53 protein-coding genes are annotated in these 57107 nt (G+C 69.1%); 36 read left to right on the forward strand and 17 right to left on the reverse strand.

The features are described 5' to 3' along the window. Window positions 1-167 precede the first annotated feature (167 nt). From BLV96_RS48170 to BLV96_RS48195, 5 genes are all read left to right on the forward strand, one after another. Entirely contained in the window at window positions 168-548 is a 381-nt protein-coding gene (locus BLV96_RS48170; RefSeq protein ID WP_086676777.1) for an STAS domain-containing protein, read from the forward strand. 40 nt (window positions 549-588) lie between these two features. Then, window positions 589-1008 carry a hypothetical protein gene (locus BLV96_RS48175; protein ID WP_086676778.1) on the forward strand — a complete coding sequence of 140 codons (420 nt, stop codon included), beginning with the start codon at window positions 589-591 and terminating at the stop codon, window positions 1006-1008. Between the two features lie 369 nt (window positions 1009-1377). Beyond that, entirely contained in the window at window positions 1378-1755 is a 378-nt protein-coding gene (locus tag BLV96_RS48180) for an STAS domain-containing protein (RefSeq protein ID WP_086676814.1), read from the forward strand. Then, entirely contained in the window at window positions 1752-3713 is a 1962-nt protein-coding gene (locus BLV96_RS48185; protein ID WP_086676779.1) for an ATP-binding SpoIIE family protein phosphatase, read from the forward strand. The genes BLV96_RS48180 and BLV96_RS48185 overlap by 4 nt, the downstream gene beginning before the upstream one ends. Before the next feature lie 771 nt (window positions 3714-4484). After that, window positions 4485-5591: an alpha/beta hydrolase gene (locus BLV96_RS48195; RefSeq protein WP_086676781.1), complete on the forward strand. Its 1107-nt coding sequence runs from the start codon at window positions 4485-4487 to the stop codon at window positions 5589-5591. Here BLV96_RS48195 and BLV96_RS48200 read toward each other — a convergent pair. Continuing rightward, complete coding sequence (locus tag BLV96_RS48200) at window positions 5569-6147, reverse strand: TetR/AcrR family transcriptional regulator (RefSeq protein WP_086676782.1); 579 nt, start codon at window positions 6145-6147, stop codon at window positions 5569-5571. The genes BLV96_RS48195 and BLV96_RS48200 overlap by 23 nt on opposite strands. Window positions 6148-6537: 390 nt before the next feature. Between BLV96_RS48200 and BLV96_RS48205 the strand changes: the two genes are divergently transcribed. The 3 genes from BLV96_RS48205 to BLV96_RS48215 all read left to right on the forward strand — a co-directional run bounded on the left by BLV96_RS48205 (window position 6538) and on the right by BLV96_RS48215 (window position 8895). Continuing rightward, window positions 6538-7131 carry a hypothetical protein gene (locus tag BLV96_RS48205; RefSeq protein ID WP_086676815.1) on the forward strand — a complete coding sequence of 198 codons (594 nt, stop codon included), beginning with the start codon at window positions 6538-6540 and terminating at the stop codon, window positions 7129-7131. A gap of 52 nt (window positions 7132-7183) precedes the next feature. Continuing rightward, window positions 7184-7795, forward strand: a complete 612-nt coding sequence (locus BLV96_RS48210; RefSeq protein WP_244181012.1) for a GNAT family N-acetyltransferase — start codon at window positions 7184-7186, stop codon at window positions 7793-7795. Window positions 7796-8067: 272 nt separating this feature from the next. Beyond that, a complete protein-coding gene (locus BLV96_RS48215; RefSeq protein ID WP_208608551.1) occupies window positions 8068-8895 on the forward strand; it encodes an LLM class flavin-dependent oxidoreductase in 828 nt (275 codons plus the stop codon). Here BLV96_RS48215 and BLV96_RS48220 read toward each other — a convergent pair. Both BLV96_RS48220 and BLV96_RS48225 read right to left on the reverse strand, forming a co-directional pair. Beyond that, window positions 8826-9206 (reverse strand): hypothetical protein, encoded by a 381-nt coding sequence (locus tag BLV96_RS48220; protein ID WP_244181013.1) that lies wholly within the window; start codon window positions 9204-9206, stop codon window positions 8826-8828. The two genes, BLV96_RS48215 and BLV96_RS48220, sit on opposite strands and share 70 nt — an antisense overlap. Continuing rightward, a complete protein-coding gene (locus BLV96_RS48225; RefSeq protein ID WP_086676784.1) occupies window positions 9203-9961 on the reverse strand; it encodes a TauD/TfdA family dioxygenase in 759 nt (252 codons plus the stop codon). Before BLV96_RS48225 ends, BLV96_RS48220 begins: the two co-directional genes overlap by 4 nt. A gap of 159 nt (window positions 9962-10120) precedes the next feature. Between BLV96_RS48225 and BLV96_RS48230 the strand changes: the two genes are divergently transcribed. Both BLV96_RS48230 and BLV96_RS48235 read left to right on the forward strand, forming a co-directional pair. Beyond that, window positions 10121-10537 (forward strand): NUDIX hydrolase, encoded by a 417-nt coding sequence (locus BLV96_RS48230; protein WP_167379979.1) that lies wholly within the window; start codon window positions 10121-10123, stop codon window positions 10535-10537. Between the two features lie 131 nt (window positions 10538-10668). Then, complete coding sequence (locus tag BLV96_RS48235) at window positions 10669-11790, forward strand: helix-turn-helix transcriptional regulator (protein WP_244181014.1); 1122 nt, start codon at window positions 10669-10671, stop codon at window positions 11788-11790. A gap of 47 nt (window positions 11791-11837) precedes the next feature. Here BLV96_RS48235 and BLV96_RS48240 read toward each other — a convergent pair whose 3' ends face one another. The 3 genes from BLV96_RS48240 to BLV96_RS49590 all read right to left on the reverse strand — a co-directional run bounded on the left by BLV96_RS48240 (window position 11838) and on the right by BLV96_RS49590 (window position 13663). After that, window positions 11838-12626 (reverse strand): Scr1 family TA system antitoxin-like transcriptional regulator, encoded by a 789-nt coding sequence (locus BLV96_RS48240; protein WP_086676786.1) that lies wholly within the window; start codon window positions 12624-12626, stop codon window positions 11838-11840. A 6-nt stretch (window positions 12627-12632) separates the two neighbouring features. After that, complete coding sequence (locus BLV96_RS48245) at window positions 12633-12833, reverse strand: hypothetical protein (protein ID WP_086676787.1); 201 nt, start codon at window positions 12831-12833, stop codon at window positions 12633-12635. A gap of 599 nt (window positions 12834-13432) precedes the next feature. After that, a complete protein-coding gene (locus BLV96_RS49590) occupies window positions 13433-13663 on the reverse strand; it encodes a hypothetical protein (RefSeq protein ID WP_143051163.1) in 231 nt (76 codons plus the stop codon). 179 nt (window positions 13664-13842) lie between these two features. Between BLV96_RS49590 and BLV96_RS48250 the strand changes: the two genes are divergently transcribed. From BLV96_RS48250 to BLV96_RS48265, 4 genes are all read left to right on the forward strand, one after another. After that, complete coding sequence (locus BLV96_RS48250; RefSeq protein WP_091390488.1) at window positions 13843-14679, forward strand: helix-turn-helix domain-containing protein; 837 nt, start codon at window positions 13843-13845, stop codon at window positions 14677-14679. Further along, window positions 14676-14852 carry a DUF397 domain-containing protein gene (locus BLV96_RS48255; protein ID WP_086676789.1) on the forward strand — a complete coding sequence of 59 codons (177 nt, stop codon included), beginning with the start codon at window positions 14676-14678 and terminating at the stop codon, window positions 14850-14852. The genes BLV96_RS48250 and BLV96_RS48255 overlap by 4 nt, the downstream gene beginning before the upstream one ends. Window positions 14853-14903: 51 nt before the next feature. Continuing rightward, window positions 14904-15101: a hypothetical protein gene (locus tag BLV96_RS48260; protein WP_086676790.1), complete on the forward strand. Its 198-nt coding sequence runs from the start codon at window positions 14904-14906 to the stop codon at window positions 15099-15101. An 89-nt stretch (window positions 15102-15190) separates the two neighbouring features. Continuing rightward, on the forward strand, window positions 15191-15814 hold the full coding sequence (locus tag BLV96_RS48265; RefSeq protein WP_244181016.1) for a prepilin peptidase: 624 nt from the start codon (window positions 15191-15193) through the stop codon (window positions 15812-15814). Window positions 15815-15824: 10 nt separating this feature from the next. Here the strand turns inward: BLV96_RS48265 and BLV96_RS48270 are convergent, their stop codons facing one another. Further along, window positions 15825-17162 carry an FAD-binding protein gene (locus tag BLV96_RS48270; protein ID WP_158104138.1) on the reverse strand — a complete coding sequence of 446 codons (1338 nt, stop codon included), beginning with the start codon at window positions 17160-17162 and terminating at the stop codon, window positions 15825-15827. Further along, window positions 17159-19411, reverse strand: coding sequence for an ATP-binding protein (locus BLV96_RS48275; RefSeq protein ID WP_158104139.1), 2253 nt, complete (start codon window positions 19409-19411; stop codon window positions 17159-17161). The genes BLV96_RS48270 and BLV96_RS48275 overlap by 4 nt, the downstream gene beginning before the upstream one ends. Before the next feature lie 423 nt (window positions 19412-19834). Between BLV96_RS48275 and BLV96_RS49595 the strand changes: the two genes are divergently transcribed. The 14 genes from BLV96_RS49595 to BLV96_RS48340 all read left to right on the forward strand — a co-directional run bounded on the left by BLV96_RS49595 (window position 19835) and on the right by BLV96_RS48340 (window position 31200). Then, entirely contained in the window at window positions 19835-20095 is a 261-nt protein-coding gene (locus BLV96_RS49595) for a DUF6355 family natural product biosynthesis protein (RefSeq protein WP_143051164.1), read from the forward strand. A 70-nt stretch (window positions 20096-20165) separates the two neighbouring features. After that, window positions 20166-20777 carry a hypothetical protein gene (locus BLV96_RS51140; RefSeq protein WP_244181017.1) on the forward strand — a complete coding sequence of 204 codons (612 nt, stop codon included), beginning with the start codon at window positions 20166-20168 and terminating at the stop codon, window positions 20775-20777. A 353-nt stretch (window positions 20778-21130) separates the two neighbouring features. Beyond that, window positions 21131-21658 carry a hypothetical protein gene (locus tag BLV96_RS48285; protein WP_244181018.1) on the forward strand — a complete coding sequence of 176 codons (528 nt, stop codon included), beginning with the start codon at window positions 21131-21133 and terminating at the stop codon, window positions 21656-21658. Continuing rightward, the gene (locus BLV96_RS48290) at window positions 21655-22320 is read left to right on the forward strand and encodes an SAF domain-containing protein (protein ID WP_086676795.1); all 666 of its coding nucleotides are present in this window, start codon (window positions 21655-21657) and stop codon (window positions 22318-22320) included. Before BLV96_RS48285 ends, BLV96_RS48290 begins: the two co-directional genes overlap by 4 nt. After that, window positions 22317-23123 carry a CpaE/TadZ family protein gene (locus BLV96_RS48295; RefSeq protein ID WP_086676796.1) on the forward strand — a complete coding sequence of 269 codons (807 nt, stop codon included), beginning with the start codon at window positions 22317-22319 and terminating at the stop codon, window positions 23121-23123. The genes BLV96_RS48290 and BLV96_RS48295 overlap by 4 nt, the downstream gene beginning before the upstream one ends. Further along, complete coding sequence (locus tag BLV96_RS48300) at window positions 23113-24438, forward strand: TadA family conjugal transfer-associated ATPase (protein WP_086676797.1); 1326 nt, start codon at window positions 23113-23115, stop codon at window positions 24436-24438. Before BLV96_RS48295 ends, BLV96_RS48300 begins: the two co-directional genes overlap by 11 nt. Continuing rightward, window positions 24435-25286, forward strand: a complete 852-nt coding sequence (locus BLV96_RS48305) for a type II secretion system F family protein (protein WP_086676798.1) — start codon at window positions 24435-24437, stop codon at window positions 25284-25286. Before BLV96_RS48300 ends, BLV96_RS48305 begins: the two co-directional genes overlap by 4 nt. Beyond that, the gene (locus BLV96_RS48310; protein ID WP_086676799.1) at window positions 25283-26134 is read left to right on the forward strand and encodes a type II secretion system protein; all 852 of its coding nucleotides are present in this window, start codon (window positions 25283-25285) and stop codon (window positions 26132-26134) included. Before BLV96_RS48305 ends, BLV96_RS48310 begins: the two co-directional genes overlap by 4 nt. 12 nt (window positions 26135-26146) lie before the next feature. Beyond that, complete coding sequence (locus BLV96_RS48315) at window positions 26147-26341, forward strand: hypothetical protein (RefSeq protein WP_086676800.1); 195 nt, start codon at window positions 26147-26149, stop codon at window positions 26339-26341. Further along, window positions 26341-26712: a hypothetical protein gene (locus BLV96_RS48320; RefSeq protein WP_086676801.1), complete on the forward strand. Its 372-nt coding sequence runs from the start codon at window positions 26341-26343 to the stop codon at window positions 26710-26712. Before BLV96_RS48315 ends, BLV96_RS48320 begins: the two co-directional genes overlap by 1 nt. Continuing rightward, the gene (locus BLV96_RS48325) at window positions 26709-27128 is read left to right on the forward strand and encodes a hypothetical protein (protein ID WP_086676802.1); all 420 of its coding nucleotides are present in this window, start codon (window positions 26709-26711) and stop codon (window positions 27126-27128) included. The genes BLV96_RS48320 and BLV96_RS48325 overlap by 4 nt, the downstream gene beginning before the upstream one ends. Continuing rightward, window positions 27125-27529 carry a pilus assembly protein TadG-related protein gene (locus tag BLV96_RS48330; protein ID WP_086676803.1) on the forward strand — a complete coding sequence of 135 codons (405 nt, stop codon included), beginning with the start codon at window positions 27125-27127 and terminating at the stop codon, window positions 27527-27529. Before BLV96_RS48325 ends, BLV96_RS48330 begins: the two co-directional genes overlap by 4 nt. 10 nt (window positions 27530-27539) lie before the next feature. Further along, complete coding sequence (locus BLV96_RS48335) at window positions 27540-30245, forward strand: BTAD domain-containing putative transcriptional regulator (protein WP_086676804.1); 2706 nt, start codon at window positions 27540-27542, stop codon at window positions 30243-30245. A 292-nt stretch (window positions 30246-30537) separates the two neighbouring features. After that, on the forward strand, window positions 30538-31200 hold the full coding sequence (locus tag BLV96_RS48340) for an HU family DNA-binding protein (RefSeq protein ID WP_086676805.1): 663 nt from the start codon (window positions 30538-30540) through the stop codon (window positions 31198-31200). Window positions 31201-31480: 280 nt separating this feature from the next. On the opposite strand, the gene BLV96_RS48345 is transcribed toward BLV96_RS48340, so the two are convergent. From BLV96_RS48345 to BLV96_RS48385, 9 genes are all read right to left on the reverse strand, one after another. Continuing rightward, complete coding sequence (locus tag BLV96_RS48345) at window positions 31481-34483, reverse strand: AAA family ATPase (protein WP_086676806.1); 3003 nt, start codon at window positions 34481-34483, stop codon at window positions 31481-31483. Then, complete coding sequence (locus BLV96_RS48350) at window positions 34480-35742, reverse strand: exonuclease SbcCD subunit D (protein ID WP_086676807.1); 1263 nt, start codon at window positions 35740-35742, stop codon at window positions 34480-34482. Before BLV96_RS48350 ends, BLV96_RS48345 begins: the two co-directional genes overlap by 4 nt. A 2-nt stretch (window positions 35743-35744) precedes the next feature. Continuing rightward, complete coding sequence (locus BLV96_RS48355; protein WP_086676808.1) at window positions 35745-37058, reverse strand: AAA domain-containing protein; 1314 nt, start codon at window positions 37056-37058, stop codon at window positions 35745-35747. Further along, complete coding sequence (locus BLV96_RS48360; RefSeq protein WP_244181019.1) at window positions 37055-38410, reverse strand: hypothetical protein; 1356 nt, start codon at window positions 38408-38410, stop codon at window positions 37055-37057. Before BLV96_RS48360 ends, BLV96_RS48355 begins: the two co-directional genes overlap by 4 nt. Window positions 38411-38559: 149 nt before the next feature. Then, the gene (locus BLV96_RS48365) at window positions 38560-39687 is read right to left on the reverse strand and encodes a hypothetical protein (RefSeq protein ID WP_086676810.1); all 1128 of its coding nucleotides are present in this window, start codon (window positions 39685-39687) and stop codon (window positions 38560-38562) included. 44 nt (window positions 39688-39731) lie between these two features. Beyond that, window positions 39732-40529, reverse strand: a complete 798-nt coding sequence (locus BLV96_RS48370; RefSeq protein WP_086676818.1) for a hypothetical protein — start codon at window positions 40527-40529, stop codon at window positions 39732-39734. A 79-nt stretch (window positions 40530-40608) separates the two neighbouring features. Next, complete coding sequence (locus BLV96_RS48375; RefSeq protein ID WP_244181020.1) at window positions 40609-42753, reverse strand: DEAD/DEAH box helicase; 2145 nt, start codon at window positions 42751-42753, stop codon at window positions 40609-40611. Window positions 42754-42796: 43 nt separating this feature from the next. Next, window positions 42797-44137 carry an ATP-binding protein gene (locus tag BLV96_RS48380; protein WP_086676812.1) on the reverse strand — a complete coding sequence of 447 codons (1341 nt, stop codon included), beginning with the start codon at window positions 44135-44137 and terminating at the stop codon, window positions 42797-42799. Next, entirely contained in the window at window positions 44134-46899 is a 2766-nt protein-coding gene (locus BLV96_RS48385) for a tellurite resistance TerB family protein (protein ID WP_279627587.1), read from the reverse strand. The genes BLV96_RS48380 and BLV96_RS48385 overlap by 4 nt, the downstream gene beginning before the upstream one ends. Here BLV96_RS48385 and BLV96_RS48390 point away from each other — a divergent pair. The 8 genes from BLV96_RS48390 to BLV96_RS48425 all read left to right on the forward strand — a co-directional run bounded on the left by BLV96_RS48390 (window position 46780) and on the right by BLV96_RS48425 (window position 56848). After that, window positions 46780-47760 carry a DUF4238 domain-containing protein gene (locus BLV96_RS48390; protein ID WP_086676813.1) on the forward strand — a complete coding sequence of 327 codons (981 nt, stop codon included), beginning with the start codon at window positions 46780-46782 and terminating at the stop codon, window positions 47758-47760. The genes BLV96_RS48385 and BLV96_RS48390 overlap by 120 nt on opposite strands. Before the next feature lie 105 nt (window positions 47761-47865). After that, window positions 47866-49158, forward strand: a complete 1293-nt coding sequence (locus tag BLV96_RS48395) for a hypothetical protein (protein WP_244181022.1) — start codon at window positions 47866-47868, stop codon at window positions 49156-49158. Then, window positions 49155-50189 (forward strand): hypothetical protein, encoded by a 1035-nt coding sequence (locus BLV96_RS48400; protein ID WP_086677988.1) that lies wholly within the window; start codon window positions 49155-49157, stop codon window positions 50187-50189. The genes BLV96_RS48395 and BLV96_RS48400 overlap by 4 nt, the downstream gene beginning before the upstream one ends. A 1-nt stretch (window position 50190) precedes the next feature. After that, window positions 50191-53217: a hypothetical protein gene (locus BLV96_RS48405; protein WP_086677987.1), complete on the forward strand. Its 3027-nt coding sequence runs from the start codon at window positions 50191-50193 to the stop codon at window positions 53215-53217. 52 nt (window positions 53218-53269) lie between these two features. Further along, on the forward strand, window positions 53270-53797 hold the full coding sequence (locus tag BLV96_RS48410; RefSeq protein WP_086677986.1) for a DUF3592 domain-containing protein: 528 nt from the start codon (window positions 53270-53272) through the stop codon (window positions 53795-53797). 10 nt (window positions 53798-53807) lie between these two features. Then, window positions 53808-54620, forward strand: coding sequence for a DUF3592 domain-containing protein (locus BLV96_RS48415; protein WP_086677985.1), 813 nt, complete (start codon window positions 53808-53810; stop codon window positions 54618-54620). Window positions 54621-54637: 17 nt separating this feature from the next. Further along, window positions 54638-55543 (forward strand): hypothetical protein, encoded by a 906-nt coding sequence (locus BLV96_RS48420; RefSeq protein WP_086677984.1) that lies wholly within the window; start codon window positions 54638-54640, stop codon window positions 55541-55543. Between the two features lie 72 nt (window positions 55544-55615). Then, a complete protein-coding gene (locus BLV96_RS48425) occupies window positions 55616-56848 on the forward strand; it encodes an AlbA family DNA-binding domain-containing protein (protein WP_143051165.1) in 1233 nt (410 codons plus the stop codon). Window positions 56849-57107 lie beyond the last annotated feature (259 nt).

A 57107-nucleotide genomic window follows, 5' to 3' on the forward strand; every position in this document is an offset into this window, starting at 1 on the left:
CCACTGGTTGTACGCCGTGCTGACATCGGTTTCGACGTCGACGGTCTCGGTCACGGTGCTCATCGTGGGCGTCTCCTTCCTGATGTGGTCGAGGTCCGGTTACCCGGCAAATCGATGACAAAACGATGCATCCGTTCTAAGGTCGCCATCGAAGGAGGGAGAAGCTGGTGACCGATACCGATGGAGACAGGGTTGTTCTCAGCGTGGAGCTCGTCGCCTTGCCCGAAGCAGTCGTTGTCGCGGTGGCGGGTGACTTGGACCTGGAGACCGCGCCCGTGCTGCGCAGGCAGGCGTTCGCCGCGCTGGACGAACGGCCGCTGGCGGTCATCCTGGACCTCGGCGCGGTCACCTTCTGCGGCTCGGCGGGTCTGCAGGTCCTCTCCGAGCTGGTGACGGCCACCGCCGCCACGGACCTGCCGTTCGCTGTGGTCGCCGGTCACCGACCGGTGCTGCGCGCACTTCAGCTGACCCGCATCGACGTGACACTCAGCCTTCACCCCGAGCTGGAGCAGGCCCGAGGCTGGGTTCGCGGGCAGTCGAGCACGTAACCGGGCACCTGCCGGGCAACCGGCCCTGGCGCTGACCGAGGTGCTCACCGAAACCGCCGAAGTGCTCGTCCTGGATCTGACCGACGTGACCTTCGGCAGCCCGGTGGTGATCACGACACTGCCGGCCGCGCCAGGCCACGCGACCGAGCGCGGCACCGACTTCCGGAGCATCACGGGGAACAACCGCATCGTCGATCGGCTGCTGGATCTGCCGGCGTCCCGTCCGGCGCTGGACAGCTACCCGGACATGACTGCGGCGCTCAACGCCATCAGTGCCGCCAGATTGATGAAGTTGGCCCAGCAGATGTGGGCCAACGCTGGGTACGTCTGGTGTTGCCGCGCTGGCGCCAGGTCAGGCGCCGTTGCTGGACGACCGTGTCGCGAACGAAGTCAGCGAAAGCAGGCTCTTGAGGCCGAGCAGGGTGAGCTTCCGACGGACGGGCTCGGAACCACGACGTAGAGATCGCGGCCCTCGTCGATGCACTGCGAGGCGACGGTGACCAGCGGGACGACGGCTTCGGCGTCGTCGAGTTCGGCCGGTGCCCGCACGACGATCACATCGGCGGCCTCTCCCGATGGTTCGGAAGGCGGGACTCCGCCGTCGCAGGGTGGGTGGTCATGCTCGCCGCCGTCCCGTCTGGTCGAAGTGTCGCCACTCTCGTGCACGTTGCGCGTTGTCTCGCGTGGGCTTCCAGGGTGACAACGATCGCCTGGGAGCGTGATCGAGGGCGATGATCGATTGAGCCAGTTCGGGCATTCGGCAACTCCCGTTGACCCGGGCTGAGGGCTTGTTCGGCGACCTTGCCGGCCACACCCGAGAATGGTGTCCATGTCGGACCGTAAGGATGGCGCGCGGCCGAGCGTCGAGTCGGCGTCGAGCCAGGCCGGTGAAGTCCTGCTCGACGAGCGGGATGCCGCGGCGGTGGTACAGGTTGCCGGTGCCTTGGACCTGGCGTTGGCACCCAAACTGCGGCAGCTGGTGGACCGGGCGGCGCGGCGCGAACCGCGTGTCCTGGTCCTCGACCTGACGCAGGTCAGCTTCCTGGCCTCGGCGGGGATGGCCGAGCTGGTGCGCGCCCACCGGAGCCTGCCCGACGTCCGGGTCGTGGCTGACGGGCGGATCACCCGCCGGCCACTGGAGCTGACCAGGCTGACCGACGAGCTCACGCTGTTCCCGACCCTGTCCGCAGCGCTCGAGCGCCCATGACCGGCCCGACCGACCGCGAGCGCTGGGGAGCGGTCCTCACCGACGCGTTCCGCGGACCGGACGGGCAAGCAGTTCCCGTGATCACCCGCCAGCTCACGCCCGAGCAGGCCGCGACGCTGGCTGGCGGGATGCCCGACGACGTGCGGGTCTTCGTGCCGGACGACGAGGTGCTCGCCGGATTCGCGCTCGGTGCGTCGCCGACGGGAGCGCTGGCGTACGTGGACAGCTCGGGCGGGATCCTCGCCTACACCGAAGCCCCGATCGGGCCTGGCCACCTCGCCGCCGCAGCGGTCGCCGAGCTCCTCAGCGCCACCTTCGCCGGAACGCTCGCCGGTCTGCGGTCGGAAGCCGGCTTACTGGACGTCCTGAACTCCGTCGGCAGGCAGCTGACCGCTCAGCTGGACATCGACCACGTCGTCCAGCACGCCACGGACACCGCGACCGAGGTCACCGGGGCGGCGTTCGGGGCGTTCTTCTACAACCTCGTCGACCAGTATGGCGAGTCCTACACGCTCTACACGCTGTCGGGCGTGCCGCGCTCGAAGTTCGAGCGGTTCCCGATGCCCAGGAACACCGCGGTCTTCGGACCCACCTTCGACGGCGCGGGTACCGTGCGCAGCGCCGACATCGTGCAGGACCCCCGCTTCGGCAAGAACGAGCCCTACTACGGCATGCCTGAGGGACATCTGCCCGTCCACAGCTACCTGGCCGTCTCAGCCATCAGCCCGACCAGCGGTGAGGTGCTCGGCGGGTTCTTCTTCGGCCATTCGGAACCCGGCCGGTTCACCGAGCGGCACGAATATCTCGCCGAGGGTATTGCCGGGTACGCGGCGATCGCGCTGGACAACGCCCGCCTCTACGAGCGGGAACGCAACCTGGCGTCCGAGCTGTCGCGCAGCATGCTGCCCGTCGTGCCCGACGTCGACGGGCTGGACATCGTGACCCGGTACTTGCCCGCGGCGTCCGGGCTCAAGATCGGCGGCGACTGGTTCGACGTCATCCCCCTCGGCTCGGGCGGCACAGCCTTCGTCATCGGCGATGTCGTCGGTCACGGTGTCACGGCCGCGACCGTGATGGGGCAGATCCGGACGGCGATCCGGTCGTACGCGCTGCTGGAGCTGGCGCCGTCGGAGGTGCTCGGGCACGTCTCGAAGCTGACGGAGCGGATGCCGCACGCCGGATTCGCCACTTGCTTCTACGCCGTCCACGAACCCGCCGCCGGCACCCTGACCTACGCCAACGCCGGCCACCTGCCCGGTGTGCTGCTCGATACGACGGGACGCATCGAGCAGATCGGCGAGGCGCTGGCCCAGCCGCTGGGGGTTGGACGGGTTTTCCCGCAGGAAACCGCCGAGTTCCCGAGCGGTAGTCGGCTGCTGCTCTACACCGACGGGCTGGTCGAGAGCCGCACGCGGGACCTCACCGTCAGCATGGGTTGGCTGGTCGACACGCTGGAGCGGCTGGTCGGGACGGAGGACGACGAAGCCGTGGTGGACCGGCTCATCGCGGAGTTGACCGGCGGCGACCACGACGATGACATCGCGCTCGTCCACGTCCGCCACCGCGGCGAGCCGGCTGTGCCGGACCTGAGCTTGCACGGCCGCGCTGACAACGACCACGTGAACACCGCACGCCAGCAGCTGACCGCGTGGCTGGAAAGCCAAGGTCTGTCCGTGGAACGCGTGGACGACATCGTGCTTGCCGTCTACGAGGCGATGGCCAACGCCGTCGAACACGCCTACGCCGGTCAGCAGCCCGGCCCACTGGAGCTCCACGGCGCCCGTGCGGCCGACGGGCTCACAGTCACGGTTGTCGATTACGGCCGGTGGAAAACGCCCGATCCGACCGACACGATCCGGGGCCGAGGCCGGGGCCTGATCGAGGTGGTGTCCGACCACAACGCGACGATTCAACGGGAAGACGGGACGACGGTGGTCATGACCTGGAAACCGCAGTAGCGGGCTTGCATCGGAGGAACCGCCTCACACCTCACAACTAGGCTCGACGAGCCACGTGCCAAATGCGGGCTGGTGAGCACGGTGGTGCCGTCCGAGGCGATCTGCATGCAGGCCCGGTAGCCGTCCAGCTTGTACTCGTACGCCCACTCCGGCCCTGTGTGCAGCCGGCCGTCGTCGGGCTTGGCCAGCATCGGCGTGGTCCAGCCGGGCATGTGAGAGGAGGCGCGCGCAACCATGGCCGGCCTCCCGAGGTCGAGGGATCATCATCTGGCTCGGCGGTAGCCCGGCTGCCTCCATTTCGTTGTGTTTGCGCCGGTCAGCACCCTGATCGGTGACAGCGGCTACGAGGATGAGTGCCCTACGCAGCGTCGCGGCGCGGGTGAGGTTGCCTGCCTGCCTGCTGGTGCAGTGCATGTATTCAGTCTTGCAATATTCGTCAGGACCGCGTGGGCTGTGTCTCGACTCGTGGCCGCAGGCGCACTCTTCGCCGAGGTCGCGGACCTGTGGCAACCCGCAGGACTGAGTGCTGGCGTGCGGCGCTGAACGCCATAGCGGTCGTAACTTGCAGTACTCCCAGCCGTGGGTCGCCTCACAGTGTTCAACTGGGGCTGGTGCCGCTCTGGTTGAAGAAGGACTCGCAGTGGCGATATGCAACGGCGATGCAGCATCAGACCCCGGTTCTTGACTTCCAATCAAGAGGCTTCTAGCCTTCGCGTCCATTGGCTCTTGATTGCAAGTCAAGAGCGATAGGCGAGCTGGCGAAGGCAGGCGATGGAAGTTTCGGCGGAGAAGGACAGCCACACCGCGCCGGTGCGGCGGGACGTGTGGTTCGAGTCCGGGGGCGTGCGGTGCGCGGCGTGGCTGTACACGCCGGCAGCGGGGGACGGGCCTCGGCCGTTGGTGGTCATGGCGCACGGGCTGGGCGCGGTCCGCGAGTGGCGGCTGGACGCGTTCGCGCAGCGGTTCGCCGCGCAGGGGTGGATGGTGCTGGTGTTCGACTACCGGTACCTGGGGGCCAGTGAAGGATCTCCACGGCAGTTGCTCGACATCGGCGACCAGCTCGACGACTGGCGGGCGGCCCTGGCTTACGGCCGGTCCCTGCCGGAGGTCGACCCCGACCGGATCGCGGTGTGGGGGACCTCGTTCGGCGGCGGGCACGTGCTGCGCATCGCCGGTGAAGACCACGACCTGGCCGCGGTGGTGGCCCAGTGCCCGTTCACCGACGGCCCGGCGTCGTTGCTCTCCCGGTTCCGCTCCAGCCCATTGAGCATGGCCGGGCTCGTCATCGCCGCCGTGCTCGACGTCGTCGGATCGGTGTTCGGGGCGAAGCCGGTGCTGGCTCCGGTGGTCGGGGTGTGGTGGATGCCCGCCTTCCTGGTGTCGCCGACCGCGATCGCCGCGGCGTCCCAGCTCATCCCGGCGGGGTCCCGGCTCTCGCCGCGCACCGCCGGGGTGCTCGCCCGGGTTCCCGCCGTGGGCAAGGGATTGTCCGCGACCGTCGAGACGGGCGGGCAGCCGTTCCGCCCCGGCGACACCGCTGTCGGCCGCGACACGATCTGGGGTGTCATGAGCGGCCCGGACGGTGGCGGCGACAGCGCCAACGCGGTCGCGGCCCGGCTCGCGTTGCGGTTGCCGCTGTACCGGCCGGGCAAGGACCTGCGCAAGATCGCCGCGGCGACCCTGTTGTGCGTGTGCGACGACGACCGCGCCGCCCCCGCGCGCACCACGGCCCGCCTTGCGGCCGGGCAGGACCACGTCCAGGTCAACCACTACGACGGCGACCACTTCGACATCTACGTCGGTGACCTGTTCGAACGTGCCGTCGCGGACCAGATCGAGTTCCTCGCGGCCCGGTTCACGGCCCCGGCGGGCCGGTAGCCGGCACGGCGGCGATGCCGCGGGCACTGCGCACCAACGTCTCGACGACGGCGCGATCACCCGCGGCGTCGCCCGCGTGGGTCAGCATCCCTTCGACGACGAACACCCCGATCCGGGTCATCGCGGCCTGTTCGGTCTCCGGCACTCCCAACGCGGCCAGGTGCCACCGCAGGATCGCCTCCACCTGCGCGTGAAAACCGTCGTGCCACACCCGTAGTGCCTCCGACGCCGCGACCCTGGCGTGCACCGTCGTGATCAGCCGATCGACCCGCCGCAGCTCGGCGACCGCCCACAGCAGCTGTTCGACCGGCGGTTCGGCCGAGCGTTCCGCCACGCCGGCGAGGAACTGCGCGAACAGCGCGTCCAGGACGGCGACCAGTACCTCGTCCTTGTCCTTGAAGTACCAGTAGACGGTGTTGGAGGTGACCCCCGCCTCGCGGCCGATCCGCGTCACCGTCGTGGGGTCGTAACCTTCGTCCACGAACAACCGCGTGGCCGCGGCGACGATCTCACCGCGTTTCTCTTCCCGGTCCTGCGGGCGTCGGTTACGCGGCATCCCCCACCTGGCCAGATCGGTCACGCTGAAACCCCACTGTAAAGGGGGACGGCGCCACAGGCGGTCTCGACCCGGCACCGAGCACCGGACACCCTGGCAAGTCACCCTTCGACGTCGGGTTCGATCGCTGTTGTGGCAGATGCAACTTCGCTCCTTCTCGACTTGACAGCACTCCCGCCGTCTCGCAGTATCCGAACAGGTGTTCGATGAGTTCGGGTTCGCTCGCGGGTTCCCCTCGTGGGCGTCTCCGGTGCGTGTTCGTGGTGCTGGAGGTGTGTGGTGGCGGTGCCGGAAGCTGTTGCCGGGCTCGCGGCGATCCCCGGCGTCCGCACAGCTGCTCAGCTCGCCGAGCCGAGCCCGGACCCCTCGGCGTCCGCCGGGTCTCTGCCGGTGACGCCGGTGCTGGCCACGCTGATGCCCGACGGCCTACGACGCGGCACAGCGGTGTCGGTCTCCCGCTCGACCGCACTGGTCCTGGCGTTGCTCGCCGAGGCGACTCGGGAAGGATCGTGGGCAGCGATCACCGGGATGCCCGAGGTGGGAGTGGCAGCTGCCGCTGAGCTGGGGGTCGAGCTGGAGCAACTCGCGCTCATCCCTGACCCGGGGGCCGAGGTTGCTGCGGTGCTGTCGGCGTTGATCGACGGGTTTGACCTGGTCGTGCTCGGCCCGGCCATTGCCCGCAGCATGCAGGCGCCGCTGGCGCGCCGGCTGGCCGGACGGGTTCGCAACCGGGGCGCGGTGCTGCTTGCCGCCGGCCCCTGGCCAGGCGCGGATCTTGAGCTGAGCGTGTCGAACCGCCGGTGGCGCGGTCTCACCGACGACGGCTTCGGTCACCTGGAGTTCCGGGATGTCGTCGCGACCCGCCGCGGCCGCGGTGCCGCGGTTCGCCCGCGCACCGTCGCCTTGCGGCTTCCGGGCCCTGACGGTGCTGTTGCGGCCGGCGAGGGATCTGCTGGCCATGGGTTGCGTAAGGCCACTGGATGATCTGCGCGTTGCAGAGGCATTCGAGCGGGTCGGATCCGTCGCGAGGTGCCAAGTGATCGGCGAAGCCGTTCGGTCCGGTGCACGCGGCGAGTTCGGCGCGCTGGTTCCCATCCGGCCGGCCGTCAAGAAGACCGAGAAGTGCCTACGTGGACACTGGCTCACCCTGGACCTCTACGACAAGCTCGCGCCGTTCAGCCAGCGCTACCGGTTGCACGGCTGGCTGTGTGAGGTGTGCCGCGGTCAGGAAGTGTGCGACCCGGAGGCCCGGCGCCTCGCCGAATGGGCGCTCCTCGACGTCACCGCCCAGCACGCTCCGGACGCGGCGCCGGGCGGCGGGCTCGTTCTGGTCGCCTATCCGCCGGCTACCGGCACGCTGGTCGGCCGGATCGCGCTACACCTCGACGGCACTGAGGTTGGCACGGTGACGGCGAGCCCGTGCGGCAGGTGCCGGATGGCCACCCTCGACTACGTCCATGTCGCCGCGGAGTATCGGCGCCTGGGCTTCGGTCGCACGCTGGTGGCGGCCGCGGTGGCTCGGGCGCCGTCGTATCGGTGGACGGCTCCGCTGCCGGATGGCCCGGTGGCGCAGTCGTTCCGTGCCCGGATCGCCATGCGCCGAGCCGGTTTGTCATGTGTCCACGCCGGTGTCCTGGAGCGCGGATGATGAGTGTCAGGGAAGCGGCCGCGCGCTGATGCGCGGGAAACGCACGACACCTCGACTGCGTCCGCTGCGCTGGGTGCGCCCTGCCGGCCGTGCCTGGCGGTCAGCGATCTGACCTGATTCCGCAGCTGCGGAGCTCCCCGACCGGGGCGTTGCCAACGGCCCGGACTCGATCCTCGAGTGGATGTCGCGTGTTGTGTCGGATGCCCTGTAGCTCGTTCGTAGAAGATGTGGAGCTCGGCACCAGGCCGGGCCGCAGGGGAAGGGGCTTCACCATGACGGGTCACTCGACACGCGAGTGCAGGCCGTTGCGGTTCGGGATCGTCGCGCCGGTCACCACGGACATGCCGACGTGGCGTGATCAGCTCCGCGGTCTGGCCGACAGCGGTTACTCGACGATCTTGATGCCCGACGTGCCGCAATGGCAGCCCGCACCGGGCCCGGCGCTCGCCGTGGCGGCGACGGTCACCGACTTGCGCGTGGGCACCTGGGTGTACGCATCTCCGGTGCGGCCGGCGTGGATCACCGCGTGGGAGGCGCACTCGCTGTCCGTGCTCACCGACGGCCGCTTCGAGATGGGCATCGGCACCGGGCGGCCCGGGATCGCCGAACAGCTCCGTGAGCTGGGTCTGCCGGCCACCCCGGTGGGCCGGCGGTCGAGCCAGGTGCGTGAGGTGATCACGGCCCTGCGCGACCTCGACGGCCCGGACCGGCACACCCCGGTGGTCATGGCCGTAGGCGGCCCGAAAGCGCAAGCGCTCGCCGCTGAATTCGCCGACACGGTGAACTTCGTGATGCCGCAGACCGAGACGCGGGCCGCGACGAAGCAACGGGTAGAACGCTTCGACAACCGTCGCGGCGCGGAACTGGCGTTGCACGTGCCGGTGATCGGGGACTCGGTCGCCGCGTTCATGGCCGGCCCCGACACCGACCCCGCCGCCGTCCGCGCCGCAGACTCGCTGGCGTTCCTGCCGAGTGATCCTGCGGCCGCTGCCGAGGAGATCCAGCGGCGGCGCGAGGAGCTCGGTTTCTCCTACTTCGTGTTCGGTGCTGGAGTGGCTGGTGCTCTCGCGCCGGTCGTTGCGGAGCTGGCTGGACGCTGACGGTGTCTCGGCCGGATGGGGCGACCGGTGAAGCGGCTGACTTCGATGGCGGCGATGGAAAGGTGAATCTGGTCCTCGTCGGGAACGGCAAGGGCCGCGTTGAGCACGACGGTGAGGCTGCGACGCGAAATGTCGAGGAACAGCGGGTCGATATCGGAAGTGCAGGCGTCGCGCACGGCGGCCTGCCAGTGGGCGAGGTCCTCATCCGGGCCGAGGTCTTCCCATCGCGCGATCGCCCACTTGCCGTTCTGCAGCGCACCGACGATCTCGTGCAGCTCGGACACCCAGTAGGGCGTGGCGACATTCGTCATGGCGTGACCACTGGGGTGAAACCCGCTGGAATATGCCACGCCGGCCGGGGCTCGATCAGGGCGCGGTACATCGTCCGGGGGCCGGTGAAGGCGGTGCGGCCGTGCAGCCAGCGGCGGTTGTTCACGACGTACCCGCCGCCGACCCTCGTGGGGATCGTGATGGTGTGCCGGTCGATGACCTGGGCAAGCACGGGCAGCCAGCGCTGGGTCTGCGGAGAAAACCGGGCCAGCTCGTCGCGTCGCAGGCGGAGCGCGACGAGACCGTGCAGGTCGGGCTCGAAGACGTTGCCCACGATCCCGGCGGCGCCGCCGAAGTAGGCGCCGCGTCGGGCCGACAAGTCAGCCAGCGCCTCCGGCGAGGTTGTAGCCAGCTCGTGGTGAACCGCGCGGCCGTCCACCAAGGTGCAGTCCCCGCCGCGCGCGGCGGGACGACCGCACGTCATGGCCACGATCAGCGGAGGCCGTGGCAGGTCTGAGCAGTCGGTGTGTGCGGCCAGCGCGTGCCGGCAGAACCCGGCTTGCCCCGGCGACGGACGGGTTCCGACGCGGTCGGTGATCACGGTGATCCCTGAACCGGTGCTGTTCCGGTGGGGGACCAGGTGGCCGAGCCGGGAGGCCAGCTGCTGCAGCTGCTGCTCGTTGTGCACTCCGTCGAACAGCGCGACACCGTCACGGGCCAGCACGGCGGCAAGCTCTCCGACACCGCCCACCGCGCCGACGTCGACGCGGCAGTCCGGCAGCGTGCTCACGGACATGTCAGCAGTCCCTTTCGTTGACGTTTCGGTTCGATCAGCACACCGGGCCGGGCAGGTGGCGTCCACTGACAGATCGTCAACCTCACGACCGCCCAGGCAGCAGTGGCCGCTGCTACGGTCGGTGACACCAGGCACACGGATGGCGGGAGGCTGGTGTCGGTGACAGAGGCCGGATACCCGGTGTCGATCAAGGGCGTGCTGATCCGCGACGACCGGGTACTGCTGGTCCACAACGAGCGCGACGAATGGGAGCTGCCGGGCGGCCGGATCGAACCCGGCGAGACTCCCGAGCAGACCGTCGCTCGCGAGATCACCGAGGAGTCCGGGCTGCCGGTCGAGGTCGCGGAAATCCTCGACGCCTGGATGTACCACATCGCCGTGGCCGCCAAGGACGTCTTCATCGTGACGTACGGCTGCACCACGACCTCGAGCGCCGCGCCGGTGCTCAGCCACGAGCACAGCCGGATCGGCGAGTTCTCCGAGGACGAGGTCCTCGGTCTCCGTATGCCGGAGGGGTACAAGCGTTCCATCGCTACCTGGTTTGACCGGCTTCGCGCTCGACAACCGGTCCGGTAGTGGTCATGGCCGGTTGCGAACGCTGTGGGGCGGCCTTGGGCCGCTACGCTTCTACGGCCGTCTGCCCGGCCTGCCGCGCGGAGACCACCAGCCTTTCCCCGCGACCTCCTCGACTGGCTCCCGCTGTCTGGATGTGGTCCGACCCGGGCGCCGCGCAGGCACTCGGCTCGCGGGACCTCGCGACGATCCTGCGCGCCTACCGTGCGGCGAATCGGCTGAGCCAGGAGGCGTTGGCAGCGCAGCTCGGCTACGACAAGTCGTACGTCGCAATGATCGAGACCCGCAAGCGCAATCCTGGTGACGTCGCTGGACGCCGGCACATCGCCCGCGCCCTCGGGCTGCCGTTTCACCTGCTCGGCGTCACCGACCCCGACGACGCGGACTTCGCTGCGCTCGTTCAGTTCGGTGACAGCGTGATCCGGCTGGCCGAGATCGCCCGCCAGTCCGGTCGGGTGGTCGAAGCCGTCAACGAGCTGTGGCCGCTGGCCGCTCGGCTCGAAGCCCGGGCCGCCGAAGGACGTCTCGAGCGCGAGACCTTGTACCTGCTCGCCGCTGCCCGCCTGGCCCTCGGCGTATCCCTCGGCACGGTGCTGCCCGAGGAACGCCTTCCCGGGGCCGCGGCGTGGACTGGCAAAGCTCTCGTGCTGGCACGGCATCTGGACGATGACCACTTCCTGGCGACCACGCTGCGGATGCACGGCAACGAATTGCGCAAGGCCGGCCGTCTCCGAGCCGCCGTCGCCCGCCTGGAACATGCCGTCGCCGTTTCCACGACGTCGGCAGCGCGGGGTGTGGCGTTCGCGTTGCTGGCGCGAGCGGCGGGCGAGGCAGGATTGCCGGACCTGTTCACCGAAGCCATCGAAGGCTGCCAACAACGCGTCGACGCGGGTTCCGGGAAGGAGCTGCTGCTCAATCCCTTCACTTTGCGTGAGATTCACGCTCGTGGCCTCCTTGCTCTGGATCGGCCATTGGACGCACTCAAGGTGTTGGACGCGGCCGCTGGGGCACCCGCCGCTCCGCAGTGGCAGGTCATCGAGCGGGTGACCACCGGCGAAGTCCTCGCCGCGACGGGCGAACAGGCCGGTGCCGAGGAGGCTTTGGCCTCGGCCGTCGCGACCGCCGAACATCGTCGGCTGCCCCATCAGCTCCAACGGGCCGTCCGGGCCGCCAAGCATGGGAGTCTCCCAGCCGTCGTCGATGCCGGACGCTCTGCGCTACAACGTCTTCGTGGCCTGCTGTCGCCTGCCGCTTAGGCGGCGCCTTAGTGGCGAACGGTGGAATTGCAGCACGGGCCGCTTGGCTAGCGTGGCTCGAACGCCTGGTACTCGAATGCATCCAGCTCCAGCTTCCGGAACGTCGACCGGTAGCGCTCTACCGCGTCCGGTTCGGTGACGAAGACTGTGTTGTGGAAGTGGAGCAAGGCGACGGTGAACACCTTCCCCGCGGTCTCGTAGATCCGGAAGGGTTCGATCACGCCGGCCTCGCACGCGCTCGCCGGGACGATCTTGAGATTCAGGTGGCGATGACTCGCCGCAGCGCCGTTCAGTTGTGACCCGAAGTCCGCTTGCACGGCCGGTTCGCCCAGCAAAATCGTCTGTGGGCAGGTGGGTCGCCGGTCCAGCTGCCGGACCTGACGGGCGAAGAGTTCCTGGTCGAGGTCGTCCGGTAGAACGGCCCGGCCGTGGAGGATTGCGCGGGTGTAGTCCGGTGTCTGCAACAGTTCCGGGATGATGTGCGGCGCCCACTCCAGGACGCGGACCGCGATGTCCTCGAAGATCCGCTGCAGAGCGAATGAGTCCGCTCCGGAGATTTCGAAGAGGTTCGGGCTGTCGAGCCGGTACCGGAGCTGCATGACGCGGTCGTATTCCGTGGCGTCCACTTGGAGAAAACCGAGTATGTGCGCCACCTCCTCGAGTGCCGGCGGGCGTTTGCCGGTTTCCCACAGCGACAACATCTGCGCCTGTACACCCAGCTTGTCGGCCAAACGGCGCAAGCCCATTCCTCGCCGAGTCCGTGCCGCTCGTAGGGAGGCACTCAGGGCGAGCAAAGCCGGAAGGTTCGAAATTGCCTTGGTCATGGTGGTTCTCATTCCAGGTCAAGAAGAAGTCGGGACGACGCCGGACTCGGTGTCGTCGGCGTGGGACCGCAGCAGTTCGACCAGTTCGGTCAGTTCGTCGGCGACCTCGTTCTGCTCTCCGGCAGTCGCTGTGCCGTCCCGGAGCTGGGTGGTCAGCAGGAAGATGCGCCAGTGTGTGGCTTCCAGGAGGTCGACGAGCTGTTGCGTGGAACGGGTCATGTCGGCCTCGATCCGAGGCGGTCGACGGTCCGAAGTGGATAGTCTGCGTAGTCCGGCGAGAACTCGGCAGAGGTGGACGAAGTCGGGGTGTTCCGCCAGCCGCAGGTCGGTCTCGGATGGCCAGGTGATTTCGGATGACTGCACCGTGGTCCACCGCCAGAGGGGTTCATCGGGTCACCGGTTTCGGCTGCACTCGACGACGCAGGTGCCGCCACCACGAGAAGCCGCGTTCCCTGCCACAGCGCGTCCGTGCGGGCGTGACGATGGCGAGGCACGCCGTGCACGTCCCGCGCGGTGCTTCGATCATCGGTGCCGCCCGGAAAGCGTTGCCGCAGAGCCCTTGGTAAACGCCCGAGGTCTGCATGCCATCCACGAAGGCCGCTTCGGTGACGAGGTGGTTGGTGCCGGTCGATGCCTCGGTAACCCAAAGCGGGCGTGGCGGAAGCCGGCGTCTTGAGGATGTGGTGGCCATCGCGGCTCCCGCGGTCGAAAGTGGACACCCGGTCGCTGCGCTGGTTAGCGGCAAGCACAGTGAGCGGGCTGATCAGAGGGTTACTCGGTGGCCGACATCGCTGGAATCGCCCGGCGGTCGTGTCCGGTCATCTCTGGTCTCCGGGGAGGTCCCGGTCCAGCATCACTTGCGCGTGGCTGACCAGTTCGGCCATCGCCTGCCGGGGCAGGATCGCGGGCTGCCCGTCTCCGCCTACTCGGATGGCGCGCACGAGTCCGCCGGCCGTGTCGATCAGGCCCAGCGACACCTGGGTCGCCGAACCTGCCGGAGTCCGCGCCGGGACGATCAGCGGTGCTCCGTGCCAGCCGTGTCCTCGCATGGTCGCCTCCCCGCTACGCTGTCAGAGCCTTGACCAGTGCGCTGACAGTGCTACCGAATGTTGGTAGCAAGTGTCAGCGCTGGTAGCACGGCTATGCAATGCCCTGATCAGGTGAAGTCTGCGGTGGGGTTCACCTGCATTAGCATGTGCTGCATGGCTGGTAGCACCGTGAGGCGCCGATGAACCTCGGCGACGCCCTGAAGAGCGCGCGAGAGGCGCGGGGCATTTCGCTGCGCAAGCTGGCCGTGCTCATCGGACGCAAGGAGTCGGACTCCGGGCTGATCTCCCGATGGGAGGGCGGCGAGCGCCAACCCAAGCCCGAAGACGTGGCGGCGATCGTCGAGGCGCTCGACATCAGCGACGACGTGGCCGCCGAGCTGATGGCGCTGGCCACGAACGCGGGTCAGAGCGGTCGCTGGCACGCCGTGACGGTGGCCGAGCGGCGCCAGCAGATGAACGCGCTGCTGGCCGCGGAGCGCACGGCGACGACCGTTACGCACCTGGCGCCGCTGCTGATCCCGGGTGTTCTCCAGACCAGCGCGGTCATCCGCGCCATCATGGTTGACGCGGATGTGCCACTGGACGAGATCGACGAGCGCGTGGCGATCCGGATCGGCCGGCGAGACCTCATCACCCGCAAGTCGCCGGCCAATCTCGACGTCGTTCTGGGTGAAGCGGCGATCAGGCACGTCATCGGTGGTGCTGAGGTGTGGGCCGAGCAGCTCACGTACCTCGCGGAGATGATCGAGTTGCCGAACGTGCAGGTATCGATCATCCCCTTCGACGCTGGCTGGACGCCGGTCCTGACCGGATCTTTCATCCTGTTCGATTCGGATCAGGCGCCGTCGATCATCAGCCTCGAGCTGCATCGCGGTGGCCTGATGCTCTACGCCGAGGAGGACATCGCCGTTCACCGGCAGAAGGCCGAGGCGGCACGTGGTAAGGCGATGAGCAAGGAAAAGAGCCTCGAGCTCATCGCGAAGGTGAAGAGCGAGCTGTTGGAGGCGACGAAATGACGAACTCGACCGACTGGTTCAAGTCCAGCTGGAGTTCCGAGACCCAGGACTGCGTTGAGGTTCGTCTTGATGGCGAAGTCGGCGTGCGTGACTCGAAGGCGCCGACCCACGGGCAACTCTCCGTCGACCGTGCCGCTTGGGCCGCGCTCTTGGAGCGCCTCGCGACCGCCTGACGCCGGTCGAACGCACGTTCTACGGTTTGGTAGCTTGGCCGCGCCGAGGTCGTGAACGTTGAGCGGGAGGTCGTCGTGGCGTGGTTGCTGAAGGAACGGGCATCCGGCCGCGAGTGGCGAGTCGGCGACAGCGACCTCGCGTGGGAGGTCGGCGGCTACGACTCCGCGCGCTTCGAGCTCCACGTCCTCGATGAGGACGTCGTCGGCACCCCGGACGGTGTGCCGGCTGGTGTGCCGACCCACCGATAAGGCGATCTTCCGCGCACAGACTCCCGTTCCCGGCCGAACCTGCCATGATCGATTCGCAGGGCCGATCGGGAGGTGAGGTCGCTGTGGATGTGGCTGTTCGTTTGCTCCTGGGGCTGACGCTCGCTCTCGCTGCCGGCCCGCTGGTCGCTCGCTTCACCCGCCGTGCCGCTTCGGCTCCTCCTCCGCGCTCGCACATCGCCGAGACGATCGCCGCCGCGGCGGTGGCCGGAGCAGCAGTGGCGCTCTGGGCTCCCGCTGTCATCGCCGTCGGGGCCGCTTTCGTCCTGCTGGGCATCCCGGCCGCCGCGGTCGACGCCGCCGAGCACCGGATTCCGGACATGCTCAGCTTCCCGCTGTGCGGCGCCACGGTGACCTGCTCGGTCGCTGCCGCCGTCGCCGGACAGGACGTCGGGAGCGGCGTCCGCGCTCTCGCCGGTGGCGCCGTCTGGGGCTTGCTTCTGATGCTCTCCTACTTGCTCAGCGGCCAGCCTGGGCCGGGGGACGTGAAGCTCGCGCCGAGCGTCGGCGTGCTGCTCGGCTGGCTGGGGTGGAGCTGGGTGCTGGGTGGGCTCATCGCGACCTACCTCCTGACGGCCTTGGCCGGAGTCCTCGGCGTCGTCCGGCGGCGGTACTCGTTCCGGACCGGCCAGGTGCCGATGGGCCCACCGATGGTGGCAGTCGCGCTGGCGTGCGGAACCTTGGCTCAGTGGTGAGCCGGCCTGATCAAGCGAAGCGTCGCGGGAACAGGTGCAGCGGGTCGTACCGTGCTTTCGCCTCGGCGAGTGCCGCTTGTGCTGTGCCGAGGTGGCGCGTCCAGTCGGCTTCCGTGAAGGGGATTGCCCCGGTGGGGTAGCTGGTACCTCCCAGGCCGAGGGCGGCCTCGTACCAGCGCCGGTTCGCGGCGACCATGTTCTGGGTCGTCACTGCGTCCGTGGCGAAGCGAAGCCCGGCGACCAGGTAGACCGTGCTGGTCTCAGGGTGTCGGAAGAGTTGGGTGCCGAAAGCTGCGGTGGTCATCGGGTAGATGAGGATCAGCCCGGACGCACCCAGGTCGGTCGTCACGAGGTCGGCCATGACCTCGCTCATGAACGCGTCGACCTGCGCATCGGGCAGGAGCAAGTTGGGCCAGGGATGCGGGGCCTGCCATTCGCCGGTGCCCTCGAGGTACGTCACGGTCTCGTCGAGGCGCGTGGCGAACTCCCAGTAGCTCAGGTCCTCGACCTTGTCCCTGGAGGCCACGAAGCCGATCCCCGAAGTGAGCAGATCATCGGCCAGCTCGTGAGGCGGCGTGTAGTACGAGGCGACGTCGAGCATGTAGATCCAGCCGTCCGGGGTCGGCAGGATCTCTCCCTGCAGGAAGTCGAATCGACCGTCGGCGAGCAGCCTACGTTGGCTGGCGAACAGCTCTTCGATGGTGGGGTAGTAGACCTTGAAGCGCCGCACACGCTCGGGCGCCGGGATCAACGGCAGAGTGGCTCGCACAATGACTCCGCACTGACCGAATCCGCCCAGCACCGCGTGGAAGAGGTCGGGAAGCTCCGCCGGTGAGCAGTGTCGGAGAACTCCGTCGGCAGTGACGACGTCGAGAGCCAGCGCGTTGTCCGTCTGGACTCCGTACCGATGGCTGGTACCGCCGATTCCACCCACCGACAGAGTGCCGCCGACAGACGTGCCCAAGTAGTCGGTGAGGACTCGCGGAGTCAGTCCGTGCTGGAGCGTGCGTGCGAGAAGTGAGTTCCAAGTCGCGCCGGCGCCGACGGTCACCTGGTCGTCGGTGAGGTCGTGAACCTCGTCCAGGGCGGTCAGGTCGATGACCAAGCCGTCGAGCACCTGGGCCTGCCCCAGGCTGGTGTGCCCGCACCCCCGGGGTACGACGGGGACATCGCTGGCCGCGGCGACAGGCAAGACGGTTTCGATGTCGGCGGCGGACTTGGCGTGGAGAACAGCGAGCGGCGGATGGTTGACGATGCCACCGAAGTCGGCTGCAGCGAAGGCTGTCGCGGCGGAGTCGGTGACCACCGTGCCGTCGAGATTCAGGTGGGAGAAAGGGTTCGAAGTCACTTCGCTGCTCCGTCCTCGAGATTGGCGATGCCGGCGCGCACAACGGCTTCGGCGGGATCTCCTCGCCGTTCGAAGATGTCCGCGGCCTCTTCGAGCCGGCGACGCGCCGTGGTGTTGTCGCCGCGTGCGGTCGATGTTCGTGCGAGAGCCCAAAGGGTGTCAGCTTGGCCTTTGTCATCACACGCTGCTTGCTGAACGGAAAGGGCCGCTTCGAGCTGATTCAGCGCATCGTCGAGCAGGTCGGCGGCGAGGTAGGTCATTCCCAGTTGGTAGAGCGAGAGCCCTTCTCCGTACTTGTCGTCGATGGACCTGCAGAGTGACAGCGCACGGCCGGCGTAGCGGAGCGCGTCTTCCGTGTGCTTCTCTCCCCGGCAGAGGTCGGCGAGGTGCACCAGCGCCACCGATTCGGCGTGCTGGTCGTGCTGGCCGCGGTGAATCACCATGCCGCGCTCGAGCGCGTTCCTGGCCGCTTCGACGTCTTCCATGTCGGCGTACGCGAGCCCGATGCCGATGTGGCACCACGCCGACCTGGTCGGTTCGCCCTCGTTCTCCAGCAGGTCCAGCCCTCGGCGAAACGCCTCGCGACCACTTTCCGGTTTTCCCAGGCCGAGTTCGACGAGGCCGAGACCGGTCAGCATATCGGCCTGCAGGCAGGGATCTTCCAATTTGGAAGCGGCTTCCAGGCCCAGGTGGTAGGTGCGCTCCCAAATAGTCCATGGCTTGCGGAGGTGGAAGTAGGAAAAGAGTGCTTGCGAGATGCGGGACGCAAGCTCGGGGTGCCCGATCCGGAGAGCAAGCCCGACGACCGAAGGAAAACTGGCCATCTCCCGCTCGCACCAGGCGAACGCCTCGGCGTAGCCGGGTAGCGCGGTATCGGTGCTCGGAGACCGGAATGGCTCGAGAGCGAGCCCCGCCGCGGTGGCGGTGTCGAGGTACCACGACAGCTCACGTACTTGAGCTCTCTCGATATCTTCGGGTGAGTCGACGGCGAGAGCCTGCTCGGTCGCGTAGACGCGGAGCAGATCGTGCAGCCAGAAGTGGTCTCGGTCGGCCTCCTCGACCAGATGGCACATGGCGAGTGTGCGAAGGAGGTGCGCCGCCTGGCCGGACTCCATGTCGGCGAGTGCCGCGGCCGCCGGAACGCTGATCTCCTTGCCTGGGTGCAGACCGAGCACCCGGAACATCCGCGCTGCCGCCGTGGGCAGGGCACGGTATGACCAGGAGAAGACGGCCCGGACGTCGGCGTCTTCGTCGGATGCGAGGGCGGCGAGCCGCTGCCGCTCTTCGGCGAGGTCTTCGGCGAGCTCGGCCAGCCGAATCGGGTGTGCGGCGATGCGCTCCGCGGCGACAGCGACAGCGAGCGGGAGGTGACCGCACCGATCGAGAACGGCTTGCGCGGCCAACGGCTCGTCGTCGACCCGTGGACCAACGACTTCACGCAAGAAGCGGAGCGAGTCGTCCGCGGTGAAGGGAGCAAGACCCAGTTGCGTCGCCCCCGCGCGCACGACCAGACCGGTGAGCATGACCCGGCTCGTCACCAGTACCGTGCTGCCAGCCGCACCGGGGAGCAGAGGCCGCACCTGGTCCGTAGAAACCGCGTTGTCGAGCACGACCAACATCCGGCGATCGTGCGTCATCGTGCGGAACAGCGCTGCGCGCTTCTCCTCGCTGGGCGGAACGTCCGCGGGGGTCAATCCCAGGGAAATCAGGAAGTCTTCCAAGATTTCCGCCGGGCTGGCCGGTGATTGGTGTCCCGAGTGCCCGCGAAGATCCGCGAACAGCTGACCGTCGGGGAAGCGGCCGATCTCTCGATGGGCCCAGTAGAGGGCCAGGGTCGTTTTTCCGACTCCTGGCAGTCCGTGCACGGTCGCTATCGACAGTCTGTCCGCTTTGTCGGAGACCGCGTCGAGAGCCGACAGCTGAGCGCTTCGCCCGACGAACCGGCCCGGAGCCGCCGGCAACTGTGCCGGACGCGCCACCGTAGCTTCCGAATCGCTTTGTCGTGGGCGAGGGATCAGCGCCAGCAGTTCGCCGCCGGCCTCGAGCGCGGTGTCGCAAGCCTCTGCCAGCTCCGTGGTGGCAGCGCGACGGCCGTGTTCGACGTTGGCGAGGTGAGCTCGGCTGTAGTGGGTGCGAGCGGCCAGTTCCGTCAGGGAAAGGCCGCGGGCGACGCGCACATCCCGAAGCTCGGTTCCGAAAGTCTTTCGTTTTTCGACTTCCGTTCTCCGCGTTTCATGTTTCTGATACATGAAACAGAAACCCCCTGGTAATCGCGGTCGCTGCGGTTGATCCTGGGATGGAGGCACCGAGCGACGGATACGTACCCCTCGGCAACGAGGGTAGCGCCACCGGAGCTTCGGGACCGGAAAATCGCGGGACGCCGCGAACAAGATCGTCGTGAGGTAGACGGTCAGGTACTGAAGGTGACCTCCGCTCCGTCCGGGACCCCAAACGGGTGACATCTCGAACGGTGCACGGTTGGCGCTCTGTAGCTGCTCCGCTTCACCTCTCGGAAGTTCCACCTGTCCGCTCGGGCTGACGCTTGCCCGAGCGTCTTGCGGCCGATTCGTCGGACCATAAAACATTTGGAGAATCACGTGTCTTTCTCAACCTGTCTTCAGCGCGCTTCTGTTGTTGGAGCGATCGCTCTGTTGTTCAGCTGCTCTGTAGCGATGGACGCGTCTGCCCGGCCGATGCCGGAGAAAGCCGAAGCCGCCGGCTGCGGCTACATCGGGGGAGGTGAATACACGCATTGCGACAATGGTTCCGGGTCAACTGTGATGCTCGACGTCCAGGACATTTTCTTCAACGTGTTCCACTACTGCGTCGGTCCGGGAACCACGAACCTGCAGCCGGTGATCCGCTGGCGCGTGATCGGCGCGTGGTGGAACGGCGGCGTGGGGTGCGACCCGGGGTACTACGGGCCGGCGTAACGCCGCGGTGCGCCACACATTCGTGTGAACAGAGCGCAGCGCGGTCGTCGGTACGTCCACGCCCGGTTTGATGGCCTGGTCGAACTCTTGGCAGGAAGGCCGCAAAATGTCCAAGAATTGCTTCCCGGTTGCATCGCTCCTGCTCGCCGTCGGTCTGGCTGGATGCGCGCGCGAAACGGAGACGCCGGCAGCCACCGCGCCGTCGGTGCAGGTTCCCCTTCCATCAGGCGCCAGGACCGTTCCGCCGGGCTCGGAAGCGTCCAGTGCAGCGCTGGCCGCGTACGAGCTCTACTGGCAGATCAGTGAGCAAGCCGGCCGCGCCCCACGCGAGAAGGACTGGCGTCCCGAGCTGGGGAAGGCGATGGCCGACCCGGCGCTGACGGACTACGTGAACGAGGTCGCCAACCTCGCCTCGGTCCCGGCGCACACCGTCGGCCGGTACGGACGCACGCCGAAGGTGACCTCGGTGTCGCTCGGCGAACCGCCGCGAGTGGTCATCACCGACTGCCTCGACGCCACCGACGAGCACCTGGTCAGCGACAAGGCCGGCGAGCTCGGACGCAACCTCGACCACCCGGACCAGCCGCGCCGCTACGAGTTCGAAGCTCAGGTCGTCCGCTACCCGGAGCCCGACAGGTGGCTGGTGCAGCAGGTCCAACCACGTCTGGAGAAACCATGTTGAAGAGCAGTTGTGCTCTCGCCGCCGTCTTCGTCGTTGTGGCGTTGCCGCCGCCGGGGTACGGGCAAGCCGGCCCTGGCGGGTGCACCTCGACCGGGACCCGGGGGAGGTGCTGGGTGGCGGCTGCCGATCCGGGCCGCTCTGCCGGTGATTCCGGCCCTCGGCAAACAGGTACCGGGTCAGGCGAGCACTCGGGCGGACAGGGCGCTCAGCAGTCGCGATATTCGTGCACAGGCCGCCCGTGGACACCGCCGCCCGCCGGCGATCCGCTCTGGGGCGGCCACTCACCGTCCGACGGCTCGCTCAAGCTCCTGATCTGTCAAGGCGGCGGCGCTCTGCAGGGGTGGCCGCGGGTGGTGTTCACGCCGAATGGGCAGCCAGTCGTCGTCCCGCAGGTGTCGCCGGCGGAACTGGCCCAGCAGGCCATCTCCGAGATGGGGTTGTCGGCCCCGGACATCCGGCTGGCGCCACCCGCGGACTCGCCGCACGGCGCGACCATCGGCTTCCCGGTCTGGATGTGGACCGCTCGCCGCGAGGCCACGGTGGGGCCGGTGACGCGGACCGCGAGCGCCGGCTCGATCACCGTGACCGCCACGGCCACCTTGGCCAAGGTCGACTGGTCAATGGGCGACGGGACGATGCTCAGCTGCCCCGGTCCCGGCACCGAGTTCACCGACGACCTGGCCGGACAGCCGTCGCCGACGTGCGGACACGTCTATCGCGACCTCGTCGCCGGGGGTGTGGCCGGGATAAACGCGACGAGCCGCTGGGAGATCCGCTGGTCGGGCGGTGGGCAGAGCGCGTTCCGGACGATGGCGCTTACCTCGTCGACGCAGCTGCCGGTCCGGGAGATCCGAACCTTGAACACTCGGGGCCCGCGATGACGACGCGGGTGCAGCAGCTGCGCGGCGTTCCGGATGCCCCGCCTCCGGCGCCGGTTGCGCTCCGGCCGCCACGACGTCGTCGCTCCAAGCTGCTCGTTCTGCTCGGCGTCCTGCTGTGCGCGCTGTCCGCCGCCGGGATCGTCTGGGTCTTCCGCGCGACCGACGAAGCGGTCGCCGCCGTCGGTGTCGCCCGGCCGGTCCGCTACGGCGAGGTCATCACCGCCGAGGCGCTGCGCGAGGTTCAGGTCCGGCCCGATCCCGGCGTCAGGCCCTTGCGGTGGGAGCGGCGGTTCGACGTCGTCGGCCGGACGTCGCCGACTGATCTGCAGCCGGGCGAGATCGTGACGCCCGACGCGGTGACGGACTCCGTGGCCGTGCCGGGCGCCGGACAGCAGTTGATCGGCGTGCCGGTGAAGCCGGGGCAACTGCCCGCGGCACCCCTGCAGCCTCGCCAGCCGATCCTTCTCGTTCCGGCCGGCGTCGTGGGCACCACCGCGGAAGCGTGGCCGCCGGTACGCGGCGCGGTGATCAGCGTGAGCGACCGCGATGCGACCTCCACCCAGGTGATCGACGTCGTCGTACCCGAAGCGAACGGCGTCCAGCTGGCTTCTCGGGCCTCGGCCGGCGGTGTCGCCATCGTCGTGCTGCCGAAGGACCGGTGATCGACGTGCTTATCTCCTTCATCTCGGTGAACGGCAGCCCCGGCGTCTCGACGGCAGCGCTGGCGCTGGGCTGGGTCTGGCCACGGCACGCCGTCGTCGCCGAGTGCGACCCGATCGGCGGACGCGCGCTCACCGTGTTCGACCCCGACGGCATTCACGGACGAACCGGCGTCTTCGAGCTGATGCTCCAAGCGCGGACCATGCCGCTGCACCGGGCGATGTCCAGCCAGCTGCTCGTCCTGCCAGACGGCACTGGCCGTCATCACCTCTTGTCCGGCGTCAGCTCGCCGCGCGAAGCCGACAGCCTGGATTGGCGAGGGCTCACCTCGTTGTTCCTGGACCTGGAGACCGTCGACGTCCTCGCGGACTGCGGACGGTTCCGCAGTCGGGCCACCGCGGCCGCGGTGCTGTCGGAGGCCGATCTGGTCGTGGCGGTCGTGCGCAACTCCCGCGGTTCACTGCAAGCCCTCGCGAAGGCAGCAGATGTCGTCCGTGAGGAGCACGGCGTCTTCGACGACGAAGGGCTCGTCGTCCTGGTCGCCGACCCGGACCCGCGGATCCACCAGCGCTATCCGCACGGCGAGATCGGGAAGGAACTCGGTCTCCACGTCGTCGGCGCTCTGCCCTGGGACCCGATCAGCGCGGCGCAGTTCTCCGACCTGCATCGGCCCGGCCGGAAATTCGAGACGTCGCCACTGCTGACCCACGCGCGGAAGACGGCCGACGAGGTCGGTCGCCGCGCGATGGAACGGATGAGCTGGCTTCGGAAGCGACCGCCGGTGGTGAACGACAATGTCCGTTGACGTCGCAGGCATCGACGAGATCGTCGACCGGGTGCAGCAGCGCTTAGCGCCGCTTGTGCAGCAGAAGATCGCATCGGGAGAGCGGGACGAACGTGCGGTCGCGGAGATCCTGCTCGACGACGTCCTCTCGGCGGTCGTCAAGGAGTGGGCGGGATCCGGACGCCCGTTCCTCGACTTCGAGCAAGAGCAAGCGGTCCGGTCCGGTGTGCTGGCGGAGATGTTCGGCCTCGGCCGGCTGGAGGCTTTGCTGGCCGACGACGAGGTCGAGAACATCGACATCATCGGCTGCGACCCGGTGTGGCTGTCCTACCACGACGGCCGCGTCGGGCGCGCGCCACGGATCGCGCCGACCGACGCGGCCGTTGTTCAGTGGTTGCAGCGGATCGCCGCCCGGAAGGGCCGGACCGAGCACACGATCAACGACGCCCGGCCGCTGCTCAACATGGAACTGCCCGGCGGGGAACGGTTGGCCGCGGCGATCGGCGTCACCGACCGGCCGCACGTCTCGATCCGCAGGCACCGGCTCTCCACCGCCGGCCTAGAAGCCCTGCGCCAACGCGGCATGCTCTCCACCGCACAGCTGGCGCTCCTGCGCGCAGCTGTGCGAGCCGAGAAGAACATCGTCATCTGCGGACGGCAGAAGGCAGGAAAGACCACGCTGCTGCGGGCCCTGTGCTGGGAAGTCCCGGCCACCGAGCGCTTCGCCACGCTGGAAACCGAGTTCGAACTCGGCCTGCACCGCCATCGTGACCGGTTCCCCGCCGTCGTCGCGTTCGAGGAGCGGGAGGGCAACACCGAGCGTTGGGAGAACGGCCGGCCGGTCGGCGGAGTCGACTTGCCTCGGCTCGTCTGGCAGTCGCTGCGGATGCACACCGCGCGCACGGTCGTCGGCGAGGTCCGTGGCGGTGAAATCGTCCCGATGCTCAACGCTCTCGCCGCCGGCGGTGCGGGGTCGCTGTCCACGTTGCACGCGCGCAGCGCGGCGCAGGCCATCCATCGCATGGTGCTGCTGTGCTTGGAGACGAATGCGGCGTGGACTCCCGAGTTCGCCTACGAGGTCGTCGCGAACACCATCGATCTGATCGTTCACGTCGACCTCGTGCAGAAGCCGGGGCGTCTCGATCGTCACGTCGCCGAAGTCGTCTCCGTCGAGCCGGGGGAGTACGGGCGCCCGGCTCGTACCTCCCTCTTCGCCCCCGAGCCGACCGGCAATCTGCCGACCGACATCGAGGACTACGAGCGTGGCGGCTTCGACCGAACCTGGCTGACCAACGGCGGCGACGGCGGCTGGCTGACCGAGCGGAGCCGACGATGACCGAGTTCGTCCTCGCACTGGCGGGCGCCGGAACGGGCCTGGGAATCACCCTCGCCGTCCTCGGCGTCTACGGCCGCGAGCCAGACGTCGTGCCGGCCTTCCGGCACGGTCGACGGTGGCTGCTGCTGCGTCGACGTGGCTCGGCGAAGTGGGGGCTGGCCTGCGGCACCGGCGCCGTCATTTGGCTGGTCAGCGGCTGGCCCGTCGCCGGAATCGCCATCGCGGCCGGCGGCGCGTTCCTGCCGTGGCTATTCGGTGCGGGCAAGGTCGCCGCGCAGCGGATCGAGCGACTCGAAGCGCTCGAGGACTGGCTACGCGGGCTCGCGGACGTCCTGCGCGCCGGAAACGCCGGCCTCGTCGGCGCCTTGCAGGGCTCGGCCACCGACGTTGCGCCCGCCATCCGCGCCGAGGTCACCACGCTGGGACAGCGACTGCGTACTTGGGACGTCGCCGACGCACTGCTGCAATTCGCCGACGACGTCGACGACCAAATCGGCGACGCCGCGGCGGCCGGCCTGTGTGTCGCCCATCGGCAGGGAACCGGCACCGCCGAGCTTCTGACCACCCTGGCCCGGCAGATCGCCGCGGACGTCGCTGCTCGTCGTGACGCGGAGACCGAACGCGCCAGGCGGCGGTCCGCCGCGCGGATCCTGCTCGGCCTCTGGGCGGTGATGTTCGTCGGCTTCGCCGCCTTCGGTAGCGACAGCTACACCTCGGTCTACAGCTCCATCGGCGGCCAGCTGGTTCTCGCCCTGGTGCTAAGTGTCGTCGGCCTCGCGGTGGTGTGGTTGCGCTGGCTCGGTGTCGAGCCACCGGCGCCGCGCTTCCTTCGTCGGGAGTCGTCATGAGCACTGAGGCTGTGTTGATCGTCCTGGCGATCGCTGCGGCGATCGGCGTGACGCTGATCGTGGCAGCGTTCGCCCCGACGCGACCGCGGCTCGCGGACGTGCTGCATGAGGCTCCGCGTGGTTCCGGTGGCCTGTTCGGTGCCGTCGTCGTGCGCGCCGACCGGTTGAAGCTGACGGCGAAGCCCGTTGACCTTGCGCTGGTCGGGCAGTCTCGGGAGTCGTTTGTTGTGCAGCGGATCGGCTTCCTGCTCGGCGGTGCGCTGTGGATCCCGGTCCTGACCACCGTGCTGGCGCTGATCGGCGCGGCGCCGCCGATCGGGCTGACGGGTGCGGCGTCCGTGGGCTGCGCGGTCGTCGGCTGGCAGCTGCCGGTGGTGATGCTGAAGAGCGAGGTCAAGCGCACGCGAGCGGCGTTCGCCGGCGCGCTGGCCGCCTACTGCCGGCTGGTCGCGCTGGGGCGGCTCGGCGACCGCGGTCCAGTGGAGGCGCTGCGTTACCCGGCCACGCTCGGTACCGGCTGGGCGTTCCGGCTGATCAAGCAGGCCATCGACGAAGCCGTGCTCCGCGGCCGGATGCCCTGGGCGGGCTTCGCCGAGCTGGCCGAGGAAACCGGCGTCCGTGAGCTGAAGGACATCGGGCACATCATCGCCAGCGCGGGCCAGGACGGCGCCAGCATCGTCGACACCCTCCGCGCCAAGGCCGCCGCACTGGACGAGAAGCAGCTCGCGGACCGCAAGACCGGCTCGTCGGTCCGCTCGGACCGCATGGACATGCCAATTGCCCTGCTCGGTCTCGCGTTCATCGCTTTCCTCGCGTTTCCCGGGCTCTACCTGATGCTTCACACCTGAGAGGAGAAGATCATGCTCGGCAAGATCACGGTCTGGTGGCTCTACCTCCAGACGCGCCTGGGCCAATTCGCCGACGAGGGCGAGCGCGGCGACGAGAACATCACCAAAGCCTTCTACGCCGCACTCGGGATCACCGTCGCGACGCTGATCGGCGCCGGGATCACGGCGTTCGTCAACGGCAAACTCCCGCTGATCGGCGGCCACTGATGCTGCCCGGCGAACGCGGCGACGACAACGTCGCCGCGGCAGTCATCTTCAGCGCGATCCTGCTGGTTGCCTGGGCGATCCTCCAGGTAGCCGTCGTCCTGCTTGGCCGCGGTGTCGCGCTCGAAGCCGCACGCGATGGCGTCCACGCGGCCCGGCTACCGCCGGTGGACACCACAGCGGCCGCCTCGTCCGCGACTGCCTACGTCGCCCGGGCCACGGGCCCATGGCTGAACAACGTCGCCGCGCACGCCGGAACCGACGGTCGGAACGTCACCGTGACTGTTAGCGGTGAAGCCGTCTCGCTGGTGCCGCTCGCGCAGTTCCCGATCAGCCAGACCTCAGCCGGCCCGATCGAAGAGCTACGTCCGTGAAGCCGTCCGAGCGAGGTGACATCACGCTCGAAGCGGTGGTGGGCGTGATCGCGCTCTTCCTTCTCCTCGGGCTCGGCCTCGCTGGCGAGCGCCTGCTTGTTGCCGACGCGGCCATCGACGAGGCTGCACGCTCGGCCGCGCGAGCGGCGTCGATCGCCCACGACGGCCGGACCGCCGCGCTCACGGCGGATCACCGCGCCCGGGCGGTCCTCGCCGATCAGCAGCTCACGTGCAGCAGCCTGGATGTGAACGTGGACGCCCGCGACTTCACCAAGTCGCTCGGTGAGACGGGGTACGTCGTCGCGACCGTGACGTGCGTAGTACCGCTAGCCGACTTGGTCCCGGGGATCGGCGGCTCGAGGACGCTGCGGTCGGAGTTCCGCTCACCCATCGACCGGTACGGAGCCCGATCATGAGGTCGCTGCGCGGGGAACGCGGCTCGACTTCGGTGCTGATCCTCGGGCTGAGCATCGCCGTGCTGGTCGGCGTCGGGTTCGCTGTGGACGGCACCCGCAAGGGGCTGGCGTACTCACAGGCGACGTCGATCGCGGAGGAAGCGGCGCGTGCGGGCGGGCAAGCCCTGCGGGCCCGCGCGCTGGCGACGGGCGCCGACGCGGACGTGGATCCGCAACTGGCGGTGGTCGAGGCGCAGCGCTACCTGACCGTGTCCGGCGCCGACGGGACGGCGCACTGGGACGGTGAGCGTCTCGTCGTCGAGACCACGATCACCCGGACGACCGTCTTCCTCGGCTCCGTCGGCATTGCCGAGTTCACCGTGCACGGCAGCGGTACGGCGGCCGTGGTCTCTCGGGGATAGGAGAAGTGCGATGCGCACGACGGCTTTGCGGGCTCCGGCCGCCTTGGCGGTCCTGCTGGCGATCATCACGGTGCCGCCGGTGGCTTTGTGGCACTTCCGATCGGTGTACTTGCCCGACCACGTGCCGAACGTCGCAGAAGCTCTTGCCTGGTTGACGACTGAGGACAACGGCCGGCTGTTCTTGCTGCTGTTGGTCGGCGCCGGTTTCGTAGCCTGGCTGCAACTGGTCGTGGCGATCGCGCTGGAGTTGTTCGCCCGCGTCCACGGCGCGACCGTTCCGCACCTACCCGGTTTCGGGTGGGCTCAGCGCATAGCCACCGCACTGCTGCTCGTCGTGCTGACCGGCACAGCGGCCGAAGCAGCGGAGCCGGCCGGGGACCAACCCCAGCCCACGCACGTGGTCGTCCCTGGCGACAGCTTGACGAAGATTGCCGCCGACGAGCTCGGCAGCTCCACGCGGTACCGCGAAGTCTTCGATCTCAACCACGGTCGTCGCCAACCGGATGGTCGTTCCCTCCAAGACCCGAGCCGGCTCCGACCCGGGTGGATCCTGCAGCTGCCCCACGACTCCGACTGCCGGGAGATCGTCGTGCGCCCGGGCCAGACGCTTTCCCAAATCGCTCGGGAGCAGCTCGGTGACGCCGGGCGTTACCGCGAGATCTTCGACCTCAACCGCGGCCGGCCACAGCCGTCGGGCCGGCCGCTCGAAGACGTCGACAGCATCCATCCCGGCGACATCCTCCGGCTTCCGACGCTGCCGAAGCAGCACGGCGGCGGCGGAGCCGTGGCTGCGAACCCGCACCTGGCCGCTCTGACCTCATGCGAGCCTGCTGGACCTCCACCCGCAGTGGGGTCCCAACCGGCGAAACCCCCCTTGCCGCCGCACGGACACACGCCAGCGACTGAACGCCCTTCACCGCGCGAATCGTCGACGGCCGACGACTCGACGTCGTTCGTGGTCGGCGGCATCGGAGGCCTGCTGGCCGCAGGGCTCTTGACTGCCTTCGCCGTCCGGCGGCGCCAGGCGCGCCAGCGGCGTCGGCCCGGCCACCGTATCCGTGTCCCGAAGCAGGGGACCATCGAACGGGAGCTCCACGCTGTCGAGGTGCCGGCAACGGTCGAGGTTCTGGATCGCGCGCTGCGGACGCTGTCCCGTGCGGCTCGCGACACCGATGTCGCGTTGCCGGCGTTGCGGGCTGTCAAACTGGGCTCGCATGGCCTTGAGCTCCGCTTGACCGATGCCTGCGAACCGATCGCCCCCTTCACCGCCGCCACTTCCAGCGAGTGGACACTTTCCGCCGAGGCCGAGCTCGAGGCGACGGCGGGCCCGGCTCCTTACCCGACCTTGGTGTCCTTGGGACACATCGGCGGGGGTGACCTTGTGCTGATCGACCTGCGGCAAGCGGGGGTCGTGACCCTCAAAGGAGACAGGGCGGCGGCCGAAGCGGTCCTGCTCGCTCTGGCGTGGGACCTGGCCGTCGCGCCCTGGGCGGAGCGGACGGTCCTGACGCTCGTGAGCTTCGGGGAAAGCTCGGCGGCGGTCCGGCCGGACCGGTTTCGCTACTTCGAGAACTGGGACGATGCGCTGCACCAGGACTTCGCGTCCGAGGCGACCCACGTGCTGCTGGCGGCCGCCCCGCCCGGCGCCGAGCACGTCCGCCGGTCGACGGAACTCTTGGACGGGGCTTGTGCCGTCGATCTCGCGGCCGTGGTGACAGTGGACGGCGATGGCCTGTCGCCGGTCGGTGCCTGGCGGCTGGAGATCGGTGCGTCCAGCACCTTCGTGGCTGCATGGGGCGAAGAAGTCGAGCTGCAAAAGCTGACGCCGAGCCAGGTGGAGGAGCTGGTCGTGGCACTCGCCTCTGCGGACGACCCCGTCCAGGTGCCGGTGGAGTCCTATCGGAACGTCCCGCCCGAGGAAACCGGTGTACCCGAGCCACTGCGCCCGCTCGAACCGGCGGTGCAGCTTCCGCCGAGGCCTGCCTTGCAGGTGCTCGGGCCCGTCCGGCTGACCGGGGCGGATCCGGGCAAGGTGGAGGCCAAAAAGCTCAACCGGCTGGTCGAACTCGCCGCCTTCCTGGCGTTACACCCGGGCGCGACGGCCGACGAGATCTCACTCCGGCTGGGAACCGATGCGCAGCCATGGTCGGCGGCGACCCGGCAGGGCTACATCTCGCGGCTGCGGACCTGGCTCGGTCGTGACGCGACCGGAAACCCCTACGTGCCGAACGTCGACGCCCGGCACGGCGGCTACCGCATGTCCGAGTCGTTCGGCTGCGACTGGAGCGTGTTTCAGGACCTGGCCCTCCGCGGGCTCGCACGACCGGAGGTGTCGGTCCCTGACCTCCAACAGGCTCTCGACCTCGTCCACGGCACCCCGTTCGGCAACGTCCCCGCCGGCAGGTACGCGTGGAGTTCCTGGCTCCAGCGGGAGATGACCGACTCGATCGTCGACGTGGCGCACACGCTGGCCGACGCCTACCAGAAAGCCGGTGACCTGCCGGCCGCGCGCCGAGCCGCGATGCGCGGTCTGCAAGCCGAACCGGTGAGCGAGATCCTCTACCGCGACTTGCTCCGGACCGAGTACCGCGCCGGAAACCTCGCCGCCGTCCGGGAGACGGCGGACAAGCTCTCCGCGTTGGCCGCGTCGCTCGAGTTGGAACTGGACGAGGAGACCAGTGCGTTGGTGGCCTCACTGTTGTCCGGCCGGAAGTAGGCACTCGTTACGCCGCCTGGGTTTATGCTTCCGCGGATCGAACAATTGATCGACTTCCAAAGGTGTCCTATATGGACGACTCGCCTCTGTGTTCTGCGAATCCGCTGGTCAAAGGCTTTTTTTGGATGGCGTGCCACTGTGTCGGCTTCGACGTGTCGGTGGCTAGCTGAGACTTCCTTGGCGGCACAACAGAGTTGGTGATCACCTTGGTTGGATTTTCGGGCACATGGGGATTACTCTGTGCGACGTCGGCCGATGGGCCTGACGGCTAGTTCCACTTTGGAGGACTGGAATGACGAACAAGGCCCAGCTGATCGAGGCGCTGTCGGAGCGTCTGGGCGATGACAAGAAGGTGGCTGCGCAGGCCGTCGACGGTCTGGTGGACATCATCATCCGGACGGTCAACAAGGGCGAGAAGGTCAACATCACCGGCTTCGGTGTCTTCGAGAAGCGCGCCCGCGCCGCTCGGACCGCGCGCAACCCGCGTACCGGTGAGGCCGTGAAGGTCAAGAAGACCAACGTGCCCGCCTTCCGCGCCGGCACGACGTTCAAGGACGTCATCTCCGGTTCGAAGAAGCTGCCGAAGGCCACCCCGGTCAAGCGCGCCACCGCCACGGCGACCCGCGCCACCGCCACGAAGACCGCGGCTGCCGCGGCTCCGGCCAAGGCGACGACCGCCCGCACGACCCGCGCCGCTGCCGCGAAGCCGGCCACGACCACGCGGACCCGCGCCACCGCGGCGAAGCCGGCCGCGAAGGCCACCGCCGCCAAGGCGGCCCCGAAGACCGCGGCGGCGAAGACCACCGCGGCCAAGGCCACCACGGCGAAGGCGACCACGACGCGCGCGAAGGTCGCCGCCAAGCCGGCCGCTGCCGCGAAGACCGCGACCGCGGCGAAGAAGCCGGCTGCCGCCAAGGCCCCGGCCAAGCGCACCTCGGCTGCCAAGAAGAAGTAACCCTGGTTCCACTTTCCGGAAGGGTTCGCACACATCTGCGCGAGCCCTTCCGGCGTTCCGGCACCCCGGTCCCGTCCGCCGTGCTTTCGCCGACGGCGCCCGCCGATGAAGACCCCGAATGCCGCTACGTCCGAGTCCGCACTCGCGAATCGCCGCTTCGGGAAGCGTGAGGTTGGCTGGTCGACGACAGGGTCGGCCTGAATTCCGCATTATCAGGACGTACCCGAAGCCTAGAGTGCCATTTGCATGACCGCTTGTCCTCGGAAGGCATTCGGCCCGGCTAGGTCAAGAGTCCTGCCGTCATTTCGTCGGTGATGAGCTGGTCTCGTTCGTCTGCGCTGAGCCAGTGGGCACGGCTACCGCCCGGTTTCTTGGTGACCAGGAGTACGTTGTCGAAGTTCTCCGCGACGTCGCGCATGTGGCTGATGACGGTCACCAGCCGGCCGTCCCGTGCTTGGCGGGTGAGTGCCTCGAGCGCTTCGCTCAGTACGTTGGAGTCCAGCGAACCGAACCCTTCGTCGAGGAACAGCGCTTCGACTCTTCCACCGCCTCGCGACGTGAGCTCGACGAGTGCGAGCGCCAGTGCGAGGCTGGCGAGGAACGTCTCGCCACCGGACAGGGTCCTGACGTCGCGGGGCTGACCGGTGTGGCCGTCCACGATGCGGAAGTCATTCGAGAAGGCGAACCGTTCCTTGGTCACCGACCGTAGACGTTCCGACGCCAACCCCAGAAGGGCACGCTGGCGGCGCTTGACGACTGCGGCCGGGAACTTTCCGTCCGCGAGCAAGCCGGCGAGTTCCCGCAAGCTTTGAACCACGGGTTGGGTGGCCGAGATGCGGGCGTCCAGTTCCGCGCAGATCGGCTCTTGAGCGACGGCTTCGGCGCGGTCTCGTTGGGCTTGACGCACGTCGGTCCGGGTATCGGTGAGCCGGTGTTCGAGTTCTGATTCATCGGTGATGCCAACCCCGGCCAGCTTGGCGTCTGCGTCATTCCGCGCCGTGCTTGCGTTCTGTTCCAGCACTTGTGCTTCCCGCAGGCAACGCTGGACAAGCCCCTCGACAGTACCAAGGACGTCGAGCGCCCATCGGGCGTCTGTGGTGATCGAGAGCGGTGTCGGGCGTTGAGCGGCTGCGGCCAGGCCGGTCATTTCGGCCGGTCCGATGGTCCGGTCGGCGATGCTCTGGACCAGGCGCCCGAGTTCCGCGACTGGCAGTTCGACCGACGCCCTGCGGTCTTCGGCGAGCTTCTTGCTCTGTCGGCGTAAGCTCTTGATCACTTTCTGCACACCATCAAGCTTGGCCTTGATGCTGTTCAGTTCGTCCAGCCGCTGCTGCGCCTTCTTCGTCCCGCGCTCGATCGCCTCCGCGGTCGGCTCGGCGTGGAGCCGATACTGGTCGGGAACGACCTCGTACGTTGCCAAGACTTGGCCCCTGCGACGCTCAAGGGCGAGCGTCAGCTTCACAAGATTCTCAGAGCGTTTTGCAAGAGCTTCCTTATCGTGGCGCAATCTTGCCTTGCCTTCGGTCATCGCGTCGTGTGCCGCCTTCGCTTCGGCTTCGACCTGTTCCAAGGTGACCGCCGTCTGTTCGGCCCCTGAACGAACCTCAGCGAGGATCGATTCTTCATCCTGCTCGAGGAGGAAGTCTCCGAGTGCTGCTGCGGCAGCGCTATAGGTTTCGTCGCGCTCTGAGTTGGCCGTCTTAGCCGCCTTCACCGCCTCCTCGAACCGATTTCGCACTGTCTCGTTTGCCACCTCGGCCCTGGTGAGCGCAGTGTGTGCAGTGCCGGCTCGCTTCTCTGCTTTGGTCAAGTTCCTCGCGGCTTGAGTCGTCTCCGCGGTGGCGGGTGCGACGAAATCACCCGGCAGCGGGCGCACACAGATCGGGCACGGTTCCCCTGCCTTGCTGACGGCGGCTGCGTGCGCGGCCGAGTTCGCCCGCCGCATGGCCTCGAGGTACTTGCGAGCTTCCTTGACTGCGTCGTCAGCGTGCGAAAACGCGAGACTTGCGTCGTTGAAGTCGGTCTTGCGGTCGTTCAGGTCCTTCTGGATCTCGCCTACTGACGCCGCCGAGGTCTTCGCCGTTCGAGCAGCCTGCCGGGCGTCGGCGAGCAGAGTGCGGCACCGCTCCAGTTCGCTCACCGCGTTGGTGTGGACCGTTTTCGCCTTCTCCACCTCGGCTTCGGAGTCTTCGGCTTTGGTGACGAGCAGGACGTGATCCCGTTCGCGATCGACCAAGGCGGCCTGCTCGACGCCGATGGCCGATTTTTCTTCCTCGATGTCGCGCCGCTGTGTCTCGAGTTCCGCGAGCTGGTTCGGCAATAGCTTGAAGGTGGTCAGAGCTTCCGTGACGCCGGCGATCCCGGTACCGGCCAAGTCCGCGGCGGTCAGGGTCGCATTCAGGCGTTCGGCGTCGTCGTCAGCGTCCTCGAGCTGCTTGCCCACAGTGGCGGTTTCGTCGGTGAGCCGGCTGTCGAGGCCGGCAAGATCGTGGTATCGCCGCTCGATGTCGTCGGGCAACCTGTTCATCAACCGCGAGGCCGCGGTGCGATGCTCCTTGGCCTTCCTGGCAGCGTTGTCGCCGGCTGTTCGTGCCTCCCTGACAGTGCGTTGCAGCTGTTCGAGGGCAGTGACCTGTTGGGCAGCGGCCGAACGCCGTGCCTCAGCGTCGACGATGCTGTTTGCCGGATCGTCGAGCAACAGACCGCGGCGGTGCTTCAAGTCCTGCAGGAGCGGCTCAAGCCGCTCCCGGGTCGTGACGGCTTGCTGCCGGACCTCCGCGAGCTGGTCGAGGCCCAGAACGTTCTTCAGGATCGCCGTGCGATCCGTGTCCTTGGCTTGCAGCAGCTCTTGGAACCTGCCTTGGGGCAGTACCACGGCTTTGAGGAAGGCCTGGTGGTCGAGGCCGACGAGCTTCTGAACCGCGTCTCCCACGGCGCGGGATCCCTCGACGAGGGAACCGTCGGTGACGCCCTCGAGCCGGTGGACCGAGGGCGGGGAGCCACCGGCCGAGGTCGTCCGGGTGACCTTCCAGACCTTGTTCCGGGCTTGGAACGTCAGCTCGGCCCGAGCGGTGCCGTCACCGCCGTCGGCGATCAGGCCTTTGCTGCTCCGGTTGTCCCAGGTGCAGCCGCCGTAGAGGGCGAAGCTCAGTGCTTCGAGGATCGACGACTTTCCCGCGCCGGTGTCGCCCACGATCGCCATCAAGGTCACATCGGTGAAGTCGATCTCCTGCTCGGCGCGGTAGGACCGCAGACCGCCGAATCTGAGGGTCAATGGCCTCATCGCGCTGCCTCCTTGGCGACGGTGACGGTATCGGTTTCCAAGGGGGCACTGAGCAGGTCCTCCTCCGGCAGGACCACCTGGCGCTGTTCTTCGACCGCGGTCAGCACGTGGGCGAAGGTCGTCATGACCCGGTCGGCCGAGGTGCCACCGGTGCCTTGCTCGGTCAGGTAGTCGCGGAAGAGTTGCTGCAGGTCGGGCTCGACATCGGCCGCCACCACCTCCGGGGTGAGAACTTCCAGACGCTGGTCCGCGCACACCTCGTTGATCTGGACGACGACCGCGTCCGGGAGGAGGGCGTGGACCTGTTCGGCCAAGGCCGGGTGTTGGGTCTCCGTGTGCACGGTGACCTGGCACAGCGCCCGGCCGACGGTGGGAGCGACCGCGACCAACTCCTCGAGGGTGCCCTCGAGGCGACTCAGTGGGCGGCCGCCGGTCAGTTCGAAGATGTGGATGTCAGCGGGCCGGCCGGGGTGGAGTTCCGCGAGGACAACGCTCTTGCGTTCTCCTTCCTCGCCGAAGTCGAGTTGGATCGGTGAGCCGGCGTACCGGCCGGTCACCTTGGCGCTGGGAAGTTTCTGGGGTTTGTGGATGTGGCCGAAGGCGGCGTAGCTGACGGACGGCAGGTCGTCGGCGTTGGTGACGTAATAGTCGGAGGCGTGGACGGGACGCTCGCTGCCGGCGAAGTGCGCGCCGCCGACGTACTGGTGGGCGGCGAAGATCGCGATGTCGCGGCGATCGTCGAACTCGCTCATCAGCCCGGCGGCGAGGGCCCGCTCCATCCGGCCGATGCGTTCGGCGTAGTCGCCGCGCCAGGAGCCGGGGTCGTCGAAGGCATCGACGTACCGGTTGGCGTTGACGAAGGGGAGTGCGGCGACCCGCGCCACGAAGCCGTCGGACGTGGGGAAGCGCAAGATGCCGCCGTCGGAGGGTGCTCGTGCCTTGTCCACGAAGTGGATCCCGCTGTCCGGGCCGAGGAGCTGGGCGAAGACGTTGAACAGCAGGGGCGAGTCGTGGTTGCCGCACACGACGACGACCGGAGCGACGGCCGCCAGTTCCTGAAGGACGGTCGTTGCTTTGCTCATGTCCTGGTAGGACGGTCGTGCGTGGTCGAACAGGTCGCCGGAGTGCACGATCAGGTCCGGCTTCTCCCGGCGCGCCAAGGCGATGATCTCGCCGAGGACCGCGTCGTGGTCGATGGCACGGGACTCGTTGTAAGTGACCCGGCCGAGATGCCAGTCGGATACGTGGAGGAGTTTCATGGTCAGCCTGCCGTCACTCGGTGGTCTGAGAGGTGCGCGAGCATGGCCTGGTTGGCCTCCCAGCCGTCCGGGAACTTCGCGGGCACCCCGAGGTGCATGGGCTCGGTGGACGGGTGCGCGTCGAGCAGGTCTTGGATCCCGGCCCGGGCGACGACGATGCAGGCGTGGCGGTGCCGGGAAGTGAGGACGCACAGCCGCCCGGACTCGAGGTGGAACGCGGTTGCGTCGCGGCGTCCGGAAAGCGGGTGCAGCACCAGAACAACGTCGTACTCACTGCCCTGAAGCCGGTTCGCTGTATCGGCCTTGACCGCCAGGTTGCCGCGCTCACGGAGGGCCTGCCGGATAGCGAAGACCTGGTCGCGGTGGGCTGCCCCGATCGCTATGCGGTCGGTGGTGATAGCGACTTCGTCCTGGTGGCGCTCGGACCAGCTCGTGGCGCCGCGCTGAATGATCCGTTGGGCCAGGCCGACGATCGCGTCGACGGCCTGGCCATCGGTGCGCAGAGTGTGCCGGGCGGGCAGCTCGTGCAGCGCCCAGCCGGTGCGGGCGGCGACTTCGAGTGTGTCGTCGACCGGGCCGCCAAACCCTCGCGTCCGGTAGGCCAGCTGTCGCTGCTCGGCCGTGGTGGCCGCGCGGAAGCCGGTGAAAGGGTAGAACGCCGTCGAGACCGGTGGCGCGGCCGCCGCGGACAGTCGCCAGGACACCGGCAGCTGATGCACGGGCAGGTCGGGGTTGTGGCGGAGCAACGCGGCGACGGCACTCTGCATCGGGTCCCACGTCAGCCCGTTCCAGCGCTCGACTTCGACGACCGAGAACGGGTCGAGCTGGCCGGGGTCCCCAACGAAGAGAGCGCGCTCGAACCGGCCGGCCACGCGCAGCAGCATGTCGGATCGCATCTGGTAGGCCTCGTCGATGATCGCCCACGGCCACGGACCGTCGGTGATGTAGACCCACTTCGCTGCCGTCCCGATGACGATCTGGGGATCGTGCAGGTGCTCGATGCGGTCGCCGATGGTCACATTGGCATGGGCGACTCGCGCGGTCGGGACGTAGCCCTGCGCGGAAAGCCTGCCGATGCGGACGGTGGGTGCTTGGCGGGCCATCCGGTCGATCAGGTCGTCGACCTGCTCGTTGGTCTGGGCGATGATCATCACGGGCTCACCGTGGCCGGCCAGCTCGATGGCGGTCCGTACGACGAGCGTCGACTTGCCCGCTCCCGGCGGCGAGTCGACGACGACGCCCCGCCGGGGACCTTGGGTGAAATCGGCCAGGACGTCCGTGATGACTCGTTCGACTTCCTGGGCGGCGTCGGTCATGACCACTCCTCGTCGGCGGTGTTGGCGTCATCCGCCCGCGGCGCCGCCACCGGAACGGGCGGCCCGCCGTGCGTCCACGGGGTGTCCTCGCGTGTGGGAAAGGAGCCACGCGGCCGGTAGGTGTCGGTGAGCGTGCTGAAGCACACCTGTTGCCCGGGTAGGGGGATCGTCCCGGCCGGCGCTGTCCGGCCACGCCCCATGCCTCCGGCGAGCTCGAGCGTGATCTCGAGGTCGCCGGGTTCGCCGGTGACGCTGTGGATCTCACCCCGTTGCTGGGGGCGCGCCCGATCGGTCACCGTGGCGTCTCCGGGAGCCAAGCGCACGGGGTCGGCAGTGGATACGGTGATCAACGGACGGAGGACGGCGCGTCGACCAGCTCCGACGACCCGGTCGGGAACCACCGACGTGACGGTGCCCACGAAGGCCTCGCCGCTCAACCGGTACTCGGCCATGACCAGGGGATCGTCGAAGGCCCGCTGTGCGTCATAAGCAGCCTGGTACTGTTCGAGGTCGCTGAGTCGCTGGGCCGCGGCCACCGCGCTGTCTCGCTTGGGCTGCGGGAAACCGCCGCCCGCGAGGTAGGTGTGAAAGTTGTAGTAGGCCTGTTTGTCGAGGTCCCAGCGTGCGGCGACGTGTGCGCCCGGTGGCTGCGCGCGGAGCAAACCGATCGCGTCCCACACCGAGTTCCACGTCGGTTCGAGCTGTGAGCGCAACGCGGACTCCAGCCTGGAGTAGGCCCGGCGCCGCTGAGCGTCTCCGGCCGCGCGGTCGTACTCGGTGATCGCCGGAGCCAGGACCTCACGGTCGAAGGTGGGGTCCGTTGCGGGCCCAGCCGGCGGTGACAGCACCGGGTCCTCGGCCGCGAGCGCTGCCTCCGCGCCCGTCGAGCCCTCGGGCGGGGCGATCCAGCCCAGCTGCGCGGCGAGGTTCGCGTCTTCCAGAGAACTCTGCCCCGTGGCCCAGTGCCCGCTCAGGACACTGGTGGCCGACAGCAGCAGGGAGGAGCCGACGTACTCCGCCCGCTCCGCCAGAAAGGTGAGCCACCTCCCCAGAATGGGTACGGAAACCTCAACGGCGTACTCGCCCGTCGTCGAGCGGAAGCGGGTCGAGCGGCCGAACAAGCGGAGGAACTCGATTCCCCGGTCGTTGGGCACCCACACCTGCGGTGCGTCGACCGCACATACCTTCTCCGGACCGCCGCGCCGGCCCACATTTTCGGTCATGCCGGCGAACGATCCGAAGTGCTGCAGGAAGATCATCGCCATGGAATGCGCGAAGTCGAACCGTTGGCCCCGGTCGCGGGGCTGCGGAACGATCAGTGTCCGGGGCCGGCCGCGTTCGTTGCCGATCATGACCGCCAAGGGGGCGTTCGCCTCGCCCGCCATCGCCAGTGGTACGCACACCAGGGGCTGAGCGCTGACGTGGACGTGGCGCACCGTCGTGATCGGTTGCGCGCGGTCTCTCTCGACAGCGTGTGCTCGGGCGAGAGCGGTGAGGGTACTCATGCCGCACCTCCGAGGATCTCGTCACGCAGGCGCTCGGCGAGCCGGAGCACCTGCGCGGCTTCGACCTCGTGTTCGCCCGGAGCGCGCTCGCCCGTCGCCAGCCCGAGTGCCGCGCCGACGGTGTCTACGCCTCCGAGCTCCTCCTGGACGGTTCGGCCCAGGGCCGCGGTGTGCCCGCGCGCTCCGGCTCGGCAGAAGTTCGTCATCTCGCAGATGTCCAGGCATTCGGGGGCGTAACGGGCGTCGATCAGCTCGAGCGCCTCGCGAAGTTCTTCAGCCGGCCGAGTGGGTTGGCCAGCGTCGTCGCAGCCGAGGTCCAAGGTCAGGCCGGCGGGCAAGTCCGCGACGAGCGTCCTGATATCGGCGAGCCGGCTGAGCTGCCGCCGGACCACGGTCAGCTGCTTGCGCACGTCGATCAACGCGGCGATCGGACGATTGGAGAAGTCCGCCGGGCACACGAGGAACACCTCGTGGGACACCAGTTCGGGAGAGACCCCGAGCTCGTCGAACAGTGCGCGCATAGCAAGGACGTAGACGGCCGACTGCGTAGCCGCAGCGGCGACCTTGCGCGCGTCGGCGCGGCCGTCGATCACCGGGAACGACTTGATCTCCACGACGTGGAACCGGTCGCGCAGCCGGAACGCGACCAGATCGGGTTCCAGGTAGACGTTCCGTCCCCCGATGTCCATGCGGAGCAGCGGGTGGTCGAACAACGTGCCGGCGTCTTCGGCGGACCGTGCGGCCGTGGCCAGCAACTGCCGTGACCGGCGGTGACGTGCTTCGAGACTTTCGTGGCCGCCGACGCTGTTGAGGTCGTCGTAGGCGACTTCGGGCAACGGCAGATCAACCAGTTCACGCAGCAGGCGCAGCAGTTCGGCACAGCCGTTCGCCTTGACCAAGGCCTCGAAGGCGACGCCTCGCGCGATCGCGAAGGGCGACATGCCGAAGGCCGCGGGATAGCCGACGTGACCGGCCAGCGCTTGCTTGTCGACGCCGGCGGCGTCCAGAACACTGCGACGGGCACAGCCGGGGTTGCTGCTCAGCGCCGCGATCGTGCGGGCGTTGTGTTTCTTCGGCTCGGCCGGCCCACGGAGGGCGTCCAACCGGGTGTTGAGGTCGTTCACGTGCTTGCTCTTCCTTCGCGGGGGAGCGCGGGCAGGAAGTCCGCTCAGTCGTTGGTCTTGGTTCGGGAAAGAACCTTCAAGGTCGAGCCGAACAGCTGCTGGGTCTCATCCAGCTGCCGCCTCGCGCGGGTAGCCGCTGTTTCGCGGTCCGCGTTGTCTGCGTCTTCGTGAATGTCCAGCTCCGCCCGGGCGGCGTCGGCGATCCTGCCGGGCCGCATCGAGTCGAACGACTCGGCCGCGCCGGGGATGTTCGTGGCGAACCGCCACAGCAGGTTTCGGGCGGGCAGGGTCGGTTCGGTCATCCGGCTGACCTGGTCAGCCAGGCCTATCGCGCCGGTGAGGAAGTCGACGCGCGCGCTCAGTGGCCCGATCATCCTGCGGGCCAAGGGCCAAGTCGACACCGCGAGCAGGCCTCTGGCCGGGACGAGCCGGTCGGCAGTCAGCGCGTTGCAGAGGTAGTAGGGGCGTGCGTGCGGCGACGACCGGAAGGACCGTTCCTCGTCGCGCCGCAAGCTCGTCAGTCGTGGGCTGGACATGCCGCCGCCGAAGAACGCCTCGTGCGCGGCGACGATCAACTTGGGTGCTGCCGGAGCGTTGAGCAATGTGAGTGCTCGGTGAACCTGGTCGCGGACCGGCAGCAGAGGCTCGTGCAGATCCGGTGGTTCGGGCTCCGGCTCAGGTGCTGTCAGGGCAGCGAGGGTCTCATCCCATGCTTCTTCTGCCCGGCGTAGTTCAGCCCGCAGGGTGCGCGCTTGGGCGCGGTCGCCGGATATGGCTGCCCGTCGCACTTCGGACCGGAGCGTCTCGATTCGACGTTCCAGATCCTCCAGGGGCTCTGTCATGACCACCAGCCTAACAGATTTCCAGCAAGTTCCAGCAAGTTCCACACTTTCGAGTGTTCGGGCAGTTCAGGTGGTTCGTTCACGGCGGATCGGTGGCGGTCATGGCCTGTTTGAGGCGCGTGGCGGACTCGACGGCGCCGACGCAGTCGATGTGCGCGGACACGTACTGGTCGCAGAGCAGTTCATCGCTCAACCAGCTGTCGAACTTCTCGGTCGCTTTACCTTCGACCTTGCGGGCAAGCGCGTGGGGGTCCGGCGCGGGTCTCTCGGCCACCGTCGTCACCGCGGTCAGCGCCGCTTCGCGGGAGGTACCGACGAGCCGGAGCGCGGCATCGTCGACGGCGGTGTCCATTTGGGAGGCGTTGAAGATCGCGGCGAGGGTGTGCAGCCGGCGGTCACCGGTCCAGGGGAACAGCAGCGTGTCGGAGCCATCGGCGACGACCGGACACTTGTCTAGCTCGAGGGTCGCGTACTCGCGTCGTGCCTGCTCGAGAAGCGCGCGCGACTGCTGGTCGAGGTAGGCAGGCGAGAGGTCGCCTTCGAGCAGTGTTCGCATCCTGGCCCGGACCTCCTCGTGTACCTGGCCACTGGACTCGCCCAGCCCCGGCGGCTTGCCGCCGGGGCTGGGCGTCAGCTGGACGACTCTGTCTTCTTCGTGAACCGCGACGACGCGCCACCGTTGACCGGCGAAGACCAGTAGCAGGCCTTCATACAGCGGGAAGTCGATCGGCATGGTGCCGAGCTGCCGTCCACTGTGGACGATCCGGTACTCCTCGGGTGTCTGGAACGCGGCGTAGAACGTGTAGTGGTTCACGGCCGGCTCACCGCGTCCGCTGAGCAGCAGAGTGCCGTCGCCGGCTTGGGTGAGCACGTCCTTGGCGCCGAGGGTGCGAAGCAGCTCCGCGAACTGCGTTGTGGTGACGTTCGAGAACGGACTTCCGCGTCCGCACAGCACCCGGAACGCCTCAGCTGGTTTTGCGCCGCCGTGCTGGGCGATCAGGGACAGAAGTTGCTGAATCAGGGTGGACAGGTGCAGGCGGGACGGCTCGGGTGGCTCGCACCAGCGTCCGAGCAGCAGGTCGATCGACGCGATCGTCTGCACCAGGGGCAGCTGGAGGCGGTCGAGGAGCGGTGTCTCAGCGTCGATCGCCACCGTGGCGCAGTAGGCGCGGAGGATCGCGGGCTCGTCGCGACGCCCAGAGCGGCCGAGTCTTTGCCGCAGGGACGCGACCGACGGTGGCGGGCCGATCTGCGCGACCTGGGCGATGGCGCCGATGTCGATTCCCATCTCCAGCGTTGTCGTGCAGACGGCGGTGGTCGGTTTGGTCGGGTCCCGGAGCATCGCTTCGACGTCTTCGCGGAGCTCTTTGGCGAGATTGCCGTGATGCGCGTGGAACTCGTTGGGGACACCGTTAGCAAGGCTGCGGTCGGCGAGTTCGGCCGCGTAGAGCTCGACTCGTGAGCGTGCGTTGGCGAACACGAGGTTGGTCCGGCCCCGCAGGTTCGCGAACAGGTGGTCCGCTATACCGCGCACGGCCATGCTCGCGTCCTCGTCGGTGTCCGGTCGTTCGTCGACGTAGCTGCGCAGTTGGAGCCGCAGCTCTTGACCGCTCGCGGCGGACTCGAGGATCGTCACGCGGTCACCATGGTCGGGGCGAAGCTGGTCGGCGGCCAGGGACATGTCGCCCAAGGTCGCGGACAGGCCGATCCTCGGCACGCGTCGCTTGATGGCGATTTCGAGGCGGTGCAGCTGTGACAGCAGTTGAGCGCCGCGTTCGGTGCCCAAGAACGAATGCAGCTCGTCGACGACTACGTACTGCAGTGCCGCGAACAGCCGAGCGATTTGCGTTCCGCGCAGCACGAACATCGCTTCGAGTGACTCCGGGGTGATCAGCAGGATGCCGGAGGGATCGCGCAGCAATGCCTGCTTGCGGGTGCCGGCGACGTCGCCGTGCCAACGATGAGTCCGGATTTCGAGGGCTTCGCACAGCTCCTCGGTTCTCCGGAACTGGTCGTTGATCAACGCCTTGAGCGGCCCGACGTACAGAGCCTGGATGCCCGGGCCGCTGTGGTCAGCAAGCTTCGAGCAGATCGGCAGGAACGCGGCCTCGGTCTTGCCCGCGGCAGTCGCGGCGCCGATCAAGACGTCGGTGTCGCCGCTGAGAATGGCGGGGATGGCAGCGTCCTGGACGTCGCGCAGCTCGCTCCACCCTTGCTGCCACACCCACCGCCGCACCTTCGGGTGCAGCAGACCGAAGTTGACGGCCTCAGATGCGGAGGCTGGTGAGCTCATCGGTGCCGTTCGGGTCGGAGACGTCGAGCTCGTCGGGCAGCGGCTCGAGGTCGGGGTTGGTTTCGGTGTCGATCGAGACGTTCCCGAGCAGTTGCCGCCAGTCGGCGCCGGGGTTCTGGTCGAGCACGGCCAGGAGGTTGACGAACTCCTTGATGGTGTTGCGCGGGGTGCGGAAGTAGGCGTCGCCGATCCGGCCGGCGCAGTGCTGCATGAACGCGGCGAGCGCCTCGTCCGGGACGAGGTAGGAAGCGGGGTCGCCGGCGGCGTAGACGTGACGCAGGCGTTCGAGCAGCACGTGCATGTCTTCCGGGGTCAGGTTCGCCAGCCGCAGGACGGGGCCGGAGTAGTCGACCAGGCCGCCGACGGCGAAGTTGTTCTCGGCGAGACGGCTGCGGAGCGCTTCGTAGCTGTAGAGCCCGCGGCGGGTGTCCATCAGCATTTCCGGGGTGCCCCCGAAGCAGAAGCCCAGACCTTCGACGTTGCCCTGGAGACAGTCGTTGACGATGCGCAGGACCTGCTCGTAGTTGGACTTGCGGGCGCCGGTGTGGGCGAGCTTGTAGAGGTTGACCATCTCGTCGAGGCAGACGAGCAGTCCGGAGAACCCAGCGAGCCGGACGAACCGGGCGATGAGTTTCAGATGGTCGTAGAAGCTGGTGTCGTCGACCATGGTGCGCACGCCCAGCGCCGCGCGGGCGTCGGTGCGGGTGGCGAACTCACCGCGCAGCCAGCGGACCGCGTCGGACTTCAGCTGCTCGTTGCCGGTGTCGTGACCCTTCCAGTAGGCGGCGATGACCTGCGCGAAGTCGTACCCGCCGACGCTTTCCGACAGCTGTTCGAGCCGGCCGGCGATCACCGTGGCCGGCGACGTCCCGGCATTGGCGGCCTCTTGGATCGCGGACGTCACGAACCGCTCGACGATGCTGGGCAGGGCGTTGCCGTCCGGGGTGGAGCGGGTGGCGATGTTGCGCATCAACTCGGCGTAGAGCGAGCGCGCCTGACCACCGCTGGCGTGCAGGCGACGGTCGGGGCTGAGGTCGGCCGACGTCGTGACGAGCTTGCGTTCGGCAGCGATGGACCGGACCAGGTTCAGGAAGAACGTCTTGCCGGCGCCGTACTCGCCGATCACGAAGCGGACCGCGGAACCACCGTCAGCGATCCGGGTGATCTCCTGGCTCATCGCCGAGACCTCGGCGGCACGTCCCACTTGGATGTGCTGGAACCCGGCGCGGGGCACCACACCGGAGCGCAGGGAAGAGATGATCGCGTCCCGGTCGCGGGGACGCAGCCGGGCGGGCTTGGGAGCGGGTGTGGTCATCCGAGCATGTCCTTCACGATGTCCTGGTTGATCTCGATGGGGTCGGAGCCTTCGCACAGCGGCTCGTCGGTGCGGTCGTAGGCCGCGTCATTGAGGATTTCGACCGCGCCGTCGGGCAGCAGCCCGATTTCGGCGGCCAGCGCGTCGAACTCGGCGCGGCTCCAGGCGTCCTGTTCGACGAGCCGGTGGAACAGCAGGGTGTGCGCGGAATCCAGCCCACCGACCACCGCGTCCGAGGGAGGCGGTGGTGGGGGCGCGGGCTCGTCGTCGGCGAAGATCTCGGCGAGTTCGGCGGCGACCCGCACGGACTCGGCCCTCGTCCGCGCGAGTCGTTCCGGATCGAGGGCGAGGGTGGAGGGTCCCGCTGGACTCTTCGACGGAGCCGGGATGGTGCGGCCGGTCCGCTGTGCACCGGGGATCCGGGTGCTGGTCAGCTCGTCGGTCGACGTTGCGGCGGCGTGGAGGGTGCCGTACACCTCGCCGGGGTCGAGGCCGAGCGTGGTGAACAGCCGCTCGAGGGTGCGGATCTCGTCCGGGGTGACTTGGCCGTCGGCCGCTGCGATAGTGGTGAGCAGTCGCCCGACCGCGGCCTTGCGGGACGTCGGGAGGGACTCCAGGCGCCGGCGCAGGACCGCGGGAGTGGGTGGTTTGGTCAGGACGAGTGCGGCGTGGGCGTCGAGCCGGAGCCGCTCGTCTTCACTGAGTTCGAGGTCGTCGATCGCCAGTTCCCGCAGCGCACGCCGTTCGGGTTCACTGACTGTGCCGTCCGCGGCGGCGACGAGCATGCCGAGGTTGATGATCGCGAGCGCGGCCGCGTACTCGGCGCTGGGTGCGCTAACGGGGGGATCCGCGCGCCGGAACAGGACCACCGACGACGTCGGCGTCGGGGTGTTCCCGCCGAAGCGCACGTCGGGTTCGATTCCGAGGCCGCGGTGTTCGAGCAGCTGGGCCACGGCGACGGCGTCGGCCTTGGCCAGTTTGCCGGTCTTGGCCGGCCACCGCGAGATCAGCTCCTGAGCCGAGGTGACGCCGCGGCCGTCGCTGCCGATGCTCTGCGCGGCCCACGACCACACCGCCTCGGTCTCGGGGCTCGGCTTGTGGGTGACGCCCTCCGGCAGGAGCGCGATGGCCGCGGGCGAGCCGGCGCCGTCCGGGTTGCGGCCGAGGTAGCGGCTGTAGGCGTCAAGATCGCTGGTCACGTCTTCGACGATGTCTCGTAGCTTGGTGATCGGGCCGGTCAGCTTGCCGACGTCGGGCAGCTTTGTGTTCTCGAGCGTGACGTGGCCGTGGAAGCCGCTGCTGGCGGCGTAGTAGCCGACGGACAGGCGTGGCTTGTTCGGCTTGACGAGCATCCCGTCGCCGAACTTCGCGCGGTAGCGCTTGGTGAACAGCTCCAGGAACTCGTCCGGGCAACGCACGGCGGGTGTCCGGAGGTGGGCGTCGGGATGGTGGCCGTACCAGGACAAAGCCCAGTCGGCCGGGATCGGACGTCCGTCGACGGCCAATTGCGCCAGCCCGATCTTGAGCTCCACGGGCAACTCTTGGCTCCACTCGGGGACCGGCGGCGCAGCGCGGTCGTGCCGCACCGTGGGATCGAGGAGAGCGACCGCGTCGAGCAAGCCTTCCGCGTAACCGCGGAAGGAGCGGTTGCCGCGGTAGATCCGGAGCAACCGGCGCACTTCGCCCACCAGGGTCGCGAACTCCCCGTCTGCGTCGTCGAGGTCGTGGATCTCGGTCAGCAGGCGGCGTTCGAGACCGTAGAAGTACAGGAACACGTAACCGATGTAGGCGTTCGGGTTCGCGCGGCCACCGGCCAGCCAGGACACGTAGGCGCCGCGAGCTCGTGGCGAGATATCGGCGTAGCTGGGCCAGTAGTCCATCGACTCGCCCGGCCAGTCAGGGTTGCGCAGGTCGACCGCCAGCGTCAGGTCGATCAACGCAGGTTCGTTCCCGACGCCGGCCGCGTCGGGCATGCCAGTGCCGACGTAGAGCAGCCCGCCTCGCAGAGTCGTTCCCGCGACGACCACGTCCTGGCCTTGGGGAACCCACCGGTGAGCCGCGGGAGCGGCGGCTCGTCCGGGAGGGGACGCGGGTCGGCGAGGAGCCGGTGCCGGGGGCCGGCGAACTTGCGGCGCACTCGGGCGCAGGCTCTCCTGGTACGGCGACCGCGAAGCTGTCTGCGGTCCCGAGTACGGCCTCTGCGGAGCCGCAGGCCGGGGCGGCAAATCAACCGGGGAAGGTGCCGGCCGGGCCTGCGGACGCCCCGCCGGAGATTGTGGGGGCGTCGGAGCGGACGCCCGCTGTGCCTTCCGGACCAGCAGAGCCACAATGGCCGCCGCGAGGAGGAGTATCACCAGCGCTGTCAAGAAACCCCCTCGATCGCACACCCTTGAGGCGACACACCGTCTTGTTCTCGGTGGGGGGATCGGTATCCGCCGAATGAGAGTTACCAACTTGATCGAATCGTCACTGGCGGGCTCGGCATTCGGTTGGTCATTGACCTTTTGAGGATACTGAACGCGAATTTCGTTCGGGCAAGACCTGCTGAAGCAATCGACCGAGTTCGCCGCCTCACGACCGGGGGTGCCACGATGGGGCCGTGCCCGGCGAGGGCCTAATCTCGACCGACGAAGGGCGCAGCCTTGAGCGTTCCGCAAAAACACCACTACGTGCCGCAGTTCCTGCTTCGGCGGTTCGCCGACACCAGCAAGAAGCTCCTGGTGCACCACACCGATAAGGAGGAGCGGCCCGGCCGGGTTCACGTGGGCAACCTCGCTCAGACCTTCCGCGGGCACACGCTGTACTGGCCTGGGCGCGAACCCGACCACGCCACCATCGAAAGCGGCATGGGTTCGATCGAAACCCACACTGGCCGCGTCGTCGCGGACCTGCTGGCCGGTGGAGCGCGCAGCCCCGCGCCGGATCAGCGGGAAGTGCTCGGATTCTTCATCGCCCTGCAGTGGCAGCGTTCGCGCTTCCTCATCGACCTGCTCGTGCGCAGCGTCCTCGCCCCGGACGCACCGGTCAATGAACTCGAGCGGTCGCTCGGCATCCGGCAGATTATGCATTCCGTGCTCTTCCCCTGGTTCGCACGGCTCGACGGAGAGATCGATCCAGGTGAAACCGCATGCTATGTCGCCGACTGGCTCCAGTACGGCCCTTGGCAATGGCGCCTCTACCGGCCCGATGGTCCGAAGCTCATCGTCGGCGACAACATCGTGTGCCTGTGGGGCCTGGCCGACGGGGAAACCAGTGAAATGCCCGAACCCTGGACGCATCACGGCGTGGGGGTCGGTTTCGGCAACTGCGGACGCGTCACGATGCCGCTGGCACCCAACCTCGGACTGATCATCCACCGGGACGGCCGGCCAGACCTGCGCAACCCCACGGCAGCCGAGTTCAACCGGGCGACTGTCTACAGTTCCAGGGAGTTCGTCGCCCACCACCCGGAGGGCTTGCCGAGCGCCGACCTGCAGCGAGCATTGCGCGAAGACCTCGGTACTCAGCGGCAGCTCCTTCCGATCATCATCGAAGCCGCGCGAAGGGCGGCCGAAGAAGACGCTCGCCAGTCGGACCGGCTGTTCCAGCAACTGTCGGAGACCGAGCCGAAGCCGTTCTTCTGACTCCCCGTCGTGAGCCCAAGCAGGCAGGACTTGCGCCGGGGCTCGTGAGCGGTCGCCGTGGCCCGTCGCCGGTAGGGTGCGATCAAGAGACAGCGGAAGGTGGTCATGGGATCGAGTAAGCCCCTCCTGCGTTCGGCTGTCCTCGCGGCGGTGTGGGTGCGGATCCCGGGGGTGGAGGTGCTGTCGTCCGCCGATGGTGGCCCGCTGACCCGTACCGTCAAGAAGATCATCGACCCGCTGGTGCTCCGCACCGCGGCGCGGCCGCGGCTGGGCCGCCCGCTGCTCGAACCGGCCGCCGCGGCGGAACTCACCGAACTCCTGCTGGCCGACGCGCCCCGGCTGCGGGCGACGGCCGCGTGGTTCACACACCTCAAGCGGCAGCGCCGGGTCCTGCGCATCACCGCGGGCGACCTTCAGGACGTATGCCTTCCCTTGGCGTACGAGCTGGCGACGGGCTTCGGCATGCCCGGCCCGGAAGCGCCGGAGACGGCCGCGTCGGCGTTGCGTGAGTTGCACGGCGAAGCCGACGAAGCCGGCATTGCCCGGCTGACCGCTTACCTGGCCGATCCCCGGGTCGCGGCGGAACTCACCGCGGAGCTGCACCGCCGATGGCACGCCGAGGCGGATCACGGCCTCGCGCCGGAGGGTGCCGTGGCGCTGCTCGGCGAGTTCGTCGACGAGCTCACTGACACCACTTGGCGCGCTCTTGCGGACTCTGCGGCCGGGCACGCCCTCGGGCTCGCCCTCCGCCGGCGCGGCGGCACCGACGCAGTTCCCGGCCGGCCGGATCTCGGCCTGCAGCGCGGGGACCGGACCGCCGTCCCACCGTTGCTCCGCCGCGACGAAGCCGGGCCCGAACTGCTCGAACGCAGCGTCGAACGGCGGGTGCGGGCTACGCTGCGCCGGCTCCAGGCGGACGAGCGCGGTCGCGTCGAAAGCCTCGTCGACGACGAGCTCGCCCGGGTCGCCGCCGGCTTCGGTCTCGGGCTGCCCGCACTGGCCACCTGTTTCGCGCTCGGCGTCGTCCTCGCGCCCGCACTCCGGCCACTCGACGGCATCGCGGCCGGGAGCGGTCCGGAATTCGCACGGCAGCTCAACGCCCAGGTCGCGCGCGAAGGCTATGTTCTGCACGCCCGCCGGGCACTGGCGGGCGCCACGCCGCTCACCCCGCGTCCCGACGCCGAGCTCGTGCGCGAACTGCGGGAGTTCGCCAAGCAGTTCCTCGGCCGGTTGTGGATCCGGCTGCACGGCTTCGACGTCCGAGGCGACCTCCCCGCCGGCGCCGCGGACGTGCGGGACATCGTCACCGGCGTCGTGCGCTCGACCTCGCTGGACCTGCGGACGAAGGTGCGCCGCGCGCTCGTGGCCCGGCTGCCGGATCTGGAGGCCGTTTCGTGACGCACCCGTTGCACACCCCCGTCGTCGCCACGGACGGCGCTCTCGTGCGCTTCGCCCTGGCCGACCTGCTCGCCGGCACGCCCGGCTCGATGCGCATCGAAATCAGCGACGCGGCGGCCGCGGAGCCGTGGCTCACCCGGCTCGTCGGCGAGGAACACGCCGTGGAGGCGATCACGGTCGGCCAGATCGAGATCCCTGGCCGCCCCGAACTGGCTACCCTCGCGCTGCTGCTGTGGGCCCGCCGGTGGTGGCCCGCGAGTCCGGTGCTCGGCGTGCCGCCACTGGACCCAGCGCTGCTGGACCTCGAAGCGGCCGTCGCTACCGCGGCGGTCGAGAGCATCGCCGAAGGCATGCTCGACGGCTTCGAAGCCACTCCGGCCGAGCTGTTCGACGCCGCCGCCGACGGGGTCGCCGCGACGGCGGTCGCGGACGAGGTTCGCGACCTGTGCCTGAGGCTGTCGGCGTGGTTCGACGACCGGGACGACGTCGTGCGCGCCGAAACCACGGCCGCGCTCGCCGCCGCCGTGGAGCCCGGGCAGCGCGCGTACGCTTTGGCCGCGGGCACCGATTCCGGGCCGGCCGAGGACGGCGTGGTGGCTGACGGCCGGGCCAGCGTCGACTGGGCGCGGGTACCCCCAGGCGTACTCGACGCCGCGGAGGACACCGTGACCTGGCGGATCGTCGCGGCTCCGGCGGCCACCCGGCTCGAGGTCGAGGTCGCCGGGGCGTTCGCCGACGCGACCCTCACGGCGTCCGCGACCCACGACGGCGAAGTGCTCGCGGAAGTCCCGCTGCTCCTGGGGCCGGGCTGGTTCGCCGGCGCGGCCGATCTGGACGACGCCGCAGCCCGCCGGGCGACATCCGTCCCCATCGGACTCATTGTGGGCGTGACGGCCGAGGACGTCACCGGGACGACGCCGGCGGACCGGGCGGAGGTGGTGTCGCTCGTCCGGGCGCGCGGTGCGCTGCCACCGGCGGGCCGGACGCTGGCCGAGCGTGCGGCCGCCGCGGCGGGCGACGAGGAGTTCTGACGTGCTCGCCGGGATGCCGCCGCCGCTGAGCCCGCCGGACCGGCCACTGCCGGCCGAACTGGCCGGAGCGAGTTCGCACGGGTACAACTGCCGCTGCGTCGCCGTGCACTTCGGCCTGGACCCGGCACCCTACGGCGTCCTGCCCGCGTGCTCGCTCACCGGAGCCGAGTACCAGGGATTGCTGGAAGAAGCCCTCGAAATCCAGCGAACGGCCAAAGACCTGGCCGCGGCGCGGGACATCGCGGGCGCGCAGCGGGAGTACGGCCGGATGCGGCAGCTCGCGCACCGGCTCGACCGGACCGACCTCGAGCTCGCTGCCGTCAGCGACCTGGCCACCGTCTGCTATTCCGCGGGTGACCTGAACAACGCCCGCGTGTGCGCCGAGGCGGTGCTGAGCGCGTTCCGCGTCGGCGCGGCCGCTGTTGTCCACTTCGGACAGTACGCCGAGATCAGGATGATGGAAGGCTCCCGCGAAGTCGCCGAACGCGTACTCGTTTCTTTGTCCACGGAGGAGGGTGACGTCGCTCGGGCCCGGGAGCTGATCGCCGGGCAGCGTCGACGGGCAGCGCTGCGGAAGGCGGCCGAGCCGGGGCAGTACCCGCGCGAGCTGCTCGACCCGCACGGCGCCGACGAGCTGACATTGCGCATCCTCGAAGCGCGGGTGCAGGTGGCGGCCGGGGACCCGGCCGGCGCGCTGGCCACGCTCGAGGACATCCTCACTGCGCTGCAAGCCATCGGCGGTGTCGAGGAGGTCCGCGACCAGGTCGCGTCGCTGCAGGCGATGGCGAATGCCGAACGTGCGCGGCTCCGTCAGGCCGGCGGCGAGGACGCCGCCGCGCGGGCAGACCTGTTCCGGCTCGACGCCCAGCACGAAGGCCGGCCGGCGGCCGCGAAGTTCGCCGTCGACCTGGCCGCGGACCGGGCGCTGGGCGGTGACTTCCGGGGCGCGGTGTCCGCGATCGTCGCCGCCCGCGACGAGCTCACGGCGGCCGGCGCGACCGGCGACGTCGCGGAGGCGAGCCACGCGCTGGGCTCGCTGCTGCTGCTCGCCGGCGACGCGCGGCAGGCACGCGCCCAGTTCGAGCACGCTGGTGCGCTCTGGAAGGCCAACGGGGACACGCCGAACCAGCGAAGGCGCGACGTCGCGCTGGCCCGCTGCGCAGCCGCGGAGGGCGACTGGGCGGCAGCGGAGGAGCACGTGACCCGCGCGCGGGAGTCGGCGCGTGCGTCCGGGATGTGGCTCCAGCGCCTGCACACGGACTTCGCGGCGGCCGAGATCGGCTTCGCCCGTGGTGACGATCTGCCGGCGGTGCTGGACCTGCTGCTTCCGGCGGCGCTGGCGGCGGCGGACTACCGGTTCGAGTTCGTCTCGCCGCGGGCGCGCGCGGCCTGGGCGCGCGACGTCGCCGGTCCGGCGACCGAGCTGCTGATGGCGCTGCTGGCCCGGCTGAAAGAGCCGAGGCTGGCGGCGGAGCTGATCGAGCGCACCTGCGCGGTCGGGGCCTACACCGGGGCAGAAGCACCGGCGCTCGACCTGACCGGCACGCCGCCCATCCCGGAACCGGAGCCGCCCGCTGCGGGGCTGCCGTTGGCCGCGCTGGGTGCCGTCACGGCGTCGCTCCCGCTCCGCCTCGCCCCGCCGCCCGCCCTGCGGTGGTCTCCCGGCTCGCCGATGCGGCTCGACCACTGGCTCCGGATCGCTGCCGAGCGCTACGGCTTGCCCCGGCCGGAAACCGAAACCGTGGCGACGTGGTCCGCCGCCGAGGCCTGCCGCGAGACGTTCGTCCTGCGCTACGCCGACGCCGGGCACACCTACCTCAGCTGGCGGACCGCGGACGACCTCGACACCGTCCACACCCACCCGGTCGACGCCGCCCTGGTCGCGACGGCTCGCGAGCTCTTGGCCGGCGCCTCGCCGACACCGCGCGAAGGGGAAAGCGTCGCCGACGCCGTCCGGCGCGCACTCGGCGACGACGCCTTCGGTGGCTTCACCGGTGAACAACGGCTGGCCCGGATCCTCGCGCTCAACCTCCTGCCCGCCGACCTCGTCGCCCGGCTGCGGGACGCGGCCGCGAGCGGACGGCGTCCCCTCCTGCGTGTGCAGCCGTCGCCGAGCCTCGCCGCGGTGCCGTGGGGGCTGCTCGCCCTCCCCGACCGGAGGCCGGACCACGTGCTGGAGCTCGGAGAGGAGGGCACCTGCTTCGATGGCGACGACCGCGTCCTCGACGTCGCCGACGTCTCCCTGCTCGCGCCAGCCGGGATCCCGCGCCGTCCGCCGTCGGGCGCGGGGCCGCCGGTGTACCTGCTCGACCCGCGGATCCCCGGGCAGAGCGCCTTCGGCGACCTGGGCTCCGTGCTCGGTAAGCAGGACCCCGCGTCGCCGCTGATCCGCCACCTCGACGCGCGGCTCGCCGCCGGGCCGGTCCGGCCGCCCGCCGCGCGGGGACTCGACCTGGTCCGCCGCACCGACACCGACCGGGTGCTGCTCGCCCGGCTGCTGGCCGAGCCCTGTTCCCGGCTGGTCTTCGTCGGGCACGTCAGCCGCGTCCGCGACGAACACGGCGCGCAGACCGCACTGCACCTGTCGTGCCTGGCGGAGCTGCCCGGCACGGCCGAGCCGATCGGGGCGCACCGGCCGTTCACCGCCGCCGACCTCGCCCTGTCCGAAGTGGCCGCGATGCCGGCGCGGGTCGCGCTGATCGGCTGCGCCAGCGCGGGCGACTTCGGCCTGGCCGAGCCGTTCGGCGTGCTGCTCGCCGCTGTCGCGGCGGGAGCGCGGCTGGTGGCCGCGACGGTGTGGGCGTTGCCGACGTCGGCGGCGGTGCCCGACGCGGATCCGATGGCCGAACTGGTGATCGCCGTCGACACCGCGCTCGCCGGCGACGACCCGGTCACCGAGCTGTGCGCGTGGCAGCGCGGCCGGCTCGCCCGGTGGCGCGAACGGCCGGAGCCGGCCCGCTCGCCGGTGTTCTGGGCGGCCCTGACCTGCCTCGACGCCTCCGACGACGGGCAAACCTGGGTTCGGTAGCAGCGCGTCCAGCCGAAGCTGTGTGCGTACCGCACAGCGAAAGGCAGGACCGATGTTCAAGAAGATCCGCGACAAGATCAACGAGGCGACGCAACAGGGCGCGGCCCAGGGCGCGCAGCAGTTCCAGCAACACGCGGACCAGTTCCGGCGAGCGGCCGCGGCCGAGGGGTATGACATCACCCCGCAGCTGCCGACACCGCAGCTGGCCGCGCAGGCGCTGCGTGGCATGCACGCCGACCCGGACATCGCGGCGTTCATGGCGCTGCCGCCCGAGGAACAGCTGCGCCAGCAGCAGGAACTCCAGGCCTACGGAACGCAGCTGCGGCGTCTGTACGACACCGGCGAGCCGGCCACGCTGGTGGTCCGGGCCCTCGAGCCGACCGGCCGGACTGTCGCCGGGCAGGCGCAGTACACGGCGACCCTGGAGGTCACCCGCGCCGACGGAACCACCTACCAAACCGTCGCCCAGATGATCACCCCGCTCGCGACGATCCAGCAGTACGCGCCCGGCACCCGGCACGAGGCCCGCGTCGACCCGGCCGACCCGTCGCAGGTCGCCGTGTTCGGCCCGATCGACTAGGCGGCCCGCCGTGTTCCGGTTCACCACCGTGTTTTCCCGGCCGGACCGCCGGGCCGGGTGGCGGCTGTGGCTGCTCGGTGTGCCGACGACGCTCGCCTGGGCCGCCGCAGGCTGGTCCGGGGCGCTCGGGCTGCTGGACGGCTTCCGGCTGATGTCGCTGAACCGCGTCGACGCGTGGGGGGCCGACGCGAACCCCGAGGTTTCGATCATGCTCTTCTTCGCCGCCGCGATCACGGTGGCGTCGTCACTCGGCTTCGCGATGATGTGGGCCGCCGTCCCTTCGGTGGACCGGATGGGCACCGGCTTCCGGGTGAGCTCGCTGACGACGGCCCTGGGCGTGGCGCTGGGCAGCGGCGTGGCGATCCCCTCGTGGACGCCGCCGGAGGCGGTGGGGCAGCGGCTGCCGTTCCTCGACGGGAAGGCCGAGCCGTGGTCCGATGTGGACTGGGTCGTCTACTACGAGCCGTACCTGGTGCCGGCGGTGTCCGCGCTCGTGGCGCTGGTCCTGATTGTGCTTCTGCTGCAGGCTTTCCTCACCGAAGCCGAATCGGACGACCGCGAGCAGGCGCTGCGCCACCGCGGCCGTGAGGTGACCGGCTTCGTGACGCACGTGGAGTTCACCGACGTGTGGGTCATGGGGCACCCGAAGTTCGTCGTCCACGTCCGGTTCCCGGCGGAGACCGGGGAACGCACGGTCGTGACGACGATGGTCACCCCCTTGTTCCAGGCTCCGTGCCGCGGTTCGGCGGTGCGGGTCCGCTACGACCCCCAAGATCCGGAAGCCGTGCTGGTCGAACCGGATCCGACTGGGTCGCTCTTCTAGAGCCGGGAGTACTGCCCATGTCCACTGCGCCCAACCCCGTCCGTCCGGCCGCCCTCCTGCGCGGGTCGCTCGGCGGCGGCGTCTCCGGAGCGACGCTGAGCGCGTTCATCACCGGAATCGTGCTCGAGAGGGTCCCGCTGATCCTCCTCAGCCTGGGCCTGCCCCTCGTCTACGGCGTACTGCTCTTCCTCGCGGGCATGCCGCGGCGCGCCCGCGAGGCGGCGGTCGTTCCCCACGTCGCGCTCGCCAAGATCGAAAGCCTGCGCGCCGGCGGCACCGAAACTGGCGACGTTCCGGTCGACCTGGTCATCACGATCGCCCCCGGCTACGAGCCGTCGTTCCGCACCGGGATCACCCACCACGTCAACCTGGTCGACCTCCCGCGCTACCGGACCGGCGACATCCTGGTGGTCGAGTACCCGCCGGACCGACCGTGGCAGGCGAAGGTCGTCCCACCCCCGACCGCGGAGTGGGAGCGTCGCGTGGCCGACGCGGTCGTCCAGCCGGCGCCCGAGTCCAGTTTGGTCCAGGAGCCGCCGGAAGGGTGGGGGTACGCGTTCTTCGCCTTCGCCGGGCTGCTGCTCGGCGCGGCCATCGTGCTCGGCCTGTTCCGCGTCGAGCTGTTCAGGCCGGAGCCGGCGGAGCCGCCGTCGTCGTCGAGTTCCAGCACGGCCACCGTCGGCCCGCGGGAGTCCGCCCCGGACACAGAGGAGCTGCGCGCGATCATCGAGTCCTTGGCCCGCCGCGCGGAAATCCCGGCCGACCGCATTCCCGACCTCGTCCGGCAGGCCACGAGCACCCTCGCCGTCGGCTGGCCGCGGACCTGGCAGATCACCGTAGTCCGGGCGCCGGACACTGTCACCGTCCGGATCACCGCGACCGGGCCTGGTGGCAGCGCCTCCCTCGTCGTGCCACCGCGATGACCAGCGGCGTGTTGGTGAGACCCCGGACCGGACGGGTCGCGGAGATCCCAAGCGGCCTGCGAACATGGAACTGTGACGACTCCCGCTCCTCAGTTCTACCTCGGACCGGCCGTACCTCGTTGGCAGCCCGCCACCTTCGAGGGTGTCCGCGAAGCCTTGGCGGACGGCACTGTGCGCGAGCACCATTGGATCGACGTCAAACTCGAAGTCGGTGGGTCCGAGGGTGCCAAGAAGGAGTTCGCGCGTGATGTCGCGTCGTTCGCCAACGACGGTGGGCTGCTGGTGATCGGGGTTGCCGAGGACAAGGCGAATCGGGCCTTCTCGATGGCGTCAGTGCCTTTGGTCGGGCTGCCGGAGCAGGTCGACCAGATCCTCAGGTCGCGGTGCGATCCGCCGTTGTTCGTCCAATGTCACCCGATCGAGGATCCGGCGAATCCGGGTAGTGGTGTTCTCCTGGTCGAAGTACCGCCGAGCCCGCTCGCACCCCACATGGTCGACGGCCGGTACCACGGCCGAGGGGACACCACCAAGCATGCTCTCAGTGACGCCGAAGTCGTCCGGCTCTTCGAGCGTCGGTCGGCTCGTCAGGTGGTCACTCGGGCCTTGATCGACGTCGAGATCGCGAGGGACCCGGTTCCACCGGACCGCGGGATCGAGGCGAGGCTGTACGCCGCGGTACGGGCTACCGCCGCGCCACCCGAGCTCCTGACCGAGCATCTCATGGGACACGAGATCGACCGCCTGGTGCGCGCCCGTGCGGAGGGCCCCGGATGGAAGTACTGGCGGCTGCTCTCCGAGGATGAACCTCGCGCTGCCGGCCGCGGGTGGCACACGTACGGCCTCAACTCCCGGGAACTCTGGCTCGACCACGATAAAGTCCGTACCGCAGCAGATCTCGAAGTCTCGGACAATGGTTCGCTCGCCCTTTTCGTTTCACGACTGTCTTTCGAGAAACGAGTCGGAGACGGGAAGCAGAAGTTCTTGCACGACGGAGACGCGGTGGCGGTCGTGCGAGGACTGGCTGAACTCGTTGGTTCGCTAGGTACGACCTACGGATACCAAGGACAGTGGCAGCTCGCCGTCGGCATGACGCCCCTCGCCAAAGTCGTTTCGGCGGACGTCGGCGTCGCTTGGGTGGATAGTCCTGAGGATGTGCTGCGGTACAGCGCAGAAGACTTCGTGAGCGGGACGACAGCCACTACGGCCGAATGCCGCGAACAGCCTGGAGCGGTCACCCGGCGGTTGATGTACCGCTTGGTGCGTGCACTGGGCACCGCAGACCGGCGCGTGGAGCTCTTCGCCTGACCGGACCGTTCGAGTCTTCAGTAGTTCAGCGGCGGCTGTGATCAAGAAATGCGGATGGTCGGCTCAGCTGCCGTTGATGTCGCTGCCGTGCCAGTGCCGATGTAGACAGGCACACCGACTCGTGCACCTGCTCGCTGATTCACACGACGACACCAGCCAGCACGGATAAGCCGCCGACGATCGTTGCGATCCGAGCGCCGTCTTGGAGCACGTTGTTCATGCGCGAGAATATGCTGGCCCGTTCGTGCGTCAGCGATGC

Origin of the sequence: Amycolatopsis pretoriensis, from assembly GCF_900107925.1 — a bacterium.
GTDB classification, from domain to species: Bacteria; Actinomycetota; Actinomycetes; order Mycobacteriales; family Pseudonocardiaceae; genus Amycolatopsis; species Amycolatopsis pretoriensis.

Coding starts and splice junctions, on each gene's coding strand:
- BLV96_RS48225 (WP_086676784.1), bottom strand. CDS start 9,961: ATGTCCGTGAGCACGCTGCCGGACTGCCGCGTCGACGTCGGCGCGGTG.
- BLV96_RS49590 (WP_143051163.1), bottom strand. CDS start 13,663: ATGCGAGGACACGGCTGGCACGGAGCACCGCTGATCGTCCCGGCGCGG.
- BLV96_RS48275 (WP_158104139.1), bottom strand. CDS start 19,411: ATGTATCAGAAACATGAAACGCGGAGAACGGAAGTCGAAAAACGAAAG.
- BLV96_RS48350 (WP_086676807.1), bottom strand. CDS start 35,742: ATGAAACTCCTCCACGTATCCGACTGGCATCTCGGCCGGGTCACTTAC.
- BLV96_RS48250 (WP_091390488.1), top strand. CDS start 13,843: ATGAACCTCGGCGACGCCCTGAAGAGCGCGCGAGAGGCGCGGGGCATT.
- BLV96_RS48215 (WP_208608551.1), top strand. CDS start 8,068: ATGACGGGTCACTCGACACGCGAGTGCAGGCCGTTGCGGTTCGGGATC.
- BLV96_RS48235 (WP_244181014.1), top strand. CDS start 10,669: ATGTGGTCCGACCCGGGCGCCGCGCAGGCACTCGGCTCGCGGGACCTC.
- BLV96_RS48355 (WP_086676808.1), bottom strand. CDS start 37,058: ATGACCGACGCCGCCCAGGAAGTCGAACGAGTCATCACGGACGTCCTG.
- BLV96_RS48180 (WP_086676814.1), top strand. CDS start 1,378: ATGTCGGACCGTAAGGATGGCGCGCGGCCGAGCGTCGAGTCGGCGTCG.
- BLV96_RS48335 (WP_086676804.1), top strand. CDS start 27,540: ATGCGCACGACGGCTTTGCGGGCTCCGGCCGCCTTGGCGGTCCTGCTG.
- BLV96_RS48420 (WP_086677984.1), top strand. CDS start 54,638: ATGTCCACTGCGCCCAACCCCGTCCGTCCGGCCGCCCTCCTGCGCGGG.
- BLV96_RS48185 (WP_086676779.1), top strand. CDS start 1,752: ATGACCGGCCCGACCGACCGCGAGCGCTGGGGAGCGGTCCTCACCGAC.
- BLV96_RS48315 (WP_086676800.1), top strand. CDS start 26,147: ATGCTCGGCAAGATCACGGTCTGGTGGCTCTACCTCCAGACGCGCCTG.
- BLV96_RS48340 (WP_086676805.1), top strand. CDS start 30,538: ATGACGAACAAGGCCCAGCTGATCGAGGCGCTGTCGGAGCGTCTGGGC.
- BLV96_RS48220 (WP_244181013.1), bottom strand. CDS start 9,206: ATGACGAATGTCGCCACGCCCTACTGGGTGTCCGAGCTGCACGAGATC.
- BLV96_RS48360 (WP_244181019.1), bottom strand. CDS start 38,410: ATGATCGGCAACGAACGCGGCCGGCCCCGGACACTGATCGTTCCGCAG.
- BLV96_RS48370 (WP_086676818.1), bottom strand. CDS start 40,529: ATGACAGAGCCCCTGGAGGATCTGGAACGTCGAATCGAGACGCTCCGG.
- BLV96_RS48310 (WP_086676799.1), top strand. CDS start 25,283: ATGAGCACTGAGGCTGTGTTGATCGTCCTGGCGATCGCTGCGGCGATC.
- BLV96_RS48240 (WP_086676786.1), bottom strand. CDS start 12,626: ATGAGAACCACCATGACCAAGGCAATTTCGAACCTTCCGGCTTTGCTC.
- BLV96_RS48245 (WP_086676787.1), bottom strand. CDS start 12,833: ATGACCCGTTCCACGCAACAGCTCGTCGACCTCCTGGAAGCCACACAC.
- BLV96_RS48255 (WP_086676789.1), top strand. CDS start 14,676: ATGACGAACTCGACCGACTGGTTCAAGTCCAGCTGGAGTTCCGAGACC.
- BLV96_RS48320 (WP_086676801.1), top strand. CDS start 26,341: ATGCTGCCCGGCGAACGCGGCGACGACAACGTCGCCGCGGCAGTCATC.
- BLV96_RS48410 (WP_086677986.1), top strand. CDS start 53,270: ATGTTCAAGAAGATCCGCGACAAGATCAACGAGGCGACGCAACAGGGC.
- BLV96_RS48195 (WP_086676781.1), top strand. CDS start 4,485: ATGGAAGTTTCGGCGGAGAAGGACAGCCACACCGCGCCGGTGCGGCGG.
- BLV96_RS48395 (WP_244181022.1), top strand. CDS start 47,866: ATGGGATCGAGTAAGCCCCTCCTGCGTTCGGCTGTCCTCGCGGCGGTG.
- BLV96_RS48290 (WP_086676795.1), top strand. CDS start 21,655: ATGACGACGCGGGTGCAGCAGCTGCGCGGCGTTCCGGATGCCCCGCCT.
- BLV96_RS48345 (WP_086676806.1), bottom strand. CDS start 34,483: ATGAGGCCATTGACCCTCAGATTCGGCGGTCTGCGGTCCTACCGCGCC.
- BLV96_RS48305 (WP_086676798.1), top strand. CDS start 24,435: ATGACCGAGTTCGTCCTCGCACTGGCGGGCGCCGGAACGGGCCTGGGA.
- BLV96_RS48330 (WP_086676803.1), top strand. CDS start 27,125: ATGAGGTCGCTGCGCGGGGAACGCGGCTCGACTTCGGTGCTGATCCTC.
- BLV96_RS48200 (WP_086676782.1), bottom strand. CDS start 6,147: ATGCCGCGTAACCGACGCCCGCAGGACCGGGAAGAGAAACGCGGTGAG.
- BLV96_RS48300 (WP_086676797.1), top strand. CDS start 23,113: ATGTCCGTTGACGTCGCAGGCATCGACGAGATCGTCGACCGGGTGCAG.
- BLV96_RS48380 (WP_086676812.1), bottom strand. CDS start 44,137: ATGACCACACCCGCTCCCAAGCCCGCCCGGCTGCGTCCCCGCGACCGG.
- BLV96_RS49595 (WP_143051164.1), top strand. CDS start 19,835: ATGGACGCGTCTGCCCGGCCGATGCCGGAGAAAGCCGAAGCCGCCGGC.
- BLV96_RS51140 (WP_244181017.1), top strand. CDS start 20,166: ATGGCCTGGTCGAACTCTTGGCAGGAAGGCCGCAAAATGTCCAAGAAT.